The organism is Acetobacter sp. AC2005 (assembly GCF_037901235.1).
GTDB lineage: Bacteria > Pseudomonadota > Alphaproteobacteria > Acetobacterales > Acetobacteraceae > Acetobacter > Acetobacter oryzoeni.
Genome location: NZ_CP149628.1, coordinates 1 through 55534 on the forward strand (window position 1 = coordinate 1; position 55534 = coordinate 55534).

52 protein-coding genes and 14 pseudogenes are annotated in these 55534 nt (G+C 54.8%); 26 read left to right on the plus strand and 40 right to left on the minus strand.

The window, feature by feature from the left end; all coding sequences use genetic code 11:
* Window positions 1-66: 66 nt before the first annotated feature.
* Window positions 67-324, plus strand: a pseudogene (locus tag QQM41_RS14930) (Tn3 family transposase); the annotation flags it as partial.
* On the opposite strand, the gene QQM41_RS14935 reads toward QQM41_RS14930, so the two are convergent.
* The 7 genes from QQM41_RS14935 to QQM41_RS14965 all read right to left on the minus strand — a co-directional run bounded on the left by QQM41_RS14935 (window position 243) and on the right by QQM41_RS14965 (window position 2704).
* The gene (locus QQM41_RS14935) at window positions 243-578 is read right to left on the minus strand and encodes a CopG family antitoxin (protein WP_339078286.1); all 336 of its coding nucleotides are present in this window, start codon (window positions 576-578) and stop codon (window positions 243-245) included. The pseudogene QQM41_RS14930 and the gene QQM41_RS14935 sit on opposite strands and share 82 nt — an antisense overlap.
* A 15-nt stretch (window positions 579-593) precedes the next feature.
* Entirely contained in the window at window positions 594-980 is a 387-nt protein-coding gene (locus QQM41_RS14940; protein ID WP_006560454.1) for a type II toxin-antitoxin system VapC family toxin, read from the minus strand.
* Window positions 977-1222: a type II toxin-antitoxin system Phd/YefM family antitoxin gene (locus QQM41_RS14945; protein ID WP_006560453.1), complete on the minus strand. Its 246-nt coding sequence runs from the start codon at window positions 1220-1222 to the stop codon at window positions 977-979. Before QQM41_RS14945 ends, QQM41_RS14940 begins: the two co-directional genes overlap by 4 nt.
* A 126-nt stretch (window positions 1223-1348) precedes the next feature.
* On the minus strand, window positions 1349-1744 hold the full coding sequence (locus tag QQM41_RS14950) for a type II toxin-antitoxin system death-on-curing family toxin (RefSeq protein WP_010665988.1): 396 nt from the start codon (window positions 1742-1744) through the stop codon (window positions 1349-1351).
* Complete coding sequence (locus QQM41_RS14955; protein ID WP_019088712.1) at window positions 1741-1968, minus strand: AbrB/MazE/SpoVT family DNA-binding domain-containing protein; 228 nt, start codon at window positions 1966-1968, stop codon at window positions 1741-1743. The genes QQM41_RS14950 and QQM41_RS14955 overlap by 4 nt, the downstream gene beginning before the upstream one ends.
* 102 nt (window positions 1969-2070) lie before the next feature.
* Complete coding sequence (locus QQM41_RS14960) at window positions 2071-2478, minus strand: DUF2442 domain-containing protein (protein ID WP_006560442.1); 408 nt, start codon at window positions 2476-2478, stop codon at window positions 2071-2073.
* A complete protein-coding gene (locus QQM41_RS14965) occupies window positions 2468-2704 on the minus strand; it encodes a DUF4160 domain-containing protein (protein WP_339078296.1) in 237 nt (78 codons plus the stop codon). The genes QQM41_RS14960 and QQM41_RS14965 overlap by 11 nt, the downstream gene beginning before the upstream one ends.
* Window positions 2705-2793: 89 nt before the next feature.
* On the opposite strand from QQM41_RS14965, the gene QQM41_RS14970 reads away from it, so the two are divergent.
* Together QQM41_RS14970 and QQM41_RS14975 are read left to right on the plus strand one after the other, a co-directional pair.
* Window positions 2794-2985, plus strand: coding sequence for a hypothetical protein (locus tag QQM41_RS14970; protein WP_006560440.1), 192 nt, complete (start codon window positions 2794-2796; stop codon window positions 2983-2985).
* Window positions 2986-3529: 544 nt separating this feature from the next.
* The gene (locus QQM41_RS14975) at window positions 3530-4630 is read left to right on the plus strand and encodes a replication initiator protein A (RefSeq protein WP_339078287.1); all 1101 of its coding nucleotides are present in this window, start codon (window positions 3530-3532) and stop codon (window positions 4628-4630) included.
* A 43-nt stretch (window positions 4631-4673) separates the two neighbouring features.
* On the opposite strand, the gene QQM41_RS14980 is transcribed toward QQM41_RS14975, so the two are convergent.
* The 3 genes and pseudogenes from QQM41_RS14980 to QQM41_RS14990 all read right to left on the minus strand — a co-directional run bounded on the left by QQM41_RS14980 (window position 4674) and on the right by QQM41_RS14990 (window position 6248).
* On the minus strand, window positions 4674-4952 hold the full coding sequence (locus QQM41_RS14980) for a ribbon-helix-helix domain-containing protein (RefSeq protein ID WP_238527069.1): 279 nt from the start codon (window positions 4950-4952) through the stop codon (window positions 4674-4676).
* Window positions 4952-5588: pseudogene (locus tag QQM41_RS14985) on the minus strand (AAA family ATPase). Before QQM41_RS14985 ends, QQM41_RS14980 begins: the two are co-directional and overlap by 1 nt.
* Window positions 5589-5630: 42 nt before the next feature.
* Entirely contained in the window at window positions 5631-6248 is a 618-nt protein-coding gene (locus QQM41_RS14990) for a recombinase family protein (protein WP_006559417.1), read from the minus strand.
* Between the two features lie 281 nt (window positions 6249-6529).
* Here QQM41_RS14990 and QQM41_RS14995 point away from each other — a divergent pair, with 281 nt between their 5' ends.
* From QQM41_RS14995 to QQM41_RS15005, 3 genes and pseudogenes are all read left to right on the plus strand, one after another.
* Window positions 6530-7357 (plus strand): hypothetical protein, encoded by an 828-nt coding sequence (locus QQM41_RS14995; protein WP_339078288.1) that lies wholly within the window; start codon window positions 6530-6532, stop codon window positions 7355-7357.
* Window positions 7290-8114 carry an IS5-like element IS12528 family transposase gene (locus QQM41_RS15000; protein WP_011251455.1) on the plus strand — a complete coding sequence of 275 codons (825 nt, stop codon included), beginning with the start codon at window positions 7290-7292 and terminating at the stop codon, window positions 8112-8114. The genes QQM41_RS14995 and QQM41_RS15000 overlap by 68 nt, the downstream gene beginning before the upstream one ends.
* Window positions 8115-8148: 34 nt before the next feature.
* A pseudogene (locus QQM41_RS15005) lies at window positions 8149-9207 on the plus strand (Hint domain-containing protein); the annotation flags it as partial.
* 86 nt (window positions 9208-9293) lie between these two features.
* Here QQM41_RS15005 and QQM41_RS15010 read toward each other — a convergent pair.
* Entirely contained in the window at window positions 9294-9503 is a 210-nt protein-coding gene (locus QQM41_RS15010) for a DUF6118 family protein (protein WP_339078289.1), read from the minus strand.
* 103 nt (window positions 9504-9606) lie between these two features.
* Here QQM41_RS15010 and QQM41_RS15015 point away from each other — a divergent pair.
* Window positions 9607-10269: pseudogene (locus tag QQM41_RS15015) on the plus strand (transposase); the annotation flags it as partial.
* A 315-nt stretch (window positions 10270-10584) separates the two neighbouring features.
* Window positions 10585-11790 carry an IS110 family transposase gene (locus tag QQM41_RS15020; RefSeq protein ID WP_339078255.1) on the plus strand — a complete coding sequence of 402 codons (1206 nt, stop codon included), beginning with the start codon at window positions 10585-10587 and terminating at the stop codon, window positions 11788-11790.
* On the opposite strand, the gene QQM41_RS15025 is transcribed toward QQM41_RS15020, so the two are convergent.
* Entirely contained in the window at window positions 11760-12374 is a 615-nt protein-coding gene (locus QQM41_RS15025; protein ID WP_010512305.1) for a recombinase family protein, read from the minus strand. The two genes, QQM41_RS15020 and QQM41_RS15025, sit on opposite strands and share 31 nt — an antisense overlap.
* A gap of 125 nt (window positions 12375-12499) precedes the next feature.
* Here QQM41_RS15025 and QQM41_RS15030 point away from each other — a divergent pair, with 125 nt between their 5' ends.
* The 3 genes from QQM41_RS15030 (at window position 12500) to QQM41_RS15040 (ending at window position 16275) form a co-directional block, all read left to right on the plus strand.
* Window positions 12500-15391, plus strand: coding sequence for a Tn3 family transposase (locus QQM41_RS15030; protein ID WP_061507276.1), 2892 nt, complete (start codon window positions 12500-12502; stop codon window positions 15389-15391).
* Window positions 15392-15547: 156 nt separating this feature from the next.
* Window positions 15548-15754 (plus strand): replication initiation protein, encoded by a 207-nt coding sequence (locus tag QQM41_RS15035; protein ID WP_339078294.1) that lies wholly within the window; start codon window positions 15548-15550, stop codon window positions 15752-15754.
* A gap of 308 nt (window positions 15755-16062) precedes the next feature.
* On the plus strand, window positions 16063-16275 hold the full coding sequence (locus tag QQM41_RS15040) for a hypothetical protein (RefSeq protein WP_339078293.1): 213 nt from the start codon (window positions 16063-16065) through the stop codon (window positions 16273-16275).
* Window positions 16276-16335: 60 nt separating this feature from the next.
* Here QQM41_RS15040 and QQM41_RS15045 read toward each other — a convergent pair whose 3' ends face one another.
* Window positions 16336-16638: a hypothetical protein gene (locus QQM41_RS15045; RefSeq protein WP_339078292.1), complete on the minus strand. Its 303-nt coding sequence runs from the start codon at window positions 16636-16638 to the stop codon at window positions 16336-16338.
* 831 nt (window positions 16639-17469) lie between these two features.
* On the opposite strand from QQM41_RS15045, the gene QQM41_RS15765 reads away from it, so the two are divergent.
* Window positions 17470-17886: a replication initiation protein gene (locus tag QQM41_RS15765; RefSeq protein WP_408874592.1), complete on the plus strand. Its 417-nt coding sequence runs from the start codon at window positions 17470-17472 to the stop codon at window positions 17884-17886.
* Here the strand turns inward: QQM41_RS15765 and QQM41_RS15050 are convergent.
* Window positions 17870-20761: a Tn3 family transposase gene (locus QQM41_RS15050; RefSeq protein ID WP_061507276.1), complete on the minus strand. Its 2892-nt coding sequence runs from the start codon at window positions 20759-20761 to the stop codon at window positions 17870-17872. The two genes, QQM41_RS15765 and QQM41_RS15050, sit on opposite strands and share 17 nt — an antisense overlap.
* A gap of 125 nt (window positions 20762-20886) precedes the next feature.
* Here QQM41_RS15050 and QQM41_RS15055 point away from each other — a divergent pair, with 125 nt between their 5' ends.
* Window positions 20887-21501 (plus strand): recombinase family protein, encoded by a 615-nt coding sequence (locus QQM41_RS15055; protein ID WP_010512305.1) that lies wholly within the window; start codon window positions 20887-20889, stop codon window positions 21499-21501.
* Window positions 21502-21527: 26 nt separating this feature from the next.
* Here the strand turns inward: QQM41_RS15055 and QQM41_RS15060 are convergent.
* The 5 genes and pseudogenes from QQM41_RS15060 to QQM41_RS15080 all read right to left on the minus strand — a co-directional run.
* Window positions 21528-22180 (minus strand): annotated as a pseudogene (locus QQM41_RS15060) (IS5 family transposase); the annotation flags it as partial.
* Window positions 22181-22217: 37 nt separating this feature from the next.
* Window positions 22218-23693: pseudogene (locus tag QQM41_RS15065) on the minus strand (DNA methyltransferase); the annotation flags it as partial.
* A gap of 39 nt (window positions 23694-23732) precedes the next feature.
* Window positions 23733-24827, minus strand: a complete 1095-nt coding sequence (locus tag QQM41_RS15070; RefSeq protein ID WP_339078295.1) for a Fic family protein — start codon at window positions 24825-24827, stop codon at window positions 23733-23735.
* 585 nt (window positions 24828-25412) lie between these two features.
* Window positions 25413-25589: a hypothetical protein gene (locus QQM41_RS15075; protein WP_157885570.1), complete on the minus strand. Its 177-nt coding sequence runs from the start codon at window positions 25587-25589 to the stop codon at window positions 25413-25415.
* A 945-nt stretch (window positions 25590-26534) separates the two neighbouring features.
* A pseudogene (locus QQM41_RS15080) lies at window positions 26535-27326 on the minus strand (IS1380-like element IS1380A family transposase); the annotation flags it as partial.
* Window positions 27327-27413: 87 nt separating this feature from the next.
* On the opposite strand from QQM41_RS15080, the gene QQM41_RS15085 reads away from it, so the two are divergent.
* Window positions 27414-28436, plus strand: a complete 1023-nt coding sequence (locus QQM41_RS15085; protein ID WP_339076906.1) for an IS110 family transposase — start codon at window positions 27414-27416, stop codon at window positions 28434-28436.
* A gap of 216 nt (window positions 28437-28652) precedes the next feature.
* Here QQM41_RS15085 and QQM41_RS15090 read toward each other — a convergent pair.
* Window positions 28653-29300, minus strand: a pseudogene (locus QQM41_RS15090) (transposase).
* 267 nt (window positions 29301-29567) lie between these two features.
* On the opposite strand from QQM41_RS15090, the pseudogene QQM41_RS15095 reads away from it, so the two are divergent.
* A pseudogene (locus tag QQM41_RS15095) lies at window positions 29568-29825 on the plus strand (Tn3 family transposase); the annotation flags it as partial.
* Here QQM41_RS15095 and QQM41_RS15100 read toward each other — a convergent pair.
* From QQM41_RS15100 to QQM41_RS15130, 7 genes are all read right to left on the minus strand, one after another.
* Window positions 29744-30079, minus strand: coding sequence for a CopG family antitoxin (locus QQM41_RS15100; RefSeq protein ID WP_339078286.1), 336 nt, complete (start codon window positions 30077-30079; stop codon window positions 29744-29746). The pseudogene QQM41_RS15095 and the gene QQM41_RS15100 sit on opposite strands and share 82 nt — an antisense overlap.
* Before the next feature lie 15 nt (window positions 30080-30094).
* On the minus strand, window positions 30095-30481 hold the full coding sequence (locus QQM41_RS15105) for a type II toxin-antitoxin system VapC family toxin (protein ID WP_006560454.1): 387 nt from the start codon (window positions 30479-30481) through the stop codon (window positions 30095-30097).
* Entirely contained in the window at window positions 30478-30723 is a 246-nt protein-coding gene (locus QQM41_RS15110; protein WP_006560453.1) for a type II toxin-antitoxin system Phd/YefM family antitoxin, read from the minus strand. The genes QQM41_RS15105 and QQM41_RS15110 overlap by 4 nt, the downstream gene beginning before the upstream one ends.
* A gap of 126 nt (window positions 30724-30849) precedes the next feature.
* Entirely contained in the window at window positions 30850-31245 is a 396-nt protein-coding gene (locus QQM41_RS15115) for a type II toxin-antitoxin system death-on-curing family toxin (RefSeq protein WP_010665988.1), read from the minus strand.
* On the minus strand, window positions 31242-31469 hold the full coding sequence (locus QQM41_RS15120) for an AbrB/MazE/SpoVT family DNA-binding domain-containing protein (RefSeq protein WP_019088712.1): 228 nt from the start codon (window positions 31467-31469) through the stop codon (window positions 31242-31244). The genes QQM41_RS15115 and QQM41_RS15120 overlap by 4 nt, the downstream gene beginning before the upstream one ends.
* A 102-nt stretch (window positions 31470-31571) precedes the next feature.
* Window positions 31572-31979: a DUF2442 domain-containing protein gene (locus tag QQM41_RS15125; protein ID WP_006560442.1), complete on the minus strand. Its 408-nt coding sequence runs from the start codon at window positions 31977-31979 to the stop codon at window positions 31572-31574.
* Window positions 31969-32142, minus strand: a complete 174-nt coding sequence (locus QQM41_RS15130) for a DUF4160 domain-containing protein (protein WP_006560441.1) — start codon at window positions 32140-32142, stop codon at window positions 31969-31971. Before QQM41_RS15130 ends, QQM41_RS15125 begins: the two co-directional genes overlap by 11 nt.
* 153 nt (window positions 32143-32295) lie before the next feature.
* Here QQM41_RS15130 and QQM41_RS15135 point away from each other — a divergent pair, with 153 nt between their 5' ends.
* Both QQM41_RS15135 and QQM41_RS15140 read left to right on the plus strand, forming a co-directional pair.
* Window positions 32296-32487 (plus strand): hypothetical protein, encoded by a 192-nt coding sequence (locus QQM41_RS15135; RefSeq protein ID WP_006560440.1) that lies wholly within the window; start codon window positions 32296-32298, stop codon window positions 32485-32487.
* Between the two features lie 544 nt (window positions 32488-33031).
* On the plus strand, window positions 33032-34132 hold the full coding sequence (locus tag QQM41_RS15140; RefSeq protein WP_339078287.1) for a replication initiator protein A: 1101 nt from the start codon (window positions 33032-33034) through the stop codon (window positions 34130-34132).
* A gap of 43 nt (window positions 34133-34175) precedes the next feature.
* On the opposite strand, the gene QQM41_RS15145 is transcribed toward QQM41_RS15140, so the two are convergent.
* From QQM41_RS15145 to QQM41_RS15155, 3 genes and pseudogenes are all read right to left on the minus strand, one after another.
* Window positions 34176-34454: a ribbon-helix-helix domain-containing protein gene (locus QQM41_RS15145; RefSeq protein WP_238527069.1), complete on the minus strand. Its 279-nt coding sequence runs from the start codon at window positions 34452-34454 to the stop codon at window positions 34176-34178.
* Window positions 34454-35089 (minus strand): ParA family protein, encoded by a 636-nt coding sequence (locus tag QQM41_RS15150; protein WP_006559416.1) that lies wholly within the window; start codon window positions 35087-35089, stop codon window positions 34454-34456. Before QQM41_RS15150 ends, QQM41_RS15145 begins: the two co-directional genes overlap by 1 nt.
* 40 nt (window positions 35090-35129) lie before the next feature.
* Window positions 35130-35746: pseudogene (locus tag QQM41_RS15155) on the minus strand (recombinase family protein).
* Window positions 35747-36027: 281 nt separating this feature from the next.
* On the opposite strand from QQM41_RS15155, the gene QQM41_RS15160 reads away from it, so the two are divergent.
* From QQM41_RS15160 to QQM41_RS15170, 3 genes and pseudogenes are all read left to right on the plus strand, one after another.
* A complete protein-coding gene (locus tag QQM41_RS15160) occupies window positions 36028-36855 on the plus strand; it encodes a hypothetical protein (RefSeq protein WP_339078288.1) in 828 nt (275 codons plus the stop codon).
* Entirely contained in the window at window positions 36788-37612 is an 825-nt protein-coding gene (locus QQM41_RS15165; protein ID WP_011251455.1) for an IS5-like element IS12528 family transposase, read from the plus strand. The genes QQM41_RS15160 and QQM41_RS15165 overlap by 68 nt, the downstream gene beginning before the upstream one ends.
* Before the next feature lie 31 nt (window positions 37613-37643).
* Window positions 37644-38711: pseudogene (locus QQM41_RS15170) on the plus strand (Hint domain-containing protein); the annotation flags it as partial.
* 76 nt (window positions 38712-38787) lie between these two features.
* Here QQM41_RS15170 and QQM41_RS15175 read toward each other — a convergent pair.
* The gene (locus QQM41_RS15175; RefSeq protein ID WP_339078289.1) at window positions 38788-38997 is read right to left on the minus strand and encodes a DUF6118 family protein; all 210 of its coding nucleotides are present in this window, start codon (window positions 38995-38997) and stop codon (window positions 38788-38790) included.
* A 103-nt stretch (window positions 38998-39100) separates the two neighbouring features.
* Between QQM41_RS15175 and QQM41_RS15180 the strand changes: the two are divergent.
* The 3 genes and pseudogenes from QQM41_RS15180 to QQM41_RS15190 all read left to right on the plus strand — a co-directional run.
* Window positions 39101-39763: pseudogene (locus tag QQM41_RS15180) on the plus strand (transposase); the annotation flags it as partial.
* A gap of 315 nt (window positions 39764-40078) precedes the next feature.
* On the plus strand, window positions 40079-41056 hold the full coding sequence (locus QQM41_RS15185; protein WP_339078290.1) for a transposase: 978 nt from the start codon (window positions 40079-40081) through the stop codon (window positions 41054-41056).
* Complete coding sequence (locus QQM41_RS15190) at window positions 40992-41285, plus strand: transposase (RefSeq protein ID WP_339078291.1); 294 nt, start codon at window positions 40992-40994, stop codon at window positions 41283-41285. Before QQM41_RS15185 ends, QQM41_RS15190 begins: the two co-directional genes overlap by 65 nt.
* Here the strand turns inward: QQM41_RS15190 and QQM41_RS15195 are convergent.
* Window positions 41255-41869 carry a recombinase family protein gene (locus QQM41_RS15195; protein ID WP_010512305.1) on the minus strand — a complete coding sequence of 205 codons (615 nt, stop codon included), beginning with the start codon at window positions 41867-41869 and terminating at the stop codon, window positions 41255-41257. The two genes, QQM41_RS15190 and QQM41_RS15195, sit on opposite strands and share 31 nt — an antisense overlap.
* Window positions 41870-41994: 125 nt before the next feature.
* Between QQM41_RS15195 and QQM41_RS15200 the strand changes: the two genes are divergently transcribed.
* The gene (locus QQM41_RS15200; protein ID WP_061507276.1) at window positions 41995-44886 is read left to right on the plus strand and encodes a Tn3 family transposase; all 2892 of its coding nucleotides are present in this window, start codon (window positions 41995-41997) and stop codon (window positions 44884-44886) included.
* Here QQM41_RS15200 and QQM41_RS15770 read toward each other — a convergent pair.
* Entirely contained in the window at window positions 44870-45532 is a 663-nt protein-coding gene (locus tag QQM41_RS15770; RefSeq protein WP_408874591.1) for a replication initiation protein, read from the minus strand. The genes QQM41_RS15200 and QQM41_RS15770 overlap by 17 nt on opposite strands.
* 585 nt (window positions 45533-46117) lie before the next feature.
* Between QQM41_RS15770 and QQM41_RS15205 the strand changes: the two genes are divergently transcribed.
* Window positions 46118-46420 (plus strand): hypothetical protein, encoded by a 303-nt coding sequence (locus QQM41_RS15205; protein WP_339078292.1) that lies wholly within the window; start codon window positions 46118-46120, stop codon window positions 46418-46420.
* 60 nt (window positions 46421-46480) lie between these two features.
* Here QQM41_RS15205 and QQM41_RS15210 read toward each other — a convergent pair whose 3' ends face one another.
* The 3 genes from QQM41_RS15210 to QQM41_RS15220 all read right to left on the minus strand — a co-directional run bounded on the left by QQM41_RS15210 (window position 46481) and on the right by QQM41_RS15220 (window position 50256).
* A complete protein-coding gene (locus QQM41_RS15210) occupies window positions 46481-46693 on the minus strand; it encodes a hypothetical protein (protein ID WP_339078293.1) in 213 nt (70 codons plus the stop codon).
* Between the two features lie 308 nt (window positions 46694-47001).
* Window positions 47002-47208 carry a replication initiation protein gene (locus QQM41_RS15215; protein WP_339078294.1) on the minus strand — a complete coding sequence of 69 codons (207 nt, stop codon included), beginning with the start codon at window positions 47206-47208 and terminating at the stop codon, window positions 47002-47004.
* A gap of 156 nt (window positions 47209-47364) precedes the next feature.
* Window positions 47365-50256, minus strand: a complete 2892-nt coding sequence (locus tag QQM41_RS15220; protein WP_061507276.1) for a Tn3 family transposase — start codon at window positions 50254-50256, stop codon at window positions 47365-47367.
* A 125-nt stretch (window positions 50257-50381) separates the two neighbouring features.
* Between QQM41_RS15220 and QQM41_RS15225 the strand changes: the two genes are divergently transcribed.
* Window positions 50382-50996, plus strand: coding sequence for a recombinase family protein (locus QQM41_RS15225; RefSeq protein WP_010512305.1), 615 nt, complete (start codon window positions 50382-50384; stop codon window positions 50994-50996).
* 26 nt (window positions 50997-51022) lie between these two features.
* Here the strand turns inward: QQM41_RS15225 and QQM41_RS15230 are convergent.
* The 4 genes and pseudogenes from QQM41_RS15230 to QQM41_RS15245 all read right to left on the minus strand — a co-directional run.
* Window positions 51023-51675 (minus strand): annotated as a pseudogene (locus QQM41_RS15230) (IS5 family transposase); the annotation flags it as partial.
* A gap of 37 nt (window positions 51676-51712) precedes the next feature.
* Window positions 51713-53188: pseudogene (locus tag QQM41_RS15235) on the minus strand (DNA methyltransferase); the annotation flags it as partial.
* 39 nt (window positions 53189-53227) lie between these two features.
* Window positions 53228-54322, minus strand: coding sequence for a Fic family protein (locus QQM41_RS15240; protein ID WP_339078295.1), 1095 nt, complete (start codon window positions 54320-54322; stop codon window positions 53228-53230).
* Window positions 54323-54907: 585 nt separating this feature from the next.
* Entirely contained in the window at window positions 54908-55084 is a 177-nt protein-coding gene (locus tag QQM41_RS15245) for a hypothetical protein (protein WP_157885570.1), read from the minus strand.
* Window positions 55085-55534 lie beyond the last annotated feature (450 nt).

Genomic DNA, 55534 nt, shown 5'->3' on the forward strand with positions numbered 1-55534 from the left:
TATATGGGGGATGTCAGCATGTGAAATAGTCATGGGTGTCACGTTGAACCCCAGATGCGAACAGGGGATCGGCGTTTTGAAAATCAGGCCTATCGGGCGTCAGGTCTGAACCTGCTGGTGGCAGCGGTTATCCTATGGAATACGCGCTATCTTCAGTCTTCCATCGTAACGCTCGGCATTTCCTATGACCTGGCGCGGCATATTGCACCCCTCGGTTGGGAGCATATCTCTCTGACAGGGGACTATCGCTGGAATGTCGATGAACAACCCGACGTCGACGCGTTACGACCGCTTCGGGTGCCTGCATCCCTGCTTGTCGCTTGAACCCCAATGCTGGCGGTTCTGTAGGTGTTCACCCTAAGCGTACGTAAAATACACTTTCGTGTCGTGACCCCGACATCGGTCTCCAGCAGGGACGCCGGCAGGCGCATGTTGAGGGCGGCCGCCTTGGGTTCGATCTCAAAGCGCATGGGCTTGAAACCGGACAGGTCATACCGGGTCAGATCGACGGTCGCGACGAAATCCTCGGCCGCTTCGTCACTGTGCAGCGAGGGCATGGACCTATTTTTGTAGCTCATACTGGTCGATCTCCTTCAGACTGCTTCGATTGGGCCTGGATAAGCCTTTACCAGCGGATCATGGGTCAGCAGAAGCAATCCTTCCACCGTGGCCTGTGCCACAAGGATCCGATCAAAGGGATCCCGATGCACATCTGGCAGTTGTCCGACTGCCAAGGCGTGCTGGCTGGTGATCGGTAACTCCTCATAACCGTTTTCGATCAGACCGCGTCGCAGCAGATGAGGATCGACCTGGAAGTCTGCCCGTCCCAGCCCGGTCTTAATGGTGATCTCCCAGAGACTGGCCGCACTGAAGACCAGATCATTGCCCGGATCTTCCATCAGGGTTCTCGCCCGTGCTGACAGCCTGTCAGGCTCTCCGGCTGCCCAGAGCAGCAGATGGGTATCCAGAAGAAGCCTCATGCCGGACCGTCGAACAGAGACACAATATCGTCCTGTCCCATGCGATCAAAATCTTCGGGCACCCGGATTTTTCCAGCAAGAAACCCCAGACGCCGTTGCTGTAACTCTTCAGGAGCCGTAATCGGGCTGACCCGCACCATCGGCCGGCCGGCTTTGGCAATGATGAAGCTTTCCCCTTTCATGGCCGCGTCAATCAGCCGGGACAGATGGGTCTTGGCTTCGTGGATGTTGACCGTGCGCATGGCGAAAGCCTCCTGAGTTTACTCAAAAAAAGACTTAGTCATATTAGTCTGGTCCATCAAGACAAATGTCGCCAGAACCACCTCAGGAAACGAAAAAAGCACACTCATCGCGTTCCTCGTTTACCGTCATACCCTTTCGGATGCGACATTGGCGGTCAGGAATGCCGCATAGCCCAGTTCGTCCATCTGACCTGCCGCCAGCGCGAGAACCGCATTTGCTGCATCTTCCTGGGCTGCCGTGAAACGATAGCCGTTCAGTTCCAGAAACAGCACACCGAGCACAAAGCCCGTACGCTTGTTCCCGTCGATGAAAGGATGGTTTTTGACGATACCCGCCGTATAGACGGCCGCCAGATGCACTGGATCCAGCGGATCCGCATAAGCCGCATGCTGCTGTGGCCGGGCAAGCGCGGATTTCAGAAGACCTGCATCCCGTACGCCGGAAGCGCCACCATGCACCCCCAACAGCCGATCATGCAGGATCAGGGTATCCCGTTCGTCTATCCAGACGAAGGCTGTCATTGAGCCAGAACATGCAGCGTATCACGGTAGCGCCGCATAATATCCTCAGCCTTTGTCATTTTGGTTTCGAAGTCAGGATCATAGGGTACGAGCCGATATCCGCCGTCAGGTGCTTCGGTCAGATACAGGGGCGCGCCGTCCTGGGTGTTCAACCGTGAAATCACTTCCTTGGGCAGCACCACCCCGAGTGAGTTCCCGAATTTTCGCACTTTCAGCTCGACCATAGTGATTCCCCCTAATGTTATTACTAATGTAATAACTTTTTGCGGTTTCAGCAACCACCATGCTCACCGGCCTGTCTAGCTCACAGTGATCAGCAGTCTTCCTTACGCGACGTTTCTGGGGCGACCGCCTTTCGCACCATTCCGGCGTGCAGCCGCCACCTTTGCCTGGCTGGCGGATGATCCGCCCACACGTCCCATCTGTGCTGCCATCCAGCTTCGGGAACCGTAGATACCGTGGATCATACCTTCGACCAGGACATCAGCATCAAGACGTGGCCAGTGAAGGCCATTCCCCAGCGGGGTGATCTCGATCTCGGCCAGATCATTCAGTGAAGCGCCGTGCAGATCCTGTAGCAGATCCACCGGCACGCTCATTTCAACACCGTTGGAGAGGGTGACATGAAGGGCGCGGCGCGCACGGATCAACCGGGCGGAGACCGCATGAGGAACTGTTGCTCGATGAAGCGTGTCTGCTTCACGAGCGGTTTGATAGTTCATGTCATTCGCCATGTATCGTCTCCCATGCTTCAGTCAGCATCTCAGCGTGGTCCTGCACGATGACAAGGGCTTCCTGTATGACCTTATCTTTCATGCCACCTGCCCATATCAGGCGGGCTTTCCTGCCAATTTCGATCACCGCTTCTCCATCCGCGTTTATAACGTGAACGTGCATTGGCACATGATCTGCCGTGTAAATCACGACACGAAATTCATTGATGCGTAGAAGCGTCGGCATAATGCACAATATCCCTAACGCTTGGGTTTTTCAATTAGAACCATCCCGCCGAAGGTCAGGAGCAGAATATCTGGACGGACGAACAGGAAATGGCCAGCCTATCAATCCCCGGCAAGGCCCGCAGAGCGCCCTGGGAGGCCGCACAAAGCGCAATTCCCGTTACTGCCCACCAAACCAGCCACCACACACGGGAACGCCTGTACGGCCATCCTGTGGCGTCTGACGGGTATGTTGCAACACGTGAGCTGCTGAATGATCGCCTGAACACCGGTGTGTCTTGAGCAGATTACGGTCTTGCCCGGTTCTTCTGGTGTTGCAGGCGTTGGGCGAGCGCGGAGCGGGAGCCTCGTAGGGCGCCGAAGGCGCCGACGCGGGAGAGGAAGGTGCTGATGGAGAGACGATGCGGGAACGCATCGTCAGATTATGATTTCGCGCCGTAGGCGTGTCTGCTTAGCGCAGCCCTGAAAGGGCGAGCAGGGGGATGCCGGGTGGGAGATCGCGCGAAGCGCGATCGGGGCGGCCGTAGGCCGCGAGCCGGCGGGGGCGGAGCCCCCAAGAGGCGGTGCTTGGGTTCATTTGGCTGAAAATTACAGAGAATGAAAAGTTATCCACAGGCTTAGAGTGTTAATTTATGTGTTAAAAGTAGTGTTAAGGGTTTTCCACAAAAACGTAACTGACTGAAAATAAAATACAAAAACAATGTTTTGGGGCAGCTTGCGTCAACGAAACCCCGAATCTAGTGACTCCAGAACCCCGAATCTGCGTCAACGAAACCCCGAATCTAGCTCTTGCGTCAATGAAACCCCGAACCTAAACTGATCGTCAATGAAACCCCGAATCAAAGCAACCCGTCAACGAAACCCCGAACTGGCAATTACCGTCAGTGAAACCCCGAATGTTGATGGACGTTCCGTTCTACTTCCGGAACGATATCCGATACCAGATCTTTTTATTTGTGATGTCCTTGATGCCATCCCCAAAGATGATATGGCCTCGATGGAACATCCAATTTTCTCGCTTGCCACTAAACCTGATCGACGCATTTTCCGATATGAGCACAATGGCAATACAGTTGAGATCGTTCCGAGCGTCAAAGGGCTCGCGACGATCCATGACAAGGATATCCTTATCTATTGCATTTCGCAGCTTATCGCGAAAATGAATCAAGGTGAGCAGCCAAATCGAACTCTCCACCTTACCGCACGCGATTTATTGGTGTGGACCAACCGTCAAACCGATGGTGATGGCTATAAGCGGCTTCGGAGCGCATTTGAGCGCTTAGCAGGCACACGGATCACCACCAACATCAAAGCTGATGGAGAAGAAATCACCGAAGGCTTTGGCCTTATCAATGAATGGCGAATTATCCGTAAGACCAATTCCGGACAAATGTCCGAAATTAAGGTAACGCTATCCGAATGGCTATTCAGAATGATCGAAGGCCGAAGTGTACTGACATTACATCGCGATTATTTCCGTTTACGCAAACCACTTGAACGGAGAATATACGAACTTGCACGCAAGCATTGTGGCGCTCAGGAAAAATGGGTTGTTTCTATAGAAATTTTACAGAAAAAAACTGGGGCCAGTAGCCATATTCGCGTATTTCGCTCAATGCTCCGTGACTTGGCAATCAATAACCACTTGCCTGATTATGCTGTCGAAATAAACAGCAACACAGTTACTTTCCGTAATCGGGAAACGATGGACACCGTCAAGGTAATAGAGCCAAAGCTCCAGAAACCATTTGTCGATCCCGAGGGTTTCCATGACGCTAGAGGAGTTGCTCCAGGATATGATGTCTACGCACTCTATGATGAATGGGTGTCATGGTGGAATGATAGTGGACAACCAGAGTTGCAAAACCCCAGTGCCGCATTTGTTGGATTCTGCCGCAACCGACACAAACGCAACCCTATACGCTAGACACAGCCTACGTGTATAATTGCATACGTGTATAAATGTATACTTAACCGCTAACGATCCGGCTTCGTCCTTTCTTCACAAACAGATCGTCCAGTGCTTCTCCAAGCAAACCCTGAACCGTCGTTCCCTCTTCGGCCGCGATAATACGAAGCTGGGTGCTGACTTCAGGAGAAAAATGCCCACCGATCAACTTGGTCCCCTTCCGACCATTCAGCGTAGGTTTACGGGATGATATATCTGGCTTCAGGGAAGGGGCTGGCATTGCCTCACCACTACCTTTGGCGCGATCAAGCATCGCTTGTAGCGTATTGCTTTTCGCCATCACACTACCTCCCGATTTTTGTATAATTGTATATCTGTATACTCGTATAAACGCTTGATTTCGTTTGCTGCTGGCCCATGTGCTTCGAATTCCTGCACAGCCTGTCCCGCCGCCTGTGCACGGAAAAATGCCTTGCGGTTTCCTACTGTCACCGGACAGACCGTTGCTCCCAATTCGGTCACGGCCTTAATGGCATCCCCTGTCTCCTGCCCTTGGGGGGGCACAAAAGTTAAAACGACAGCGAACGCTTTACCGAGCTGACGAACCACATCCAATGTGTGTGTCATACTCATTGTATCGAACACGGCCGTCTTCGTCGGAATGAGAACGAAGTCAGCATGCCGCGCCGCTTCATAAGCTACATCACGCGCAACAGCAGCTCCGTCGATAATCACAAGATCAGTACCCGCATCCGCGCAGGCTTTGAGCATTGCAGGCAAACGTATCGGCTGAATTGAAGCCACAGCCGGTGTATCGAGCTGGCGTACGTCTTTCCAGAAAGAGGCTGTCGCCTGTGGGTCCAAATCAATAATAGCAACAACCTTACCCGCTTGCTCAGCCGCGACAGCGAGACAGGTTGCAAGCGTCGTTTTTTCCGACACCGCCCTTCTGCGAAAGAACAGCAAGAACCTTCATGCTACACCTCTACACGTATAATCTTATACCTGTATACACTTTCTACGAGGGAAGAGAAGGCCTCATCTTATCTCTCTGCACAATGGCAGCAACAGTGTTCTTGTTGATTCCTAGATCACGGGCGATCCACCGATAACTCCGCTTTTCTGCCACCAGCGCCAGAACCTTCGGAGCCAGACGATCAGACTTTGGCCGCTGTCCTTTCTGTCGGCCGAGAACCTTCCCGCGCGCCCTGGCAGCGGCCAGACCAGACTTCACCCGCTCGCTGATCAGATCCCGCTCGAACTCCGCAATCCCGGCCAGAACCGTCGCCAGCATTCGTCCATGTGGTGTCGCCAGATCAAACGTCATTCCCGTTATAGCAATCAGGGAAACACGATAGCTCTCCAGTTCCTGAAGCGTGGAGATGAGATCAATGGTCGAGCGCCCCCAGCGGGACAGCTCCGTCACCAGAATGGCGTCAATTTCACGAGCCTGGGCCAGTGCCATGACCTTTCGACGCTCGGCCCGATCCACCCGGACGCCAGATCCTGTCTCCATGAAGATGCCAGACACTTCATAGCCCGCGCGTTCGGCAAACCGCTTCAGCTCGTCTTTCTGGCGCACGCATGACTGATCGGCCGTAGAAACCCGACAATAGATGACCGCGCGCTGTCCCATTTGAACCCTCCCGGAAAAACCACCATGCAGTCCTTGATACACCGTGGCTCCGGCTTGTCCCAATTAGACTATAGTCTGATTGGAACGAAATCTTTCCGTTCATTAAGAATTGCGTGTATTTTCAACTCAAATCTTGATTTGCGCAAAATATTTTGTTGTTACTTATTTAACAATATGTGTTTTTTGTTGCTTTTTTTGTTCTTACAACTTAAACATTGTCGGTAGTTTAAACGGAGCAAAATGCCAATTGCAGCATTTGCGCAAATCAGGGAGTTATGAAAATGAGTTCTCTCTATGGATATAATAATACTGTAACAGACAGTGGTAGCTACACATTATTTCCCGTAGGATGGGTTCTCGGAGTGGCTTCCGCAGGAGGAGCAGGAGTAACATTTACCGGAGATATTACCGATACATTATCGTTTGCACCTTCATTAGCAAGTGTAGCTAACCCCTATTTTGTTACGGCAAAAGACGGTGCAAACGTTACAGTTGATGTTTCATCAACCGTTCTTGCTGCCTTAACGGGATCTTCTTTTACCGCCAATGGTGGGACTATAAATATTACTGGAGATAACGCTATTTCTGCTCTAAGCGGAAATAGTTATACAATTGAGAACGGCGGCACCATAAATCTAGGAACGCTCTCAACATCAGAAATCAGTGCATTAGGCGGCTCAACTATCACCTTTGGTGATGGTGGCGGCACCTTGGTGATTACACCAGCTAGTGGTGTAACACTTTTAACTTTCAGTAATATTCACGGCTTTGGAAACACTGGATCTACTATAGAAATACCTGGATCTGGTAAAGTTACAAATGCAACATATGACAGCACTTCAAAGACAACAAGCATTACAACAGATAATGGGATTACTGTTAAAGTTTCTGGTGATTATACCATTTCCAATAACTCTCTGTATCAACAAGAAAGTGGTGGAAACCTGTACATCAGCGCTTCTCCGACCAATAGCTTAGAGCCCTTTTGGAAATTCGCTATGATAGGTTTTCAAGAGGTTTTGAGCGTGATTCAAAGGCAGGATGTGGACGCCAGCACAACGAGGCCGCATGGCCGGAATTACACGCAAGACGAAACGCTATCCGTCTGATCTGACAGATGAGGAATGGGAGCGCATAGCGCCTCTGATGCCCCCTGCGAACCGGCGTGGTCGGAAACGGACAACCGATTTCCGTGAGATCATCAATGCTCTGCGCTATCTCGTGCGCTCAGGCTGCGGTTGGGAGATGCTTCCGGTTCATTTTGGCCCATGGCAAACGGTTTACTGGTGGTTCCGCAGGCTGATGCGCCGTTTCCTGTTCCAGACCATTCATGATGTCTGTCTGATGCTCGATCGTGAAGCGGCAGGACGCGAAACCAGTCCATCGGGTGGTGTCATTGATAGCCAGAGTATCAAGGCACCCCACGCAAAGACACGTGGTTATGACGCAGGCAAGAAGATCGTCGGTCGGAAACGTCACATCGCAGTTGATACGGATGGCCGCCTTCTCCTGGTTCAGCTGACAACAGCCGATATTTCGGACAGTGCAGGAGGGCAGATGATCCTTGATGCCATTCGTAAACGCTGGCCTTGGGTGAAGCACCTGTTTGCCGATGGAGCCTATGACCGCCTCCAGTTGATGGATAAGGCCACTTTTCTCGACTTCACAGTCGAGATCATCCGGCGGTCAGAGACAGCAAAAGGGTTTGAAATCCTGCCGCGTCGGTGGGTTGTGGAACGGACCTTCGGTTGGATGATCCGCTGGCGTCGCCTTGTGAAGGACTACGAACAGCGGATCGACGTCGCAGAGGCCATGATCCACATCGCCATGGGAAGCCTCATGCTACGCCGAAACGCTCATCCGTGAATTTCCAAAAGGGCACTTAGGAACAAGTGCTGTCCTTGTCTGCTTCCTATCTGGCAGCATGATCCGTACATCGAAAGGTGATGTTGCAGTAGAAGATATCCAGATTGGCGATCAAGTCGTTACTTTTGACTGGCGAAACAATCAGGATGTCATTCGTCCAGTCATATGGACAGGCAAAGGACACTGCAAAGTACGATTTGACCTCCCCGACGATGAGGCAGGCTGGCCGGTCCGCGTAATCAAGAACGCGATCTCTGACGGCGTTCCCTATAAAGACATGCTGATTACTGCCGAACATTGCTTGTTCTTCAGAGACCGTTTTGTCCCCGTTCGTATGCTGGTCAATGGTGTGTCTATCTTCTATGACAAGTCCATTACTTCTTACGATTACTATCACGTAGAAACAGAACAGCATTCTGTCATCACCGCTGATGGCATGCTCACAGAAAGCTATCTTGATACCGGGAACCGTTCATCCTTCCGTCAGGAAGGCAAAATCGCAACTCTGCGCGGAGCGGTAAAGAACTGGGCCGATGATGCCGGTGCGCCATTGGGCGTGGAACGCTCCTTTGTAGAACCGCTCTTCCGGGCTCTGGAATGGCGTGAAAACAGTGTTGTGGGCACCAAGATCTCGACGACAAAAATCGAAACGACAACGGATCCTGACCTACATCTTATCACTCAGACAGGCGCTGTGATCCGTCCCATGCGTAAGACCGCGCATCACTACAGCTTCATGCTACCACCAAATACAGAGTCTGTGCGGATCGTCTCGCGTTCTACCCGTCCATCAGACGTGATTGGCCCGTTTGTCGATGATCGTCGCTATATGGGCGTGGCCGTAGCAGATGTGCAGCTTCAATGTGCCAAACAGCAGTTCGATATTACTTCTCACCTTCAGGACGAAAAACCTTCGGGTTGGCACGATACCGACTGGACGGACTGCGCATGGACCAATGGGAATGCTGAGCTCCCGTTAGGTGATCACCTGACACACGGTAAAATGGGCATTCTCTCCATGACTATCCGTGCCGCAGGCCCCTATCTGCTCAATACTCATCAGACTTCTGATGTGAAAAAACAGACCGCTTGATCCCTGTTAACAGAGCAGGTGAAAATCGGGGCTTTCTCCTTACCGGGAAAGCCCTTTTCTTATGAAAATTTATTTCTCATCAAATACTACTGTGCATCCGGCTTCACCGTAATCACACAAGACTTCGGGTGTCCGGCCTGGGTCGCTGCGATCTGACAGTCCTGGATCTTTGAGTGATTATCCTGCATCAGCTGATCCTCCCACATAAAACCGCTCCATTGCTTAGGCCGGGCATCCTTCATCATAGCTATTGCGGACTCCCACCGATCCTGCCCCCCAACAATGAACGAAGCCACACGCTCATCAAAATTCTTCCAGGTGGAGGGTTCGAAAAACCCGCTGGTTTTGAAACCAGCTCTGTGATTCCATTCGTCCGGTTCTGACTGAGGGAATGGCGGTATGAAGCAGACGGGATTTTTTGACGTTGAAGAGCGGCTTGCCCGCTTGAGCGGGCTTGGTGATCAGCTCGAAGCATTTTCCCGGACTGTGGATTTTGAAGTCTTCCGCCCTGACCTGGAGAAGGCTCTGGCGTATTCTGACGGCAGCAAAGGCGGACGACCGCCATTTGATCCTGTGCTGATGTTCAAGATCCTGGTGATCCAGACGCTCAACAATTTGTCTGATGAGCGGACGGAATATCTGATCAACGATCGCCTCTCCTTTATGCGTTTCCTTGGTCTGGGACTTTCAGATCGGGTGCCGGATGCCAAAACGGTCTGGCTGTGTCAAAAGCGTCTGACCCAGGCGGGTGCGATCGATGGGCTGTTCAACCGCTTTGATGCCACCCTGCGCAACGCCGGGTATTTGCCGATGTCAGGCCAGATCCTGGATGCCACGCTGGTAGCGGCTCCGAAGCAGCGGAACACCAATGCAGAGAAAGCCGATCTTCGGGAAGGACGTATTCCTGAAGACTGGCAGGACAAACCCGCAAAGCTGTCGCACAAGGATCGTCATGCGCGATGGACACTGAAGTTCACGAAGGCGAAGCGGCAGGATGATGGAACCATGCCATCCAGCGATCTCGCCATCCCGTTCTTTGGCTATAAATCGCAGGTATCGATAGCGGTGCCGGGTTTGATGCCATGGAGAAAGTCAGAGAAGCGCAGGCTTCGAAAACGTGCTTGTGGATCAGACCCGGTTCCCGGCATGCCGGGAACCGGGTCTATACTGTCAGGATGAACCAGGCCGGTTCGGGGCTAAAATCCCTGAGAGATCCGCCGATCGTCTCGTCTCCGTGAAGCATGAACCCGGCCCGGCCGCGCTGACGGGGCAAGAGTAACATGATTGTGGCGTCTGCTTTGAGTGAAGTTGATCGGCCACGAATGACACACCTGACTGTGACCGCAGCGTTGGTTCCCTCACCAGAAAGGATCGACCATGACATTCCGTACCATTGGTATTGATCTGGCCATTCGCGGAGATCACCTCGCTCAGATCTATGACGATGGCCGCCCTAATGGCCGTGCAATTCGTTTCAGGCATGATCAGCCCTCACTTGCCGCCTTTGTTCAGACTGCCGTGATGGGGCTGAGGGCGGATGACCACATTCAGGCCATCATGGAGCCAACCGGTATGAGCTGGTTTCCTGTTGCCCACCACCTTGCGGATGCTGGCGTCACCGTAGCCCGCGTCAAGGGAAAGCGGGTCAAGGCTCTACGCCGTTACCTTTCCGAACACGCCAAAACAGATATGGCTGATGCCCAGATCCTGGCGGCCATGCCATCATTTGGTGGACCACGCCTTGATCCAGTCCATATTCCGGATCCACGAAGCCACGCTCTTCAACGTCTGACCAAACAGAGAAGCCGCTTTCAGAACGAGATCGCGGATGCCAGGCGGCGTTTGCTTGATCTCATTCGTTGGGCATCCCCCAGGCTTGAAGCAGTCTTGCCCGACTTAGGAACGCGGCTCTCTTTGGCCCTGTTGCAGAAATGGTTTCACCCCTCGGATGTTTTGAAGGCGCGTCGTACGACGCTCGCCAAATATGTTGCAGCCCATGCGGGAGGGAACCATCCGCGCAGTGGGCCCTTTGTGGAAACGCTGATCACAGGGTTGCGTGAAGCGGCGCAATACGCTCAGGACCTTCATGGGACACACATTGATTTTTCGGAACTGCAGTTCGAGATCGCGATGGAAATTAAGAATGTTCTGGCGAAAATTCAGACTGTTGGAGATCTTGAGCGGCATATTGCTGACCTCTACAAACACCTCGACCCACAGGGTCTTGTGCTCAGTATTCCGGGTGTCGGCCGTCATCTCGCGCCGACCCTGATTGGTATCTTGCAGAACATTGAGCGGTTTCATTCTGAAAAACATTTACGGGGTTTTTGTGGCCTGTTTCCCAGAAGGGCTGATAGTGGTGGTGTGGAGCGAGCGGGCCAGACCCTGACCCAGGGTGGCAATAACCGCATCAAACAAGCACTTTATCTTGCTGCTGATACGGCACGAAAAACAGATCCTGAACTGGCAGAACTTTATTGGAGGCTGATGACAGTGAAAGGTCATCATCACAAACAGGCTTTATGGGGTCGTTTGCGGGAGGGGGCGAAATCCTACGCTAAGCTGAGAACGCGCTTCCCATAATCCCTGAGCTCGCCCTTCGGTCCGACATATCTGTATAGAGTGACGCGCTCGATCCCGAGTTCCTTGCACAGATCGGAAACAGACGTGTCGCGCTGCGCCATGGCGGCCTGGGCGAGACGCACCTGTGCTTTGGTCAGGGCGAATTTTCGCCCTCCCTTTCGTCCGCGCGCTCTGGCTGCGGCAAGGCCAGCCATGGTGCGCTCGCGGATCAGATCCCGCTCGAACTCGGCCAGAGTGGCAAAGATACCGAACACCATGCGGCCGGATGCGGTTGTGGTGTCGATCTGAGCGCCTTTTCCGGTCAGCACACGCAGGCCGATCCTGCGGTCTGACAGATCCTTCACGGTGTTGACCAGGTGGGCGAGCGAGCGCCCGAGGCGATCGAGTTTCCAGACCACCAGCACATCGCCGTCGCGCAAGGATTTGAGGCATGCAGCTAAGCCGGGCCGATCATCGCGGCTACCGGATGCACGATCATCATAAATATTACCTGGCTCGATACCGGCGGCACGCAGGGCGTCGTGCTGGAGGTCGAGGGATTGGGAACCATCGGCTTTGGAGACGCGGGCATATCCGATCAGCATGTTTCTTAAACGTTGGTTTGAAGCGGTGACGAACATGAGCACATAAGCTTGCACTATTGTGTATCTTAACCAGCATCGCAATCAAACTATCTCAAACCTTACCTTGGAAAGAATAAGGAGCATGTATGCCGCGTCGCGTGACCCTGACCGATCGACAGCGCGAGGCGCTGTTTCACTTACCGGTCGATCAAGGTGATCTGCTGCGGCACTATACCCTTAGCGATGAGGATCTCGGGCATATCCGCCAGCGCCGGCGCGCCCACAACCGTTTCGGCTTCGCGCTGCAACTGTGCGTCCTGCGCTACCCGGGCCGGGTACTCACCCCTGGCGAGCTGATCCCGGCACAGGTATCGGATTTCATCGCGGCCCAGCTCGGGCTGAGCCGTGACGATCTACTCCTCTATGCCGCGCGCGAGGAGACCCGGCATGAGCATCTGGCGGACCTACGCCGGATCTACGGCTATCGCTCCTTTTCGGGGCGGGGCGCACGGGATTTGCGCGATTGGATCGCTCGGGAAGCCGAGGCGGCGACATCGAATGAGGATCTTGCCCGTCGCTTCGTTGCAGAGTGTCGCCGCACCCGCACAATCCTTCCCGGTTTCTCAACGATTGAGCGCCTTTGTGCCGATGCACTGGTCAAGGCCGAACGCAGGATCGAAGATCGTATCGCCCATCGCATAACACCAGCCCTGAGCGAGAATTTGGCTCATCTGTTAGAGAATACGGTGGATGGTCGCATCACCCGCTTCGTATGGCTGCGACAGTTCGAAGTTGGCGCAAATTCGGCGGCGGCCAATCGGCTGATGGATCGACTGGAATATCTCCACAAGTTCGATCTTCCGGCAGATTTGCTGGACGGCGTTCCCGCGCATCGTGTGACCCGCCTTCGCCGGCAGGGCGAGCGCTATTACGCCGACGGCATGCGCGATCTGCCCGAAGGCAGGCGGCTTGCAATCCTCGCTGTCTGCACCATGGAATGGCGGTCATCTCTGGCTGATGTCATCGTGGAGACCCACGATCGCATCGTAGGCCGTCTCTATCGGGTCTCCGAACGCCTTTGCAGCACCAAGATCGCCGACGAAAAGGCGGCCGTTCGGGACACGCTGAAGTCTTTTGCTGAAATCGGTGGTGCTTTGCTTGGAGCGCAGGACGATGGCGCATCCCTGGACGGGATAATCACCACCGGTCCAGGCTGGGAACGGTTCAGAACCCTTGTCGCCACGGCCTCTGCGTTGACCAATGTGCTCGCTGCCGACCCGCTCAGCCGTGTGCTGGACGGCTATCATCGCTTCCGCCTCTATGCGCCCAGGATGCTGCGCCTGCTCGACATGCAGGCGGCGCCGATTGCCAAGCCTCTTCTGACGGCTATCGCGCTGCTACAGAGCGGGATCAAATCCGATCCTCCTATGGATTTTCTACGTCCCAACTCCAAATGGCATCGCCATCTTCGCGCTGCGCCCGCCGGCGACTACCGACTTTGGGAAATCGCGGTGCTGTTCCATATCCGCGACGCTTTCCGGTCCGGCGACATATGGCTGGCAAAATCGCGCCGCTATGGCGACCTCAAGCAGATCCTGGTCCCGCCACAGGCGATAGAGCAGACCGCGCGGTTCGCTGTGCCGCTGCAACCCGGCGAATGGCTTGCCGAGCGCAGGGCTCGACTGGATACACAACTGAAGGCGCTTGGCCGCGCGGCGCGAACCGGTACGATCCCAGGCGGCATCATCGAGAACGGCAAGCTGCACATCGACAAGCTGAAGGCTGACACACCCGAAGGCACTGAGGATCTCGTACTCGATCTCTATCAACAGCTCCCGTCCACGAGGATCACCGATTTGTTGCTGGAAGTCGATGAGCGAACCGGATTCTCCGAGGCTTTCACGCATCTGCGCACTGGCGTGCCTTGCCGCGACCAGATCGGCCTGATGAACGTGTTGTTGGCGGAAGGCGTCAATCTTGGTCTACGCAAGATGGCAGCGGCGACCAATACGCACAGCTTCTGGGAATTGCTGCGGATCGCACGCTGGCATGTCGAAGGCAGCGCCTATGATCGGGCGCTCGCCATGATCGTGGAAGCCCATGCCGCTCTGCCTATGTCCGCCTTCTGGGGACAAGGGAAATCCGCATCCAGCGACGGGCAGTTCTTCCTTGCTACCGAGCAGGGCGAAGCGATGAATCTGATCAACGCGAAATATGGCAACGTCCCAGGCCTCAAGGGATACAGCCATGTGTCCGATCAATATGCACCCTTCGCTACCCAGGTCATCCCGGCAACGGTCAGCGAGGCACCTTATATACTCGATGGGCTGCTCATGAATGACGCAGGCCGCCGCGTCCGCCAGCATTTTGCCGACACGGGTGGCTTTACCGATCATGTGTTCGCCGCCAGCTCCTTGCTCGGCTACAGGTTCGCACCGCGTATCCGAGATCTCTCTCAGAAAAGACTCTATGCCTTCACGCCCAACGCGACGCCCGCCAATGTGCGAGCGCTGGTTGGCGGCAAAATCAATGAACCGCTCATCGAGCGCAACTGGCCCGACATCCTGCGCGTCACGGCAACGATCGCAGCGGGCATCGTCGCCCCCAGCCAGATTCTTCGCAAGCTCGCTTCCTACCCGCGCCAGAATGAGCTGGCCCTCGCATTGCGGGAGATCGGTCGCATCGAGCGCACCCTGTTCATGATCGACTGGATTCTCGACGCCGGTCTCCAGCGCCAGGCTCAGATCGGTCTCAACAAGGGCGAGGCCCATCATGCCCTCAAGCGCGCCATCAGCTTCCATCGTCGAGGTGAGATACGCGACCGCTCAGGCGAAGGGCAGCACTATCGTATTGCCGGCATGAACCTGCTCGCCGCCATCATCATCTTCTGGAACACCATGAAACTCGGGGAGGTCGTGGACAGACGCGCCGTGGACGGCATCATCATCCCGCCTGATCTCCTCGCCCATGTCTCACCGCTGGGATGGGAACACATCAACCTCACCGGCGAATATCGCTGGCCTAAATCCTTAGCGTAGGATTTCGCCCCCTCCCGCAAACGACCCCTAATTGGCCTCAAGAAGCAGTTTACGACTTATCAGCTACAGCAAGCCCATGCTTTGCGCTCAGTCTACTCCTGGCGCCTTCTAGAGCTTCTTACACGCTACAAAACTACCGGGTGGGCCGAATACAGCGTGGAAGACTTTGCAGCCTCTATGAACGCCACAGAGAAACAAAAATCAGACTTCGGAAAAATACGAACGAAAATTATTCAGCCCGCCGTGAAAGAGCTGATTGAGAAAGATAACTGGGAGATAAAATGGCGACCGATTAAAGCTGGTAGACGGGTTGCTAAGATACGATTTGACTTCAAGCAGAGTGATCAGGGCAAACTTTTCTGATGCCTCTCCCAGAGACAAAACATCTCGATACCGATGCACACAAACAAAAGTTTGTATAAGTGCGCCCTTCTTAGAAAGGATCATTTTTACCAAGCCCTCGCACCAAGTGGGTGCAATGGTCTGTCAAAATTTTGTCCCCACCTGTGACCCTGTTATGACCCTGATTGTCCCCGATCATGTCCCCGGGTTTGTCCCCGGGCTTGTCCCCGGGCTTGTCCCCTCTGTCCCCGCTCAACTTTCTAACCCTGTCTCTTTTGCACCTTCTTTCGTATCCTTTCCTCTACGAGGCCAACATAAACGGATATCCGATGACAGGTTCTGACAGACCATTGCATTCGTATGCGGCAGACCATTTGATTACTTTCGACGCCATCGAGGCCGCACGTGATCCTGAAGTGCAAACTGCATTGCTTGAAATGGCGCGAGAAGACGGTTCAGAAGTCGGCATAATGCACGCACTAAATGTCATCACCGAAGCTAAAAGGCGATGCTCCACGACCGAGAAAACGGGCAGAAGCTAAACCTTTCAATCACACTCAATTTTGCATGCACTGATAGTGCTGCCGGATCAGCCAGCTACGCTATGCAGCAAGTTTAAGGGGAGGTTTGACATCCGCTTCTAAGGCTTTTGCACGGGCTTTTTTTCCGAGGCTACGGCTTATTGCAACACGCTTCCCGTAAACTATTCCCTGCTCTTCTGGACGAATATGGCGTCGGCCAGCCTGAATAGGGCTGATGCCTTTCATGCAGTAACGGGCAACACCCATAACACCATAGATTTCTTTTATATTAATACAGCCGCCCAAGTCTTTTATTGGTCCAACAATATTCTCAATCCACTTTGGAAGTTTTTTCTCAAATTCTTCGCGCAATTCTTCCGGCATATAGAGGCACCAGTGGAAATGCTTACCTCCTTTAGATTCGGCTACCCATGTGTAGATAGCAGGACCGTAAGGGGCTTTTCCTTTCCGCACAGCCTTTACTGATTGATATCGGAACCACCGGTTAAACCTATCGCTAACTAGTCGCTGCATAGCGTAGCTGGCTGATCCGGCAGCACTATCAGTGCATGCAAAATTGAGTGTGATTGAAAGGTTTAGCTTCTGCCCGTTTTCTCGGTCGTGGAGCATCGCCTTTAGATAAGCCGTTGCCTGTTTTCCGCTAATATATCGGCTACCCACCACTCTTCGATCACCCTATTTTGTCGCTGTTTGGGTTCCTTATACTAAATAAGGTGTCTGAGTGCTTCTGCTTTTGTTTCTTGAGTGTTGAAATTGCTCAATTAACTCCCCTTAAGCAAAAACAATCTGCCACCTAACTTCTGTGTTCAAATGACGAGCGAGCGCGGAGCGGGAGCGCCGTAGGCCGGCGTAGCCGTCGGCATAGGCTTTTACCCACAAGCCGATTGGTTTTTTTCTTGTTTTTACTTGTTTATAGGTAATTTATCCTTTCAAATCATATAGTTATATATGCCTTATCTCCCTTTTTCCGGGTTTAATCTCCCTTTTTCCGGGTTGATCTCCCTTTTTCCGGGTTTAATCCACAATTCTCCCTTTGATATTTTTGGGGAGAATTGCTCTATTCTCTCTCCATTCGAGCACGGGCGATCAACCCGGAGAGTGGGAGAGTTATTCATGCCTCCAAAGACCGAACCAGCCTTGACGAACTATCGCCCTGATAACCCTAACAGACCTTCCGGGGAGCGATGGGTGACGATGAGCAATGCTCTGATTCGAGCAGGTCACGGCCTCACTCTGGCCGAGAAGCGAATAGTGATGTGTGCCGTATCAAAGCTCGACAGTCGAACCGCTTTGAAAGCAGGGGAACTACCACGCACTAAAATCACTGCCTCAGAATATGCCGAGATAGCTTCCTGCAAAATGAATGCTGCTTACGAAGCACTCCAAGAGGCCACCAAGACACTCTTCAATCGGAAGATCACTTTCTACGAACCCCCTGCTCTGCAAAGCTCCAGATCAACTCATGCCATTCGCACAGAAATGAGATGGGTCGGCCGATGCCGATACCATGCTGGGGAAGGATGGGTTGAACTCGTATGGTGGCCAGATCTGCTTCCGTCTCTAATTGGGGTCGTTTGCGGGAGGGGGCGAAATCCTACGCTAAGGATTTAGGCCAGCGATATTCGCCGGTGAGGTTGATGTGTTCCCATCCCAGCGGTGAGACATGGGCGAGGAGATCAGGCGGGATGATGATGCCGTCCACGGCGCGTCTGTCCACGACCTCCCCGAGTTTCATGGTGTTCCAGAAGATGATGATGGCGGCGAGCAGGTTCATGCCGGCAATACGATAGTGCTGCCCTTCGCCTGAGCGGTCGCGTATCTCACCTCGACGATGGAAGCTGATGGCGCGCTTGAGGGCATGATGGGCCTCGCCCTTGTTGAGACCGATCTGAGCCTGGCGCTGGAGACCGGCGTCGAGAATCCAGTCGATCATGAACAGGGTGCGCTCGATGCGACCGATCTCCCGCAATGCGAGGGCCAGCTCATTCTGGCGCGGGTAGGAAGCGAGCTTGCGAAGAATCTGGCTGGGGGCGACGATGCCCGCTGCGATCGTTGCCGTGACGCGCAGGATGTCGGGCCAGTTGCGCTCGATGAGCGGTTCATTGATTTTGCCGCCAACCAGCGCTCGCACATTGGCGGGCGTCGCGTTGGGCGTGAAGGCATAGAGTCTTTTCTGAGAGAGATCTCGGATACGCGGTGCGAACCTGTAGCCGAGCAAGGAGCTGGCGGCGAACACATGATCGGTAAAGCCACCCGTGTCGGCAAAATGCTGGCGGACGCGGCGGCCTGCGTCATTCATGAGCAGCCCATCGAGTATATAAGGTGCCTCGCTGACCGTTGCCGGGATGACCTGGGTAGCGAAGGGTGCATATTGATCGGACACATGGCTGTATCCCTTGAGGCCTGGGACGTTGCCATATTTCGCGTTGATCAGATTCATCGCTTCGCCCTGCTCGGTAGCAAGGAAGAACTGCCCGTCGCTGGATGCGGATTTCCCTTGTCCCCAGAAGGCGGACATAGGCAGAGCGGCATGGGCTTCCACGATCATGGCGAGCGCCCGATCATAGGCGCTGCCTTCGACATGCCAGCGTGCGATCCGCAGCAATTCCCAGAAGCTGTGCGTATTGGTCGCCGCTGCCATCTTGCGTAGACCAAGATTGACGCCTTCCGCCAACAACACGTTCATCAGGCCGATCTGGTCGCGGCAAGGCACGCCAGTGCGCAGATGCGTGAAAGCCTCGGAGAATCCGGTTCGCTCATCGACTTCCAGCAACAAATCGGTGATCCTCGTGGACGGGAGCTGTTGATAGAGATCGAGTACGAGATCCTCAGTGCCTTCGGGTGTGTCAGCCTTCAGCTTGTCGATGTGCAGCTTGCCGTTCTCGATGATGCCGCCTGGGATCGTACCGGTTCGCGCCGCGCGGCCAAGCGCCTTCAGTTGTGTATCCAGTCGAGCCCTGCGCTCGGCAAGCCATTCGCCGGGTTGCAGCGGCACAGCGAACCGCGCGGTCTGCTCTATCGCCTGTGGCGGGACCAGGATCTGCTTGAGGTCGCCATAGCGGCGCGATTTTGCCAGCCATATGTCGCCGGACCGGAAAGCGTCGCGGATATGGAACAGCACCGCGATTTCCCAAAGTCGGTAGTCGCCGGCGGGCGCAGCGCGAAGATGGCGATGCCATTTGGAGTTGGGACGTAGAAAATCCATAGGAGGATCGGATTTGATCCCGCTCTGTAGCAGCGCGATAGCCGTCAGAAGAGGCTTGGCAATCGGCGCCGCCTGCATGTCGAGCAGGCGCAGCATCCTGGGCGCATAGAGGCGGAAGCGATGATAGCCGTCCAGCACACGGCTGAGCGGGTCGGCAGCGAGCACATTGGTCAACGCAGAGGCCGTGGCGACAAGGGTTCTGAACCGTTCCCAGCCTGGACCGGTGGTGATTATCCCGTCCAGGGATGCGCCATCGTCCTGCGCTCCAAGCAAAGCACCACCGATTTCAGCAAAAGACTTCAGCGTGTCCCGAACGGCCGCCTTTTCGTCGGCGATCTTGGTGCTGCAAAGGCGTTCGGAGACCCGATAGAGACGGCCTACGATGCGATCGTGGGTCTCCACGATGACATCAGCCAGAGATGACCGCCATTCCATGGTGCAGACAGCGAGGATTGCAAGCCGCCTGCCTTCGGGCAGATCGCGCATGCCGTCGGCGTAATAGCGCTCGCCCTGCCGGCGAAGGCGGGTCACACGATGCGCGGGAACGCCGTCCAGCAAATCTGCCGGAAGATCGAACTTGTGGAGATATTCCAGTCGATCCATCAGCCGATTGGCCGCCGCCGAATTTGCGCCAACTTCGAACTGTCGCAGCCATACGAAGCGGGTGATGCGACCATCCACCGTATTCTCTAACAGATGAGCCAAATTCTCGCTCAGGGCTGGTGTTATGCGATGGGCGATACGATCTTCGATCCTGCGTTCGGCCTTGACCAGTGCATCGGCACAAAGGCGCTCAATCGTTGAGAAACCGGGAAGGATTGTGCGGGTGCGGCGACACTCTGCAACGAAGCGACGGGCAAGATCCTCATTCGATGTCGCCGCCTCGGCTTCCCGAGCGATCCAATCGCGCAAATCCCGTGCGCCCCGCCCCGAAAAGGAGCGATAGCCGTAGATCCGGCGTAGGTCCGCCAGATGCTCATGCCGGGTCTCCTCGCGCGCGGCATAGAGGAGTAGATCGTCACGGCTCAGCCCGAGCTGGGCCGCGATGAAATCCGATACCTGTGCCGGGATCAGCTCGCCAGGGGTGAGTACCCGGCCCGGGTAGCGCAGGACGCACAGTTGCAGCGCGAAGCCGAAACGGTTGTGGGCGCGCCGGCGCTGGCGGATATGCCCGAGATCCTCATCGCTAAGGGTATAGTGCCGCAGCAGATCACCTTGATCGACCGGTAAGTGAAACAGCGCCTCGCGCTGTCGATCGGTCAGGGTCACGCGACGCGGCATACATGCTCCTTATTCTTTCCAAGGTAAGGTTTGAGATAGTTTGATTGCGATGCTGGTTAAGATACACAATAGTGCAAGCTTATGTGCTCATGTTCGTCACCGCTTCAAACCAACGTTTAAGAAACATGCTGATCGGATATGCCCGCGTCTCCAAAGCCGATGGTTCCCAATCCCTCGACCTCCAGCACGACGCCCTGCGTGCCGCCGGTATCGAGCCAGGTAATATTTATGATGATCGTGCATCCGGTAGCCGCGATGATCGGCCCGGCTTAGCTGCATGCCTCAAATCCTTGCGCGACGGCGATGTGCTGGTGGTCTGGAAACTCGATCGCCTCGGGCGCTCGCTCGCCCACCTGGTCAACACCGTGAAGGATCTGTCAGACCGCAGGATCGGCCTGCGTGTGCTGACCGGAAAAGGCGCTCAGATCGACACCACAACCGCATCCGGCCGCATGGTGTTCGGTATCTTTGCCACTCTGGCCGAGTTCGAGCGGGATCTGATCCGCGAGCGCACCATGGCTGGCCTTGCCGCAGCCAGAGCGCGCGGACGAAAGGGAGGGCGAAAATTCGCCCTGACCAAAGCACAGGTGCGTCTCGCCCAGGCCGCCATGGCGCAGCGCGACACGTCTGTTTCCGATCTGTGCAAGGAACTCGGGATCGAGCGCGTCACTCTATACAGATATGTCGGACCGAAGGGCGAGCTCAGGGATTATGGGAAGCGCGTTCTCAGCTTAGCGTAGGATTTCGCCCCCTCCCGCAAACGACCCCATTTGGGGCAGGCGACCGGGCCATCGCGTCGTTTCGCGGGAATGGCTGGCCGTGCTCCCATGTCCCATATCCGTTCACGAAAGGCATTCGACGCGTAACCCTTGTCCGCTACTACCCACAGGGGAGTGGCGGGAAGGCTGTCGAGCATGGCTGGTGCCAGAGGCAGTTCATGAGCCTGTCCAGGGGCCAGCGCAAAACCGAAGGCTTTTCCATGTCCATCAGCGATCACGCAGACTTTTGTGCCATAGCCGCCGCGAGAGCGGCCAAGTGCTTCACGATGGTCTCGCTCTTCGAAAGAGGCCCCTTTTTTTGGGCTCCCGCCGCTTTGTGGTGAGCCCTGATGTTCGTGCCATCCAGAAAAGTCATTCCGAATGCCACTCCCTGTTGTTCCTGAACCAGTGCGAGCAGCCGCTCCCATACGCCGAGCTTCGCCCAGCGGATGAAAAGCTGCGCAGCCCGCCACCACGGACCCAGTTCAGCGGGGATACTCCGCCATTTCGCGCCATTCTCATGACGCCAGAAAATCGCTGCTATCGTCCGCCGCAGATCATGTGGCGGCGTCTTGCCCCTCGGGCGAACCTCCTCAATCAGAGGTTCCCAGATCGCCCATGTCTCGTCCGTAAAGGTGCCTGTTCTGTCTCCTTCTTCCATCCCTACAATATGGGAAGAAATTCAAGATCTAACAGGCCCTAGTTAAATTCTGAAAATTTCTTTCAATATCCTCTTTTTGATATTTTGTTTGCTTCTTATCTCCAACATATGGAGGATTGCCACAGATATATGTCTCAGAATCTTTTTGAATTGGGCATATTTTAAACCAGTCTTTCTCCAATGCATTTCCGCATACGATGTGTCCTGTATCCTTCAGGGGCAGCACATTCAGGCGGGCCTGTTTCTGGTCGATATGGATTTCATCACTCTGGAACTCAGCGATCAGAAGAGACAGGCGCGCGATTTCCACCGCAAAATCACGGATCTCAATCCCATAGAAATTGGCCAGCGGGATGACGGATTTCCGTTCCGCCCGCTCGATCTTCAGCCGGTCATCAATCTCGCTCTGAATATCCCGCATGTCCTTATAGGCAATCACCAGGAAATTGCCCGATCCACAGGCTGGGTCAAACACCCGAATGCTGGACAGACGCACCTTCAGGGCATGCAGCTTTTGAGTATTCTGGCCTGCCTTTTCCAGCTCCTCACGCAGGCTATCCAGAAACAGCGGATTAAGCACTTTGCGGATGTTGGGCACGCTGGTGTAGTGCATCCCCAGCGCACCGCGCTCTCCTTCATCGGCCACGGCCTGGATCATGGACCCGAAGATATCCGGGTTAATCTGCGCCCAGTTCAGCTCCCCGGCACGCAGAAGATAGGTGCGGGCCAGTTTGTTAAATTTCGGGCAGTCCGTTGTCCCGGAAAACAGGTTCCCGTTTACATACGGGAAATCCCTGGCCCAGGATTTAACCCCGCCCTTTTCGCGGTCGTCATTGCGCGTATCCAGATCCATCGTCCTGAACAACTCAGCCATGACCTCATGCGTCTGATCCGTGGCCCCCTCCGTCATGGTCTGAATGGTTCTGGTGAACAGATTGTTCAGGAAGATCCCGGTATCCTCGGCAAAAAAGCAGAAGATGAGACGCGCCATGAAATGGTTCATGTCGTGGCGGCGTTCTTCCGTTGCCCAGTCGGGGTTTTCCTTCAGAAGCTCAACATAAAGACGGTTCAGACGTGACGTAGCCTTAACGTCGATCGGGTTGTTCTTGATCTTCTGAACGGTCGTAATGCCCGCCAGGGGCAGGAAAAACCCGAACCGATCGGCCAGATGCGTGAACACATCTGTAATGTGCTCATCTTCCGTGCGGTCTTCCGCCTCAAACGTCACCCCATCCGTGGCCAACAGAAACCGTGCCTTGGCCGACTGGGTCTTGGGGCTTTCCCGAAGCAGGTTCAGGGTCTGGGCAACCTGGCCTTCTGGGCAGACTGCTAAATGAATGTTGTTACGCTGAAGCACTGCTCCAGAAACGTCCGAGCGGTTATCCTTGCGAAGCCGCTTGATCGTGACATCGCGGTTTCCGAACGCTTGCAGGAACTCGAAAGGAAATTCCCCGGGATTAAAAGGGGCTTCGGCAATCCGGGAGACAGCTTCTTCAATCTCAACAGGATTCATGCATAAAATTCCATACGTTCGAAAAACAGATCATACACCTCATGCGCCACCTGACACCTCCAGGAAGAGGCGGACCAGAGGTGCGTTGATATAATAATTGCTCCGCCCTGAGCGGTGCTTGGACAGCAGACCTTTCTCTGAGAGCTGATCGAGATATTTCCCTGCCGTCTGACGCGCGATACTCAGGTCCGACTGGACATACTCGATTTTCGTGTAAGGGTGCCGGAACAGGTTGTTCAGCAGCTCCTGGCTGTAAATCTTGGGCAGTTCCGTGCGCATCCGCTGCTTCATGGTGGCCATCTGCGCCCACATGCCCTCAATCAGCTCCAGAGTGATCCTGGATGTCTCGGCCACGGCACGCAGCATGTAGAGGATCCACGCTTCCCATGCGCCTTCATCCCGCACCTTCTGCAACAGACGATAATATTCATCCTTATGGCGTGTGATGTAGCGCGACAAATAGAGGATCGGGATATCCAGAAGACCGGTCCGGGTCAGATACAACACATTCAGAATCCGCCCGACACGGCCATTCCCATCGGGGAAAGGATGGATGCTCTCAAACTGATGGTGGATCAGGGCCATCTTGATGAGCGGATCCAGGTCACAGAGCCCGTCATCATTCACGAAGCGCTCCAGATCCGACATATGCCCGATAATCTCCCGCCCATCCTGAGGCGGCACAAAGACCACTTCCCCCGTGCGCTCGTTCTTCAGGGCCGTTCCCGGGGTGTTTCGAAACCCATCACTCCGCTTCTTGAGCCTCTGGAAAATCGCGATCAGCCCCTTGTTCAGGATCAGCCCGTCGGTTTCTTTCAGCTGCTGAAACCCAAGATGCAGGGCATCGCGATACAGAGCGACTTCCTTGGCCGCCACTGAGTCCGGCCCCTCTGGAAACAGATCGGCCTGGAAAAGTTCATCCTGGGTGGTGACGATATTCTCGATTTCCGAAGACGCCTTGGCTTCCTGCAAAGCCAGCGTATCAATCAGGATCCCCTGATTGGGAATGGTTGCCGCCCGCCCCTTCAGTTCCGCCAGAGCCTTATTGGCCTCGACCAGCGCCCTGAGAACCGGAACCGTTTCTATGTCCGTCTGAGGCGGCAAAGGTCGAATAAGGTAGGTTGGCGTTAACATGACATCCTGACGTGGTAGCAATATGTGTTTTTTCTAACACGTCAGAATGATCCGTCAAAGAAATCCGGTTTCTTTGACATATGACGGTCTGCTAACTCCCAAATTCCAAAGCAACCTCCTGTATCAGGTCAGTGCAACATGACCTTTCCTGCTTAACGTAAGATTTCGCTCTCTCCCGGGAATGTTTCCTTTTTAACAATTTTCCAGACAGAAAGACGTCTCCATCAGACATGCAACACATCAGTCTATTCATCTGACAAAGAAGCCACACGGCTACCTTGATGCATAATGTCGGTAATCCCGACACCCTTTCCAAAGGGAGCCAGAATCCTGACTCCCTTTGTTTGTGTATCCTCAATATAAGCCTAATTTTGTAAAAGGATGTGGTTAATAACCACACCCTTTCTCCACCGGCCTGATCCTGACAGCGAAGCCGCCGCACTGAGGGTGCAATGGTGTATGAAGGCCCTAAAAAACCCTACGGCAGACCCGGCGGCAATCATGCGGCAACCCCAACGGCAAGGCTACGGCAACCCTACGACGAACCCATCGGAACCCCTACGGCAATGAGACGGCAACACGAGGTTAGAGCCTATTTTCGATGGCCTCACGCATATCAGCGCGTAACTCTTCAAGAGAGATCAGGCCTTGAATGAATCGGGCGTTCGCGTCCTCAAGTAGGGCGTCGTGAACATAGCCTTGCCGGAAATTGGAAGCCCTAGCTTCTTCGACTGCCCGTCGACGGCGTTCGCACTCTTCCATCAATTTTCCTCCAATCTGCGCCAGAAGTGTTCCATTTCTGTGGGGTTTCCGCTCCACCTAATTTCGGCCCTTCATACACCGACCTCATCTAGACCTAGCACTGACTATCGATTTGCCCCTGCATTGACCTAACTTCCGACCTCATTCTGACCTATGATCTGTCCACACTTTGACCACACATATTTCAGGGTCTTCATACACCATTGCACCCTCAGTGCGGGCGGCTCCGCCGCCAGGGACGGGCAGGCGGAAAAGGGAGCCAGAATCTTGGCTCCCTTTGCGGATTTTGGCTGCATGTAAGGGTAAACGGAGAAAGGGGGGACGGTTAGTAACCGCTCCCTTTGGGGAGCGGCTGGGGTTGCCTTCTGGGAAGTTTCGGCCAATCATGGCCCCAGAAACGGGGAAGGCCCGGTGCAGCAACACCGAGCCTTCCAACAAACCCACCCCGTGACCTACACCCGGTGGGCCTGCTACTTCCGAGGGGTAAGAGATAACCCAGTTCTGGGTTTCCCCTCAAGAGGAGATAGGTCCGCAGGGTTGAAAGATCGACCGTGACCTTAGTAAAAAATCGAGTTCCAGCCCTCTCTCACGATCACAACGCTATCCCTCGGCATACGTTGAAAAGCCTTTTCCTGTCCGATGTGGACAGACTGGCGCACGAAAGTGCGTGTTGCGTACGCTTGGGGTGAACACCTATGGAACGCTCTCGCAGAGTCCCTACTGTGAAAGACGTGCTTATGCCGAAATCGGTAGCGTTCGACGCGGATTTCTCACACTTGAGGCAATTTCGGGTCATTTTGTAGAATTCAGTCATCCCACAGGAGCCCGATCTGGAATATTGACGATATTCTGCTTCTGGCGGCGGGTTCTGAACGCAGTGAGGGTGTCACGGCCTGAGAAGGCAGTGTTGGTGGAAGCTATGTGGTCTGTGCACTGTCTGTTTCTTCAGATGGCCTGCCGGAGCCTTCGCAATCGTGCATGAGCGAGGGCGAATTCGTGCTGACAGGGGAACATGTCCGGCATGAACAGGACAATCCGACGGACGCTGAGCGTTACACGTGTCGCGATTTTGAGCAGTCGTGCGCGTATGGTGCCACAGGTCGCCGTCTCCAGGCTGGTCTGGCCAAGGGCCAGTCTTTGCAGAGCGGTCAGCAGGACATAGGCTGCGGCCGAGAACCACAGCCGGAGCTGGTTGGCCCGGATGGTGTGGGACGAGGTCCTGTCTGAGAACAGATCCATCTGGCATTCCTTGATGCGGTTTTCCATATCCCCGCGTGCGCAGTAAATCTGTTCGTAGAGATGGCGAGGGTCGGACATTCCCTGCGGTAGCGTGGTGACAATAAAGCGATGATAGCGGTTGCCGTGGCGCCATTCGGCCTTGGCCACGACCCGCCTGCGGCGCGTCCAGCTGTCCTTTGTGATCCAGTCAAAGGAGGCGAAACCGCGCGCAGCTCTGCCTGTCGTGGCGGCTTCGTCACGAACCTCAGCGGACAAAGAGGCAATCCGGTCATACAGGCGGGTGTTGCCTGCAAGCCCGAACAGGAAGTCAACGTGGTTGTCTTCGCACCATGTCATCAGACTGTCCCGGGCGAAACCGCTGTCCCCACGCACCAGGATACGCACCCGGGGCCAACGGCTCCTGATCTGCTCCACGATCCGGCGGATGTCTGCCAGTGCTTCCTTCCCCGGGTCCCTGTCTGCCGTGCGCAGGGTAGCGCTGAGGAGATGGTCCCCGCAGATGGGGTGGTTGCCGTCCTCCCCGCACGGCATCGCAATGTGCCAGAATGGTCGTTGAGTAAAAACAACCGCGTGAAAGGACGGCAGATGAAGGATACAGTGATTGGCGTTGATCTGGCAAAGACCATTTTCCAGGTTCATGGAGCTTCGCGTGCGGGCGAGGTGATGTTTCGCAAAAAGCTGCGTCGTCAGCAGTTTATGCAGTTCATGGCAACGCAGCCGCCTGCTCTGGTCGTTCTTGAAGCGTGCGGGAGCGCGCATTACTGGGCCCGCGAACTGGCGGCATCTGGTCACGAGGTCAGACTGATCGCTCCGCAGTATGTGAAGCCTTTCGTGAAGCGGCAGAAGAACGATGCTGCCGACGCGGAAGCGATCGTCATTGCGGCCCGTCAGCCGGAAATGCGCTTTGTCGAACCGCGCACTCAAGCGCAGCAGGCCCGAAGCGTTCTCTTTCGCTCCCGCGAGCGTCTGGTGCACCAACGCACGGAACTGGTGAATGCCCTGCGTGCCGTTCTGTATGAATTCGGTCTCGTCGTGCCACAGGGGATTGCGCATATCAAACGCATTGAGGCCATGCTGGATGAGGCAGTTCTGCCAGAGCTTGTAAGGCAGGAATGCCTTGATCTGCTGCAACAGATTTCGGAGCAGAGTGTGCGAATTGATGCCAGAACAAAGAAGATCAGGATGCTTGCCCAGGGAAGTGAAACCGCCTGCAGATTGCAGAGCATGCCTGGAGTGGGTCCTCTGACCGCTCTTGCGGTTGAGGCTTTTGCGCCTGACCTGCAGACCTTCCGGCGCGGGCGCGACTTTGCTGCGTGGCTGGGACTGGTGCCCCGGCAGTTCTCATCTGGCGGAAAGGAAAGGCTGGGGAGGATATCAAAAGCCGGACAGGCTGATATCCGCAGGCTTCTCATCATGGGTGCCATGACCCAGGTGAACTGGGCCAGTCGCAAGGGCCCAGCACCGGGAAGCTGGCTGGCACGGATGCTGGCCCGCAAGCCCCGTATGCTGGTAGCGATTGCCCTGGCCAACAGGATGGCAAGGGCAATCTGGGCCATGGCAACGAAACAGGAGGATTATCGGGATCCGGCCCTGTCCGTGGCAGCCTGAGCGATGGCTCGGCTCCCGCGGATGGAACCGGTAGGGGTGTGAGAGGGCGATGACCTGAATGGGCGCATGATCGTTTGATCCGGATCGGAAAAACCAGTATGTCTTTTCGTACTTTCAAGCACGCCCCGCAGATTTGGATCTGATCCGCTGATCACCATACCGGCCAGTGGCTTCTGAAAGGCCACATCAACAGGCCTTACAGAAGACCGCACACGATCACACGTCAATATGGGTCAGAAAACTCTTGCATAACGGACGGCAACCACAGAAGAAGACATACAGGGGAAGATAGCAGTTATGGCCGTAATATCCATGAAAGGCGCGGCCTTCCTGATGGCCATGGATACGGTCATCGGTGGCATCCACATCCAGAACGATCCGGGCGGGTGCGTGCTCATGCTGGTCAAGGAAGAGCGTGACGAACAGGGTAGCCAGGGCCTCATGATCAGCAATGATCCGACAGTAACGATCTGCCTGCTGCCCACTGCGCTCCAACCGGTTCAGTGTAGATTTGCCAGCCAATGCTGCGCAGTTTGCCCGGCCTCCTGACAGACGGCCCGAGGCCAGACCAAAGATCAGGTCATGCCGCAGGGCATCGTGATCATTGAGATCTTCATAGCCCAGTGCCAGGCCCATGATCCGCTGACGGACAAGGTCTTCAACCCGGTATTCCACAAAGCCGGGATGCCGCTTATCGCGAAAACAGGCAGCAAAGCGGCGGCTGAGACCCAGAATGTCATCAGCCTGCTTCACCAGAATGACGCCCCCATCCGAACTCATGCGACCCCCCGTCAAAACGGGCCACAACACGCCGTCCACAGGAGGCTGGAAACTCATACGGCCTGCGCTACACTCTGTCTGCATCGGGTTTTCTTGATGATTATGGAAATTTCTTTTGTGCAAAACAGACTTTTTCATAATCTAACCCGATGTACAACCCTTCTGTGAGATTTCCGCGTCGACATCCTGTGGCGGGGCGAGCGCCGGATGCGTCACTGGGGTGTAGATATTGGCACTGTTTCGTAAGAGATACATGCCACAAATTATAATGCGTTGTGCCTCGTCTATATGGGGGATGTCAGCATGTGAAATAGTCATGGGTGTCACGTTGAACCCCAGATGCGAACAGGGGATCGGCGTTTTGAAAATCAGGCCTATCGGGCGTCAGGTCTGAACCTGCTGGTGGCAGCGGTTATCCTATGGAATACGCGCTATCTTCAGTCTTCCATCGTAACGCTCGGCATTTCCTATGACCTGGCGCGGCATATTGCACCCCTCGGTTGGGAGCATATCTCTCTGACAGGGGACTATCGCTGGAATGTCGATGAACAACCCGACGTCGACGCGTTACGACCGCTTCGGGTGCCTGCATCCCTGCTTGTCGCTTGAACCCCAATGCTGGCGGTTCTGTAGGTGTTCACCCTAAGCGTACGTAAAATACACTTTCGTGTCGTGACCCCGACATCGGTCTCCAGCAGGGACGCCGGCAGGCGCATGTTGAGGGCGGCCGCCTTGGGTTCGATCTCAAAGCGCATGGGCTTGAAACCGGACAGGTCATACCGGGTCAGATCGACGGTCGCGACGAAATCCTCGGCCGCTTCGTCACTGTGCAGCGAGGGCATGGACCTATTTTTGTAGCTCATACTGGTCGATCTCCTTCAGACTGCTTCGATTGGGCCTGGATAAGCCTTTACCAGCGGATCATGGGTCAGCAGAAGCAATCCTTCCACCGTGGCCTGTGCCACAAGGATCCGATCAAAGGGATCCCGATGCACATCTGGCAGTTGTCCGACTGCCAAGGCGTGCTGGCTGGTGATCGGTAACTCCTCATAACCGTTTTCGATCAGACCGCGTCGCAGCAGATGAGGATCGACCTGGAAGTCTGCCCGTCCCAGCCCGGTCTTAATGGTGATCTCCCAGAGACTGGCCGCACTGAAGACCAGATCATTGCCCGGATCTTCCATCAGGGTTCTCGCCCGTGCTGACAGCCTGTCAGGCTCTCCGGCTGCCCAGAGCAGCAGATGGGTATCCAGAAGAAGCCTCATGCCGGACCGTCGAACAGAGACACAATATCGTCCTGTCCCATGCGATCAAAATCTTCGGGCACCCGGATTTTTCCAGCAAGAAACCCCAGACGCCGTTGCTGTAACTCTTCAGGAGCCGTAATCGGGCTGACCCGCACCATCGGCCGGCCGGCTTTGGCAATGATGAAGCTTTCCCCTTTCATGGCCGCGTCAATCAGCCGGGACAGATGGGTCTTGGCTTCGTGGATGTTGACCGTGCGCATGGCGAAAGCCTCCTGAGTTTACTCAAAAAAAGACTTAGTCATATTAGTCTGGTCCATCAAGACAAATGTCGCCAGAACCACCTCAGGAAACGAAAAAAGCACACTCATCGCGTTCCTCGTTTACCGTCATACCCTTTCGGATGCGACATTGGCGGTCAGGAATGCCGCATAGCCCAGTTCGTCCATCTGACCTGCCGCCAGCGCGAGAACCGCATTTGCTGCATCTTCCTGGGCTGCCGTGAAACGATAGCCGTTCAGTTCCAGAAACAGCACACCGAGCACAAAGCCCGTACGCTTGTTCCCGTCGATGAAAGGATGGTTTTTGACGATACCCGCCGTATAGACGGCCGCCAGATGCACTGGATCCAGCGGATCCGCATAAGCCGCATGCTGCTGTGGCCGGGCAAGCGCGGATTTCAGAAGACCTGCATCCCGTACGCCGGAAGCGCCACCATGCACCCCCAACAGCCGATCATGCAGGATCAGGGTATCCCGTTCGTCTATCCAGACGAAGGCTGTCATTGAGCCAGAACATGCAGCGTATCACGGTAGCGCCGCATAATATCCTCAGCCTTTGTCATTTTGGTTTCGAAGTCAGGATCATAGGGTACGAGCCGATATCCGCCGTCAGGTGCTTCGGTCAGATACAGGGGCGCGCCGTCCTGGGTGTTCAACCGTGAAATCACTTCCTTGGGCAGCACCACCCCGAGTGAGTTCCCGAATTTTCGCACTTTCAGCTCGACCATAGTGATTCCCCCTAATGTTATTACTAATGTAATAACTTTTTGCGGTTTCAGCAACCACCATGCTCACCGGCCTGTCTAGCTCACAGTGATCAGCAGTCTTCCTTACGCGACGTTTCTGGGGCGACCGCCTTTCGCACCATTCCGGCGTGCAGCCGCCACCTTTGCCTGGCTGGCGGATGATCCGCCCACACGTCCCATCTGTGCTGCCATCCAGCTTCGGGAACCGTAGATACCGTGGATCATACCTTCGACCAGGACATCAGCATCAAGACGTGGCCAGTGAAGGCCATTCCCCAGCGGGGTGATCTCGATCTCGGCCAGATCATTCAGTGAAGCGCCGTGCAGATCCTGTAGCAGATCCACCGGCACGCTCATTTCAACACCGTTGGAGAGGGTGACATGAAGGGCGCGGCGCGCACGGATCAACCGGGCGGAGACCGCATGAGGAACTGTTGCTCGATGAAGCGTGTCTGCTTCACGAGCGGTTTGATAGTTCATGTCATTCGCCATGTATCGTCTCCCATGCTTCAGTCAGCATCTCAGCGTGGTCCTGCACGATGACAAGGGCTTCCTGTATGACCTTATCTTTCATGCCACCTGCCCATATCAGGCGGGCTTTCCTGCCAATTTCGATCACCGCTTCTCCATCCGCGTTTATAACGTGAACGTGCATTGGGCACATGATCTGCCGTGTAAATCACGACACGAAATTCATTGATGCGTAGAAGCGTCGGCATAATGCACAATATCCCTAACGCTTGGGTTTTTCAATTAGAACCATCCCGCCGAAGGTCAGGAGCAGAATATCTGGACGGACGAACAGGAAATGGCCAGCCTATCAATCCCCGGCAAGGCCCGCAGAGCGCCCTGGGAGGCCGCACAAAGCGCAATTCCCGTTACTGCCCACCAAACCAGCCACCACACACGGGAACGCCTGTACGGCCATCCTGTGGCGTCTGACGGGTATGTTGCAACACGTGAGCTGCTGAATGATCGCCTGAACACCGGTGTGTCTTGAGCAGATTACGGTCTTGCCCGGTTCTTCTGGTGTTGCAGGCGTTGGGCGAGCGCGGAGCGGGAGCCTCGTAGGGCGCCGAAGGCGCCGACGCGGGAGAGGAAGGTGCTGATGGAGAGACGATGCGGGAACGCATCGTCAGATTATGATTTCGCGCCGTAGGCGTGTCTGCTTAGCGCAGCCCTGAAAGGGCGAGCAGGGGGATGCCGGGTGGGAGATCGCGCGAAGCGCGATCGGGGCGGCCGTAGGCCGCGAGCCGGCGGGGGCGGAGCCCCCAAGAGGCGGTGCTTGGGTTCATTTGGCTGAAAATTACAGAGAATGAAAAGTTATCCACAGGCTTAGAGTGTTAATTTATGTGTTAAAAGTAGTGTTAAGGGTTTTCCACAAAAACGTAACTGACTGAAAATAAAATACAAAAACAATGTTTTGGGGCAGCTTGCGTCAACGAAACCCCGAATCTAGTGACTCCAGAACCCCGAATCTGCGTCAACGAAACCCCGAATCTAGCTCTTGCGTCAATGAAACCCCGAACCTAAACTGATCGTCAATGAAACCCCGAATCAAAGCAACCCGTCAACGAAACCCCGAACTGGCAATTACCGTCAGTGAAACCCCGAATGTTGATGGACGTTCCGTTCTACTTCCGGAACGATATCCGATACCAGATCTTTTTATTTGTGATGTCCTTGATGCCATCCCCAAAGATGATATGGCCTCGATGGAACATCCAATTTTCTCGCTTGCCACTAAACCTGATCGACGCATTTTCCGATATGAGCACAATGGCAATACAGTTGAGATCGTTCCGAGCGTCAAAGGGCTCGCGACGATCCATGACAAGGATATCCTTATCTATTGCATTTCGCAGCTTATCGCGAAAATGAATCAAGGTGAGCAGCCAAATCGAACTCTCCACCTTACCGCACGCGATTTATTGGTGTGGACCAACCGTCAAACCGATGGTGATGGCTATAAGCGGCTTCGGAGCGCATTTGAGCGCTTAGCAGGCACACGGATCACCACCAACATCAAAGCTGATGGAGAAGAAATCACCGAAGGCTTTGGCCTTATCAATGAATGGCGAATTATCCGTAAGACCAATTCCGGACAAATGTCCGAAATTAAGGTAACGCTATCCGAATGGCTATTCAGAATGATCGAAGGCCGAAGTGTACTGACATTACATCGCGATTATTTCCGTTTACGCAAACCACTTGAACGGAGAATATACGAACTTGCACGCAAGCATTGTGGCGCTCAGGAAAAATGGGTTGTTTCTATAGAAATTTTACAGAAAAAAACTGGGGCCAGTAGCCATATTCGCGTATTTCGCTCAATGCTCCGTGACTTGGCAATCAATAACCACTTGCCTGATTATGCTGTCGAAATAAACAGCAACACAGTTACTTTCCGTAATCGGGAAACGATGGACACCGTCAAGGTAATAGAGCCAAAGCTCCAGAAACCATTTGTCGATCCCGAGGGTTTCCATGACGCTAGAGGAGTTGCTCCAGGATATGATGTCTACGCACTCTATGATGAATGGGTGTCATGGTGGAATGATAGTGGACAACCAGAGTTGCAAAACCCCAGTGCCGCATTTGTTGGATTCTGCCGCAACCGACACAAACGCAACCCTATACGCTAGACACAGCCTACGTGTATAATTGCATACGTGTATAAATGTATACTTAACCGCTAACGATCCGGCTTCGTCCTTTCTTCACAAACAGATCGTCCAGTGCTTCTCCAAGCAAACCCTGAACCGTCGTTCCCTCTTCGGCCGCGATAATACGAAGCTGGGTGCTGACTTCAGGAGAAAAATGCCCACCGATCAACTTGGTCCCCTTCCGACCATTCAGCGTAGGTTTACGGGATGATATATCTGGCTTCAGGGAAGGGGCTGGCATTGCCTCACCACTACCTTTGGCGCGATCAAGCATCGCTTGTAGCGTATTGCTTTTCGCCATCACACTACCTCCCGATTTTTGTATAATTGTATATCTGTATACTCGTATAAACGCTTGATTTCGTTTGCTGCTGGCCCATGTGCTTCGAATTCCTGCACAGCCTGTCCCGCCGCCTGTGCACGGAAAAATGCCTTGCGGTTTCCTACTGTCACCGGACAGACCGTTGCTCCCAATTCGGTCACGGCCTTAATGGCATCCCCTGTCTCCTGCCCTTGGGGGGGCACAAAAGTTAAAACGACAGCGAACGCTTTACCGAGCTGACGAACCACATCCAATGTGTGTGTCATACTCATTGTATCGAACACGGCCGTCTTCGTCGGAATGAGAACGAAGTCAGCATGCCGCGCCGCTTCATAAGCTACATCACGCGCAACAGCAGCTCCGTCGATAATCACAAGATCAGTACCCGCATCCGCGCAGGCTTTGAGCATTGCAGGCAAACGTATCGGCTGAATTGAAGCCACAGCCGGTGTATCGAGCTGGCGTACGTCTTTCCAGAAAGAGGCTGTCGCCTGTGGGTCCAAATCAATAATAGCAACAACCTTACCCGCTTGCTCAGCCGCGACAGCGAGACAGGTTGCAAGCGTCGTTTTTCCGACACCGCCCTTCTGCGAAAGAACAGCAAGAACCTTCATGCTACACCTACACGTATAATCTTATACCTGTATACACTTTCTACGAGGGAAGAGAAGGCCTCATCTTATCTCTCTGCACAATGGCAGCAACAGTGTTCTGTTGATTCCTAGATCACGGGCGATCCACCGATAACTCCGCTTTTCTGCCACCAGCGCCAGAACCTTCGGAGCCAGACGATCAGACTTTGGCCGCTGTCCTTTCTGTCGGCCGAGAACCTTCCCGCGCGCCCTGGCAGCGGCCAGACCAGACTTCACCCGCTCGCTGATCAGATCCCGCTCGAACTCCGCAATCCCGGCCAGAACCGTCGCCAGCATTCGTCCATGTGGTGTCGCCAGATCAAACGTCATTCCCGTTATAGCAATCAGGGAAACACGATAGCTCTCCAGTTCCTGAAGCGTGGAGATGAGATCAATGGTCGAGCGCCCCCAGCGGGACAGCTCCGTCACCAGAATGGCGTCAATTTCACGAGCCTGGGCCAGTGCCATGACCTTTCGACGCTCGGCCCGATCCACCCGGACGCCAGATCCTGTCTCCATGAAGATGCCAGACACTTCATAGCCCGCGCGTTCGGCAAACCGCTTCAGCTCGTCTTTCTGGCGCACGCATGACTGATCGGCCGTAGAAACCCGACAATAGATGACCGCGCGCTGTCCCATTTGAACCCTCCCGGAAAAACCACCATGCAGTCCTTGATACACCGTGGCTCCGGCTTGTCCCAATTAGACTATAGTCTGATTGGAACGAAATCTTTCCGTTCATTAAGAATTGCGTGTATTTTCAACTCAAATCTTGATTTGCGCAAAATATTTTGTTGTTACTTATTTAACAATATGTGTTTTTTGTTGCTTTTTTTGTTCTTACAACTTAAACATTGTCGGTAGTTTAAACGGAGCAAAATGCCAATTGCAGCATTTGCGCAAATCAGGGAGTTATGAAAATGAGTTCTCTCTATGGATATAATAATACTGTAACAGACAGTGGTAGCTACACATTATTTCCCGTAGGATGGGTTCTCGGAGTGGCTTCCGCAGGAGGAGCAGGAGTAACATTTACCGGAGATATTACCGATACATTATCGTTTGCACCTTCATTAGCAAGTGTAGCTAACCCCTATTTTGTTACGGCAAAAGACGGTGCAAACGTTACAGTTGATGTTTCATCAACCGTTCTTGCTGCCTTAACGGGATCTTCTTTTACCGCCAATGGTGGGACTATAAATATTACTGGAGATAACGCTATTTCTGCTCTAAGCGGAAATAGTTATACAATTGAGAACGGCGGCACCATAAATCTAGGAACGCTCTCAACATCAGAAATCAGTGCATTAGGCGGCTCAACTATCACCTTTGGTGATGGTGGCGGCACCTTGGTGATTACACCAGCTAGTGGTGTAACACTTTTAACTTTCAGTAATATTCACGGCTTTGGAAACACTGGATCTACTATAGAAATACCTGGATCTGGTAAAGTTACAAATGCAACATATGACAGCACTTCAAAGACAACAAGCATTACAACAGATAATGGGATTACTGTTAAAGTTTCTGGTGATTATACCATTTCCAATAACTCTCTGTATCAACAAGAAAGTGGTGGAAACCTGTACATCAGCGCTTCTCCGACCAATAGCTTAGAGCCCTTTTGGAAATTCGCTATGATAGGTTTTCAAGAGGTTTTGAGCGTGATTCAAAGGCAGGATGTGGACGCCAGCACAACGAGGCCGCATGGCCGGAATTACACGCAAGACGAAACGCTATCCGTCTGATCTGACAGATGAGGAATGGGAGCGCATAGCGCCTCTGATGCCCCCTGCGAACCGGCGTGGTCGGAAACGGACAACCGATTTCCGTGAGATCATCAATGCTCTGCGCTATCTCGTGCGCTCAGGCTGCGGTTGGGAGATGCTTCCGGTTCATTTTGGCCCATGGCAAACGGTTTACTGGTGGTTCCGCAGGCTGATGCGCCGTTTCCTGTTCCAGACCATTCATGATGTCTGTCTGATGCTCGATCGTGAAGCGGCAGGACGCGAAACCAGTCCATCGGGTGGTGTCATTGATAGCCAGAGTATCAAGGCACCCCACGCAAAGACACGTGGTTATGACGCAGGCAAGAAGATCGTCGGTCGGAAACGTCACATCGCAGTTGATACGGATGGCCGCCTTCTCCTGGTTCAGCTGACAACAGCCGATATTTCGGACAGTGCAGGAGGGCAGATGATCCTTGATGCCATTCGTAAACGCTGGCCTTGGGTGAAGCACCTGTTTGCCGATGGAGCCTATGACCGCCTCCAGTTGATGGATAAGGCCACTTTTCTCGACTTCACAGTCGAGATCATCCGGCGGTCAGAGACAGCAAAAGGGTTTGAAATCCTGCCGCGTCGGTGGGTTGTGGAACGGACCTTCGGTTGGATGATCCGCTGGCGTCGCCTTGTGAAGGACTACGAACAGCGGATCGACGTCGCAGAGGCCATGATCCACATCGCCATGGGAAGCCTCATGCTACGCCGAAACGCTCATCCGTGAATTTCCAAAAGGGCACTTAGGAACAAGTGCTGTCCTTGTCTGCTTCCTATCTGGCAGCATGATCCGTACATCGAAAGGTGATGTTGCAGTAGAAGATATCCAGATTGGCGATCAAGTCGTTACTTTTGACTGGCGAAACAATCAGGATGTCATTCGTCCAGTCATATGGACAGGCAAAGGACACTGCAAAGTACGATTTGACCTCCCCGACGATGAGGCAGGCTGCCGGTCGCGTAATCAAGAACGCGATCTCTGACGGCGTTCCCTATAAAGACATGCTGATTACTGCCGAACATTGCTTGTTCTTCAGAGACCGTTTTGTCCCCGTTCGTATGCTGGTCAATGGTGTGTCTATTCTATGACAAGTCCATTACTTCTTACGATTACTATCACGTAGAAACAGAACAGCATTCTGTCATCACCGCTGATGGCATGCTCACAGAAAGCTATCTTGATACCGGGAACCGTTCATCCTTCCGTCAGGAAGGCAAAATCGCAACTCTGCGCGGAGCGGTAAAGAACTGGGCCGATGATGCCGGTGCGCCATTGGGCGTGGAACGCTCCTTTGTAGAACCGCTCTTCCGGGCTCTGGAATGGCGTGAAAACAGTGTTGTGGGCACCAAGATCTCGACGACAAAAATCGAAACGACAACGGATCCTGACCTACATCTTATCACTCAGACAGGCGCTGTGATCCGTCCCATGCGTAAGACCGCGCATCACTACAGCTTCATGCTACCACCAAATACAGAGTCTGTGCGGGATCGTCTCGCGTTCTACCCGTCCATCAGACGTGATTGGCCCGTTTGTCGATGATCGTCGCTATATGGGCGTGGCCGTAGCAGATGTGCAGCTTCAATGTGCCAAACAGCAGTTCGATATTACTTCTCACCTTCAGGACGAAAAACCTTCGGGTTGGCACGATACCGACTGGACGGACTGCGCATGGACCAATGGGAATGCTGAGCTCCCGTTAGGTGATCACCTGACACACGGTAAAATGGGCATTCTCTCCATGACTATCCGTGCCGCAGGCCCCTATCTGCTCAATACTCATCAGACTTCTGATGTGAAAAACAGACCGCTTGATCCCTGTTAACAGAGCAGGTGAAAATCGGGGCTTTCTCCTTACCGGGAAAGCCCTTTTCTTATGAAAATTTATTTCTCATCAAATACTACTGTGCATCCGGCTTCACCGTAATCACACAAGACTTCGGGTGTCCGGCCTGGGTCGCTGCGATCTGACAGTCCTGGATCTTTGAGTGATTATCCTGCATCAGCTGATCCTCCCACATAAAACCGCTCCATTGCTTAGGCCGGGCATCCTTCATCATAGCTATTGCGGACTCCCACCGATCCTGCCCCCCAACAATGAACGAAGCCACACGCTCATCAAAATTCTTCCAGGTGGAGGGTTCGAAAAACCCGCTGGTTTTGAAACCAGCTCTGTGATTCCATTCGTCCGGTTCTGACTGAGGGAATGGCGGTATGAAGCAGACGGGATTTTTTGACGTTGAAGAGCGGCTTGCCCGCTTGAGCGGGCTTGGTGATCAGCTCGAAGCATTTTCCCGGACTGTGGATTTTGAAGTCTTCCGCCCTGACCTGGAGAAGGCTCTGGCGTATTCTGACGGCAGCAAAGGCGGACGACCGCCATTTGATCCTGTGCTGATGTTCAAGATCCTGGTGATCCAGACGCTCAACAATTTGTCTGATGAGCGGACGGAATATCTGATCAACGATCGCCTCTCCTTTATGCGTTTCCTTGGTCTGGGACTTTCAGATCGGGTGCCGGATGCCAAAACGGTCTGGCTGTGTCAAAAGCGTCTGACCCAGGCGGGTGCGATCGATGGGCTGTTCAACCGCTTTGATGCCACCCTGCGCAACGCCGGGTATTTGCCGATGTCAGGCCAGATCCTGGATGCCACGCTGGTAGCGGCTCCGAAGCAGCGGAACACCAATGCAGAGAAAGCCGATCTTCGGGAAGGACGTATTCCTGAAGACTGGCAGGACAAACCCGCAAAGCTGTCGCACAAGGATCGTCATGCGCGATGGACACTGAAGTTCACGAAGGCGAAGCGGCAGGATGATGGAACCATGCCATCCAGCGATCTCGCCATCCCGTTCTTTGGCTATAAATCGCAGGTATCGATAGCGGTGCCGGGTTTGATGCCATGGAGAAAGTCAGAGAAGCGCAGGCTTCGAAAACGTGCTTGTGGATCAGACCCGGTTCCCGGCATGCCGGGAACCGGGTCTATACTGTCAGGATGAACCAGGCCGGTTCGGGGCTAAAATCCCTGAGAGATCCGCCGATCGTCTCGTCTCCGTGAAGCATGAACCCGGCCCGGCCGCGCTGACGGGGCAAGAGTAACATGATTGTGGCGTCTGCTTTGAGTGAAGTTGATCGGCCACGAATGACACACCTGACTGTGACCGCAGCGTTGGTTCCCTCACCAGAAAGGATCGACCATGACATTCCGTACCATTGGTATTGATCTGGCCATTCGCGGAGATCACCTCGCTCAGATCTATGACGATGGCCGCCCTAATGGCCGTGCAATTCGTTTCAGGCATGATCAGCCCTCACTTGCCGCCTTTGTTCAGACTGCCGTGATGGGGCTGAGGGCGGATGACCACATTCAGGCCATCATGGAGCCAACCGGTATGAGCTGGTTTCCTGTTGCCCACCACCTTGCGGATGCTGGCGTCACCGTAGCCCGCGTCAAGGGAAAGCGGGTCAAGGCTCTACGCCGTTACCTTTCCGAACACGCCAAAACAGATATGGCTGATGCCCAGATCCTGGCGGCCATGCCATCATTTGGTGGACCACGCCTTGATCCAGTCCATATTCCGGATCCACGAAGCCACGCTCTTCAACGTCTGACCAAACAGAGAAGCCGCTTTCAGAACGAGATCGCGGATGCCAGGCGGCGTTTGCTTGATCTCATTCGTTGGGCATCCCCCAGGCTTGAAGCAGTCTTGCCCGACTTAGGAACGCGGCTCTCTTTGGCCCTGTTGCAGAAATGGTTTCACCCCTCGGATGTTTTGAAGGCGCGTCGTACGACGCTCGCCAAATATGTTGCAGCCCATGCGGGAGGGAACCATCCGCGCAGTGGGCCCTTTGTGGAAACGCTGATCACAGGGTTGCGTGAAGCGGCGCAATACGCTCAGGACCTTCATGGGACACACATTGATTTTTCGGAACTGCAGTTCGAGATCGCGATGGAAATTAAGAATGTTCTGGCGAAAATTCAGACTGTTGGAGATCTTGAGCGGCATATTGCTGACCTCTACAAACACCTCGACCCACAGGGTCTTGTGCTCAGTATTCCGGGTGTCGGCCGTCATCTCGCGCCGACCCTGATTGGTATCTTGCAGAACATTGAGCGGTTTCATTCTGAAAAAACATTTACGGGGTTTTTGTGGCCTGTTTCCCAGAAGGGCTGATAGTGGTGGTGTGGAGCGAGCGGGCCAGACCCTGACCCAGGGTGGCAATAACCGCATCAAACAAGCACTTTATCTTGCTGCTGATACGGCACGAAAAACAGATCCTGAACTGGCAGAACTTTATTGGAGGCTGATGACAGTGAAAGGTCATCATCACAAACAGGCTTTATGGGGTCGTTTGCGGGAGGGGGCGAAATCCTACGCTAAGCTGAGAACGCGCTTCCCATAATCCCTGAGCTCGCCCTTCGGTCCGACATATCTGTATAGAGTGACGCGCTCGATCCCGAGTTCCTTGCACAGATCGGAAACAGACGTGTCGCGCTGCGCCATGGCGGCCTGGGCGAGACGCACCTGTGCTTTGGTCAGGGCGAATTTTCGCCCTCCCTTTCGTCCGCGCGCTCTGGCTGCGGCAAGGCCAGCCATGGTGCGCTCGCGGATCAGATCCCGCTCGAACTCGGCCAGAGTGGCAAAGATACCGAACACCATGCGGCCGGATGCGGTTGTGGTGTCGATCTGAGCGCCTTTTCCGGTCAGCACACGCAGGCCGATCCTGCGGTCTGACAGATCCTTCACGGTGTTGACCAGGTGGGCGAGCGAGCGCCCGAGGCGATCGAGTTTCCAGACCACCAGCACATCGCCGTCGCGCAAGGATTTGAGGCATGCAGCTAAGCCGGGCCGATCATCGCGGCTACCGGATGCACGATCATCATAAATATTACCTGGCTCGATACCGGCGGCACGCAGGGCGTCGTGCTGGAGGTCGAGGGATTGGGAACCATCGGCTTTGGAGACGCGGGCATATCCGATCAGCATGTTTCTTAAACGTTGGTTTGAAGCGGTGACGAACATGAGCACATAAGCTTGCACTATTGTGTATCTTAACCAGCATCGCAATCAAACTATCTCAAACCTTACCTTGGAAAGAATAAGGAGCATGTATGCCGCGTCGCGTGACCCTGACCGATCGACAGCGCGAGGCGCTGTTTCACTTACCGGTCGATCAAGGTGATCTGCTGCGGCACTATACCCTTAGCGATGAGGATCTCGGGCATATCCGCCAGCGCCGGCGCGCCCACAACCGTTTCGGCTTCGCGCTGCAACTGTGCGTCCTGCGCTACCCGGGCCGGGTACTCACCCCTGGCGAGCTGATCCCGGCACAGGTATCGGATTTCATCGCGGCCCAGCTCGGGCTGAGCCGTGACGATCTACTCCTCTATGCCGCGCGCGAGGAGACCCGGCATGAGCATCTGGCGGACCTACGCCGGATCTACGGCTATCGCTCCTTTTCGGGGCGGGGCGCACGGGATTTGCGCGATTGGATCGCTCGGGAAGCCGAGGCGGCGACATCGAATGAGGATCTTGCCCGTCGCTTCGTTGCAGAGTGTCGCCGCACCCGCACAATCCTTCCCGGTTTCTCAACGATTGAGCGCCTTTGTGCCGATGCACTGGTCAAGGCCGAACGCAGGATCGAAGATCGTATCGCCCATCGCATAACACCAGCCCTGAGCGAGAATTTGGCTCATCTGTTAGAGAATACGGTGGATGGTCGCATCACCCGCTTCGTATGGCTGCGACAGTTCGAAGTTGGCGCAAATTCGGCGGCGGCCAATCGGCTGATGGATCGACTGGAATATCTCCACAAGTTCGATCTTCCGGCAGATTTGCTGGACGGCGTTCCCGCGCATCGTGTGACCCGCCTTCGCCGGCAGGGCGAGCGCTATTACGCCGACGGCATGCGCGATCTGCCCGAAGGCAGGCGGCTTGCAATCCTCGCTGTCTGCACCATGGAATGGCGGTCATCTCTGGCTGATGTCATCGTGGAGACCCACGATCGCATCGTAGGCCGTCTCTATCGGGTCTCCGAACGCCTTTGCAGCACCAAGATCGCCGACGAAAAGGCGGCCGTTCGGGACACGCTGAAGTCTTTTGCTGAAATCGGTGGTGCTTTGCTTGGAGCGCAGGACGATGGCGCATCCCTGGACGGGATAATCACCACCGGTCCAGGCTGGGAACGGTTCAGAACCCTTGTCGCCACGGCCTCTGCGTTGACCAATGTGCTCGCTGCCGACCCGCTCAGCCGTGTGCTGGACGGCTATCATCGCTTCCGCCTCTATGCGCCCAGGATGCTGCGCCTGCTCGACATGCAGGCGGCGCCGATTGCCAAGCCTCTTCTGACGGCTATCGCGCTGCTACAGAGCGGGATCAAATCCGATCCTCCTATGGATTTTCTACGTCCCAACTCCAAATGGCATCGCCATCTTCGCGCTGCGCCCGCCGGCGACTACCGACTTTGGGAAATCGCGGTGCTGTTCCATATCCGCGACGCTTTCCGGTCCGGCGACATATGGCTGGCAAAATCGCGCCGCTATGGCGACCTCAAGCAGATCCTGGTCCCGCCACAGGCGATAGAGCAGACCGCGCGGTTCGCTGTGCCGCTGCAACCCGGCGAATGGCTTGCCGAGCGCAGGGCTCGACTGGATACACAACTGAAGGCGCTTGGCCGCGCGGCGCGAACCGGTACGATCCCAGGCGGCATCATCGAGAACGGCAAGCTGCACATCGACAAGCTGAAGGCTGACACACCCGAAGGCACTGAGGATCTCGTACTCGATCTCTATCAACAGCTCCCGTCCACGAGGATCACCGATTTGTTGCTGGAAGTCGATGAGCGAACCGGATTCTCCGAGGCTTTCACGCATCTGCGCACTGGCGTGCCTTGCCGCGACCAGATCGGCCTGATGAACGTGTTGTTGGCGGAAGGCGTCAATCTTGGTCTACGCAAGATGGCAGCGGCGACCAATACGCACAGCTTCTGGGAATTGCTGCGGATCGCACGCTGGCATGTCGAAGGCAGCGCCTATGATCGGGCGCTCGCCATGATCGTGGAAGCCCATGCCGCTCTGCCTATGTCCGCCTTCTGGGGACAAGGGAAATCCGCATCCAGCGACGGGCAGTTCTTCCTTGCTACCGAGCAGGGCGAAGCGATGAATCTGATCAACGCGAAATATGGCAACGTCCCAGGCCTCAAGGGATACAGCCATGTGTCCGATCAATATGCACCCTTCGCTACCCAGGTCATCCCGGCAACGGTCAGCGAGGCACCTTATATACTCGATGGGCTGCTCATGAATGACGCAGGCCGCCGCGTCCGCCAGCATTTTGCCGACACGGGTGGCTTTACCGATCATGTGTTCGCCGCCAGCTCCTTGCTCGGCTACAGGTTCGCACCGCGTATCCGAGATCTCTCTCAGAAAAGACTCTATGCCTTCACGCCCAACGCGACGCCCGCCAATGTGCGAGCGCTGGTTGGCGGCAAAATCAATGAACCGCTCATCGAGCGCAACTGGCCCGACATCCTGCGCGTCACGGCAACGATCGCAGCGGGCATCGTCGCCCCCAGCCAGATTCTTCGCAAGCTCGCTTCCTACCCGCGCCAGAATGAGCTGGCCCTCGCATTGCGGGAGATCGGTCGCATCGAGCGCACCCTGTTCATGATCGACTGGATTCTCGACGCCGGTCTCCAGCGCCAGGCTCAGATCGGTCTCAACAAGGGCGAGGCCCATCATGCCCTCAAGCGCGCCATCAGCTTCCATCGTCGAGGTGAGATACGCGACCGCTCAGGCGAAGGGCAGCACTATCGTATTGCCGGCATGAACCTGCTCGCCGCCATCATCATCTTCTGGAACACCATGAAACTCGGGGAGGTCGTGGACAGACGCGCCGTGGACGGCATCATCATCCCGCCTGATCTCCTCGCCCATGTCTCACCGCTGGGATGGGAACACATCAACCTCACCGGCGAATATCGCTGGCCTAAATCCTTAGCGTAGGATTTCGCCCCCTCCCGCAAACGACCCCAATTAGAGACGGAAGCAGATCTGGCCACCATACGAGTTCAACCCATCCTTCCCCAGCATGGTATCGGCATCGGCCGACCCATCTCATTTCTGTGCGAATGGCATGAGTTGATCTGGAGCTTTGCAGAGCAGGGGGTTCGTAGAAAGTGATCTTCCGATTGAAGAGTGTCTTGGTGGCCTCTTGGAGTGCTTCGTAAGCAGCATTCATTTTGCAGGAAGCTATCTCGGCATATTCTGAGGCAGTGATTTTAGTGCGTGGTAGTTCCCCTGCTTTCAAAGCGGTTCGACTGTCGAGCTTTGATACGGCACACATCACTATTCGCTTCTCGGCCAGAGTGAGGCCGTGACCTGCTCGAATCAGAGCATTGCTCATCGTCACCCATCGCTCCCCGGAAGGTCTGTTAGGGTTATCAGGGCGATAGTTCGTCAAGGCTGGTTCGGTCTTTGGAGGCATGAATAACTCTCCCACTCTCCGGGTTGATCGCCCGTGCTCGAATGGAGAGAGAATAGAGCAATTCTCCCCAAAAATATCAAAGGGAGAATTGTGGATTAAACCCGGAAAAAGGGAGATCAACCCGGAAAAAGGGAGATTAAACCCGGAAAAAGGGAGATAAGGCATATATAACTATATGATTTGAAAGGATAAATTACCTATAAACAAGTAAAAACAAGAAAAAAACCAATCGGCTTGTGGGTAAAAGCCTATGCCGACGGCTACGCCGGCCTACGGCGCTCCCGCTCCGCGCTCGCTCGTCATTTGAACACAGAAGTTAGGTGGCAGATTGTTTTTGCTTAAGGGGAGTTAATTGAGCAATTTCAACACTCAAGAAACAAAAGCAGAAGCACTCAGACACCTTATTTAGTATAAGGAACCCAAACAGCGACAAAATAGGGTGATCGAAGAGTGGTGGGTAGCCGATATATTAGCGGAAAACAGGCAACGGCTTATCTAAAGGCGATGCTCCACGACCGAGAAAACGGGCAGAAGCTAAACCTTTCAATCACACTCAATTTTGCATGCACTGATAGTGCTGCCGGATCAGCCAGCTACGCTATGCAGCGACTAGTTAGCGATAGGTTTAACCGGTGGTTCCGATATCAATCAGTAAAGGCTGTGCGGAAAGGAAAAGCCCCTTACGGTCCTGCTATCTACACATGGGTAGCCGAATCTAAAGGAGGTAAGCATTTCCACTGGTGCCTCTATATGCCGGAAGAATTGCGCGAAGAATTTGAGAAAAAACTTCCAAAGTGGATTGAGAATATTGTTGGACCAATAAAAGACTTGGGCGGCTGTATTAATATAAAAGAAATCTATGGTGTTATGGGTGTTGCCCGTTACTGCATGAAAGGCATCAGCCCTATTCAGGCTGGCCGACGCCATATTCGTCCAGAAGAGCAGGGAATAGTTTACGGGAAGCGTGTTGCAATAAGCCGTAGCCTCGGAAAAAAAGCCCGTGCAAAAGCCTTAGAAGCGGATGTCAAACCTCCCCTTAAACTTGCTGCATAGCGTAGCTGGCTGATCCGGCAGCACTATCAGTGCATGCAAAATTGAGTGTGATTGAAAGGTTTAGCTTCTGCCCGTTTTCTCGGTCGTGGAGCATCGCCTTTTAGCTTCGGTGATGACATTTAGTGCGTGCATTATGCCGACTTCTGAACCGTCTTCTCGCGCCATTTCAAGCAATGCAGTTTGCACTTCAGGATCACGTGCGGCCTCGATGGCGTCGAAAGTAATCAAATGGTCTGCCGCATACGAATGCAATGGTCTGTCAGAACCTGTCATCGGATATCCGTTTATGTTGGCCTCGTAGAGGAAAGGATACGAAAGAAGGTGCAAAAGAGACAGGGTTAGAAAGTTGAGCGGGGACAGAGGGGACAAGCCCGGGGACAAGCCCGGGGACAAACCCGGGGACATGATCGGGGACAATCAGGGTCATAACAGGGTCACAGGTGGGGACAAAATTTTGACAGACCATTGCACCCACTTGGTGCGAGGGCTTGGTAAAAATGATCCTTTCTAAGAAGGGCGCACTTATACAAACTTTTGTTTGTGTGCATCGGTATCGAGATGTTTTGTCTCTGGGAGAGGCATCAGAAAAGTTTGCCCTGATCACTCTGCTTGAAGTCAAATCGTATCTTAGCAACCCGTCTACCAGCTTTAATCGGTCGCCATTTTATCTCCCAGTTATCTTTCTCAATCAGCTCTTTCACGGCGGGCTGAATAATTTTCGTTCGTATTTTTCCGAAGTCTGATTTTTGTTTCTCTGTGGCGTTCATAGAGGCTGCAAAGTCTTCCACGCTGTATTCGGCCCACCCGGTAGTTTTGTAGCGTGTAAGAAGCTCTAGAAGGCGCCAGGAGTAGACTGAGCGCAAAGCATGGGCTTGCTGTAGCTGATAAGTCGTAAACTGCTTCTTGAGGCCAATTAGGGGTCGTTTGCGGGAGGGGGCGAAATCCTACGCTAAGGATTTAGGCCAGCGATATTCGCCGGTGAGGTTGATGTGTTCCCATCCCAGCGGTGAGACATGGGCGAGGAGATCAGGCGGGATGATGATGCCGTCCACGGCGCGTCTGTCCACGACCTCCCCGAGTTTCATGGTGTTCCAGAAGATGATGATGGCGGCGAGCAGGTTCATGCCGGCAATACGATAGTGCTGCCCTTCGCCTGAGCGGTCGCGTATCTCACCTCGACGATGGAAGCTGATGGCGCGCTTGAGGGCATGATGGGCCTCGCCCTTGTTGAGACCGATCTGAGCCTGGCGCTGGAGACCGGCGTCGAGAATCCAGTCGATCATGAACAGGGTGCGCTCGATGCGACCGATCTCCCGCAATGCGAGGGCCAGCTCATTCTGGCGCGGGTAGGAAGCGAGCTTGCGAAGAATCTGGCTGGGGGCGACGATGCCCGCTGCGATCGTTGCCGTGACGCGCAGGATGTCGGGCCAGTTGCGCTCGATGAGCGGTTCATTGATTTTGCCGCCAACCAGCGCTCGCACATTGGCGGGCGTCGCGTTGGGCGTGAAGGCATAGAGTCTTTTCTGAGAGAGATCTCGGATACGCGGTGCGAACCTGTAGCCGAGCAAGGAGCTGGCGGCGAACACATGATCGGTAAAGCCACCCGTGTCGGCAAAATGCTGGCGGACGCGGCGGCCTGCGTCATTCATGAGCAGCCCATCGAGTATATAAGGTGCCTCGCTGACCGTTGCCGGGATGACCTGGGTAGCGAAGGGTGCATATTGATCGGACACATGGCTGTATCCCTTGAGGCCTGGGACGTTGCCATATTTCGCGTTGATCAGATTCATCGCTTCGCCCTGCTCGGTAGCAAGGAAGAACTGCCCGTCGCTGGATGCGGATTTCCCTTGTCCCCAGAAGGCGGACATAGGCAGAGCGGCATGGGCTTCCACGATCATGGCGAGCGCCCGATCATAGGCGCTGCCTTCGACATGCCAGCGTGCGATCCGCAGCAATTCCCAGAAGCTGTGCGTATTGGTCGCCGCTGCCATCTTGCGTAGACCAAGATTGACGCCTTCCGCCAACAACACGTTCATCAGGCCGATCTGGTCGCGGCAAGGCACGCCAGTGCGCAGATGCGTGAAAGCCTCGGAGAATCCGGTTCGCTCATCGACTTCCAGCAACAAATCGGTGATCCTCGTGGACGGGAGCTGTTGATAGAGATCGAGTACGAGATCCTCAGTGCCTTCGGGTGTGTCAGCCTTCAGCTTGTCGATGTGCAGCTTGCCGTTCTCGATGATGCCGCCTGGGATCGTACCGGTTCGCGCCGCGCGGCCAAGCGCCTTCAGTTGTGTATCCAGTCGAGCCCTGCGCTCGGCAAGCCATTCGCCGGGTTGCAGCGGCACAGCGAACCGCGCGGTCTGCTCTATCGCCTGTGGCGGGACCAGGATCTGCTTGAGGTCGCCATAGCGGCGCGATTTTGCCAGCCATATGTCGCCGGACCGGAAAGCGTCGCGGATATGGAACAGCACCGCGATTTCCCAAAGTCGGTAGTCGCCGGCGGGCGCAGCGCGAAGATGGCGATGCCATTTGGAGTTGGGACGTAGAAAATCCATAGGAGGATCGGATTTGATCCCGCTCTGTAGCAGCGCGATAGCCGTCAGAAGAGGCTTGGCAATCGGCGCCGCCTGCATGTCGAGCAGGCGCAGCATCCTGGGCGCATAGAGGCGGAAGCGATGATAGCCGTCCAGCACACGGCTGAGCGGGTCGGCAGCGAGCACATTGGTCAACGCAGAGGCCGTGGCGACAAGGGTTCTGAACCGTTCCCAGCCTGGACCGGTGGTGATTATCCCGTCCAGGGATGCGCCATCGTCCTGCGCTCCAAGCAAAGCACCACCGATTTCAGCAAAAGACTTCAGCGTGTCCCGAACGGCCGCCTTTTCGTCGGCGATCTTGGTGCTGCAAAGGCGTTCGGAGACCCGATAGAGACGGCCTACGATGCGATCGTGGGTCTCCACGATGACATCAGCCAGAGATGACCGCCATTCCATGGTGCAGACAGCGAGGATTGCAAGCCGCCTGCCTTCGGGCAGATCGCGCATGCCGTCGGCGTAATAGCGCTCGCCCTGCCGGCGAAGGCGGGTCACACGATGCGCGGGAACGCCGTCCAGCAAATCTGCCGGAAGATCGAACTTGTGGAGATATTCCAGTCGATCCATCAGCCGATTGGCCGCCGCCGAATTTGCGCCAACTTCGAACTGTCGCAGCCATACGAAGCGGGTGATGCGACCATCCACCGTATTCTCTAACAGATGAGCCAAATTCTCGCTCAGGGCTGGTGTTATGCGATGGGCGATACGATCTTCGATCCTGCGTTCGGCCTTGACCAGTGCATCGGCACAAAGGCGCTCAATCGTTGAGAAACCGGGAAGGATTGTGCGGGTGCGGCGACACTCTGCAACGAAGCGACGGGCAAGATCCTCATTCGATGTCGCCGCCTCGGCTTCCCGAGCGATCCAATCGCGCAAATCCCGTGCGCCCCGCCCCGAAAAGGAGCGATAGCCGTAGATCCGGCGTAGGTCCGCCAGATGCTCATGCCGGGTCTCCTCGCGCGCGGCATAGAGGAGTAGATCGTCACGGCTCAGCCCGAGCTGGGCCGCGATGAAATCCGATACCTGTGCCGGGATCAGCTCGCCAGGGGTGAGTACCCGGCCCGGGTAGCGCAGGACGCACAGTTGCAGCGCGAAGCCGAAACGGTTGTGGGCGCGCCGGCGCTGGCGGATATGCCCGAGATCCTCATCGCTAAGGGTATAGTGCCGCAGCAGATCACCTTGATCGACCGGTAAGTGAAACAGCGCCTCGCGCTGTCGATCGGTCAGGGTCACGCGACGCGGCATACATGCTCCTTATTCTTTCCAAGGTAAGGTTTGAGATAGTTTGATTGCGATGCTGGTTAAGATACACAATAGTGCAAGCTTATGTGCTCATGTTCGTCACCGCTTCAAACCAACGTTTAAGAAACATGCTGATCGGATATGCCCGCGTCTCCAAAGCCGATGGTTCCCAATCCCTCGACCTCCAGCACGACGCCCTGCGTGCCGCCGGTATCGAGCCAGGTAATATTTATGATGATCGTGCATCCGGTAGCCGCGATGATCGGCCCGGCTTAGCTGCATGCCTCAAATCCTTGCGCGACGGCGATGTGCTGGTGGTCTGGAAACTCGATCGCCTCGGGCGCTCGCTCGCCCACCTGGTCAACACCGTGAAGGATCTGTCAGACCGCAGGATCGGCCTGCGTGTGCTGACCGGAAAAGGCGCTCAGATCGACACCACAACCGCATCCGGCCGCATGGTGTTCGGTATCTTTGCCACTCTGGCCGAGTTCGAGCGGGATCTGATCCGCGAGCGCACCATGGCTGGCCTTGCCGCAGCCAGAGCGCGCGGACGAAAGGGAGGGCGAAAATTCGCCCTGACCAAAGCACAGGTGCGTCTCGCCCAGGCCGCCATGGCGCAGCGCGACACGTCTGTTTCCGATCTGTGCAAGGAACTCGGGATCGAGCGCGTCACTCTATACAGATATGTCGGACCGAAGGGCGAGCTCAGGGATTATGGGAAGCGCGTTCTCAGCTTAGCGTAGGATTTCGCCCCCTCCCGCAAACGACCCCATTTGGGGCAGGCGACCGGGCCATCGCGTCGTTTCGCGGGAATGGCTGGCCGTGCTCCCATGTCCCATATCCGTTCACGAAAGGCATTCGACGCGTAACCCTTGTCCGCTACTACCCACAGGGGAGTGGCGGGAAGGCTGTCGAGCATGGCTGGTGCCAGAGGCAGTTCATGAGCCTGTCCAGGGGCCAGCGCAAAACCGAAGGCTTTTCCATGTCCATCAGCGATCACGCAGACTTTTGTGCCATAGCCGCCGCGAGAGCGGCCAAGTGCTTCACGATGGTCTCGCTCTTCGAAAGAGGCCCCTTTTTTTGGGCTCCCGCCGCTTTGTGGTGAGCCCTGATGTTCGTGCCATCCAGAAAAGTCATTCCGAATGCCACTCCCTGTTGTTCCTGAACCAGTGCGAGCAGCCGCTCCCATACGCCGAGCTTCGCCCAGCGGATGAAAAGCTGCGCAGCCCGCCACCACGGACCCAGTTCAGCGGGGATACTCCGCCATTTCGCGCCATTCTCATGACGCCAGAAAATCGCTGCTATCGTCCGCCGCAGATCATGTGGCGGCGTCTTGCCCCTCGGGCGAACCTCCTCAATCAGAGGTTCCCAGATCGCCCATGTCTCGTCCGTAAAGGTGCCTGTTCTGTCTCCTTCTTCCATCCCTACAATATGGGAAGAAATTCAAGATCTAACAGGCCCTAGTTAAATTCTGAAAATTTCTTTCAATATCCTCTTTTTGATATTTTGTTTGCTTCTTATCTCCAACATATGGAGGATTGCCACAGATATATGTCTCAGAATCTTTTTGAATTGGGCATATTTTAAACCAGTCTTTCTCCAATGCATTTCCGCATACGATGTGTCCTGTATCCTTCAGGGGCAGCACATTCAGGCGGGCCTGTTTCTGGTCGATATGGATTTCATCACTCTGGAACTCAGCGATCAGAAGAGACAGGCGCGCGATTTCCACCGCAAAATCACGGATCTCAATCCCATAGAAATTGGCCAGCGGGATGACGGATTTCCGTTCCGCCCGCTCGATCTTCAGCCGGTCATCAATCTCGCTCTGAATATCCCGCATGTCCTTATAGGCAATCACCAGGAAATTGCCCGATCCACAGGCTGGGTCAAACACCCGAATGCTGGACAGACGCACCTTCAGGGCATGCAGCTTTTGAGTATTCTGGCCTGCCTTTTCCAGCTCCTCACGCAGGCTATCCAGAAACAGCGGATTAAGCACTTTGCGGATGTTGGGCACGCTGGTGTAGTGCATCCCCAGCGCACCGCGCTCTCCTTCATCGGCCACGGCCTGGATCATGGACCCGAAGATATCCGGGTTAATCTGCGCCCAGTTCAGCTCCCCGGCACGCAGAAGATAGGTGCGGGCCAGTTTGTTAAATTTCGGGCAGTCCGTTGTCCCGGAAAACAGGTTCCCGTTTACATACGGGAAATCCCTGGCCCAGGATTTAACCCCGCCCTTTTCGCGGTCGTCATTGCGCGTATCCAGATCCATCGTCCTGAACAACTCAGCCATGACCTCATGCGTCTGATCCGTGGCCCCCTCCGTCATGGTCTGAATGGTTCTGGTGAACAGATTGTTCAGGAAGATCCCGGTATCCTCGGCAAAAAAGCAGAAGATGAGACGCGCCATGAAATGGTTCATGTCGTGGCGGCGTTCTTCCGTTGCCCAGTCGGGGTTTTCCTTCAGAAGCTCAACATAAAGACGGTTCAGACGTGACGTAGCCTTAACGTCGATCGGGTTGTTCTTGATCTTCTGAACGGTCGTAATGCCCGCCAGGGGCAGGAAAAACCCGAACCGATCGGCCAGATGCGTGAACACATCTGTAATGTGCTCATCTTCCGTGCGGTCTTCCGCCTCAAACGTCACCCCATCCGTGGCCAACAGAAACCGTGCCTTGGCCGACTGGGTCTTGGGGCTTTCCCGAAGCAGGTTCAGGGTCTGGGCAACCTGGCCTTCTGGGCAGACTGCTAAATGAATGTTGTTACGCTGAAGCACTGCTCCAGAAACGTCCGAGCGGTTATCCTTGCGAAGCCGCTTGATCGTGACATCGCGGTTTCCGAACGCTTGCAGGAACTCGAAAGGAAATTCCCCGGGATTAAAAGGGGCTTCGGCAATCCGGGAGACAGCTTCTTCAATCTCAACAGGATTCATGCATAAAATTCCATACGTTCGAAAAACAGATCATACACCTCATGCGCCACCTGACACCTCCAGGAAGAGGCGGACCAGAGGTGCGTTGATATAATAATTGCTCCGCCCTGAGCGGTGCTTGGACAGCAGACCTTTCTCTGAGAGCTGATCGAGATATTTCCCTGCCGTCTGACGCGCGATACTCAGGTCCGACTGGACATACTCGATTTTCGTGTAAGGGTGCCGGAACAGGTTGTTCAGCAGCTCCTGGCTGTAAATCTTGGGCAGTTCCGTGCGCATCCGCTGCTTCATGGTGGCCATCTGCGCCCACATGCCCTCAATCAGCTCCAGAGTGATCCTGGATGTCTCGGCCACGGCACGCAGCATGTAGAGGATCCACGCTTCCCATGCGCCTTCATCCCGCACCTTCTGCAACAGACGATAATATTCATCCTTATGGCGTGTGATGTAGCGCGACAAATAGAGGATCGGGATATCCAGAAGACCGGTCCGGGTCAGATACAACACATTCAGAATCCGCCCGACACGGCCATTCCCATCGGGGAAAGGATGGATGCTCTCAAACTGATGGTGGATCAGGGCCATCTTGATGAGCGGATCCAGGTCACAGAGCCCGTCATCATTCACGAAGCGCTCCAGATCCGACATATGCCCGATAATCTCCCGCCCATCCTGAGGCGGCACAAAGACCACTTCCCCCGTGCGCTCGTTCTTCAGGGCCGTTCCCGGGGTGTTTCGAAACCCATCACTCCGCTTCTTGAGCCTCTGGAAAATCGCGATCAGCCCCTTGTTCAGGATCAGCCCGTCGGTTTCTTTCAGCTGCTGAAACCCAAGATGCAGGGCATCGCGATACAGAGCGACTTCCTTGGCCGCCACTGAGTCCGGCCCCTCTGGAAACAGATCGGCCTGGAAAAGTTCATCCTGGGTGGTGACGATATTCTCGATTTCCGAAGACGCCTTGGCTTCCTGCAAAGCCAGCGTATCAATCAGGATCCCCTGATTGGGAATGGTTGCCGCCCGCCCCTTCAGTTCCGCCAGAGCCTTATTGGCCTCGACCAGCGCCCTGAGAACCGGAACCGTTTCTATGTCCGTCTGAGGCGGCAAAGGTCGAATAAGGTAGGTTGGCGTTAACATGACATCCTGACGTGGTAGCAATATGTGTTTTTTCTAACACGTCAGAATGATCCGTCAAAGAAATCCGGTTTCTTTGACATATGACGGTCTGCTAACTCCCAAATTCCAAAGCAACCTCCTGTATCAGGTCAGTGCAACATGACCTTTCCTGCTTAACGTAAGATTTCGCTCTCTCCCGGGAATGTTTCCTTTTTAACAATTTTCCAGACAGAAAGACGTCTCCATCAGACATGCAACACATCAGTCTATTCATCTGACAAAGAAGCCACACGGCTACCTTGATGCATAATGTCGGTAATCCCGACACCCTTTCCAAAGGGAGCCAGAATCCTGACTCCCTTTGTTTGTGTATCCTCAATATAAGCCTAATTTTGTAAAAGGATGTGGTTAATAACCACACCCTTTCTCCACCGGCCTGATCCTGACAGCGAAGCCGCCGCACTGAGGGTGCAATGGTGTATGAAGGCCCTAAAAAACCCTACGGCAGACCCGGCGGCAATCATGCGGCAACCCCAACGGCAAGGCTACGGCAACCCTACGACGAACCCATCGGAACCCCTACGGCAATGAGACGGCAACACGAGGTTAGAGCCTATTTTCGATGGCCTCACGCATATCAGCGCGTAACTCTTCAAGAGAGATCAGGCCTTGAATGAATCGGGCGTTCGCGTCCTCAAGTAGGGCGTCGTGAACATAGCCTTGCCGGAAATTGGAAGCCCTAGCTTCTTCGACTGCCCGTCGACGGCGTTCGCACTCTTCCATCAATTTTCCTCCAATCTGCGCCAGAAGTGTTCCATTTCTGTGGGGTTTCCGCTCCACCTAATTTCGGCCCTTCATACACCGACCTCATCTAGACCTAGCACTGACTATCGATTTGCCCCTGCATTGACCTAACTTCCGACCTCATTCTGACCTATGATCTGTCCACACTTTGACCACACATATTTCAGGGTCTTCATACACCATTGCACCCTCAGTGCGGGCGGCTCCGCCGCCAGGGACGGGCAGGCGGAAAAGGGAGCCAGAATCTTGGCTCCCTTTGCGGATTTTGGCTGCATGTAAGGGTAAACGGAGAAAGGGGGACGGTTAGTAACCGCTCCCTTTGGGGAGCGGCTGGGGTTGCCTTCTGGGAAGTTTCGGCCAATCATGGCCCCAGAAACGGGGAAGGCCCGGTGCAGCAACACCGAGCCTTCCAACAAACCCACCCCGTGA

Excerpts from the sequence above, each read along its gene's own strand:
- QQM41_RS14935 (WP_339078286.1), bottom strand. The coding sequence starts at position 578 with ATGAGCTACAAAAATAGGTCCATGCCCTCGCTGCACAGTGACGAAGCG.
- QQM41_RS15225 (WP_010512305.1), top strand. The coding sequence starts at position 50,382 with ATGCTGATCGGATATGCCCGCGTCTCCAAAGCCGATGGTTCCCAATCC.
- QQM41_RS14980 (WP_238527069.1), bottom strand. The coding sequence starts at position 4,952 with ATGGCGAAAAGCAATACGCTACAAGCGATGCTTGATCGCGCCAAAGGT.
- QQM41_RS14945 (WP_006560453.1), bottom strand. The coding sequence starts at position 1,222 with ATGCGCACGGTCAACATCCACGAAGCCAAGACCCATCTGTCCCGGCTG.
- QQM41_RS15770 (WP_408874591.1), bottom strand. The coding sequence starts at position 45,532 with ATGCCTTATCTCCCTTTTTCCGGGTTTAATCTCCCTTTTTCCGGGTTG.
- QQM41_RS15185 (WP_339078290.1), top strand. The coding sequence starts at position 40,079 with ATGACATTCCGTACCATTGGTATTGATCTGGCCATTCGCGGAGATCAC.
- QQM41_RS15165 (WP_011251455.1), top strand. The coding sequence starts at position 36,788 with ATGTGGACGCCAGCACAACGAGGCCGCATGGCCGGAATTACACGCAAG.
- QQM41_RS15070 (WP_339078295.1), bottom strand. The coding sequence starts at position 24,827 with ATGTTAACGCCAACCTACCTTATTCGACCTTTGCCGCCTCAGACGGAC.
- QQM41_RS15145 (WP_238527069.1), bottom strand. The coding sequence starts at position 34,454 with ATGGCGAAAAGCAATACGCTACAAGCGATGCTTGATCGCGCCAAAGGT.
- QQM41_RS15150 (WP_006559416.1), bottom strand. The coding sequence starts at position 35,089 with ATGAAGGTTCTTGCTGTTCTTTCGCAGAAGGGCGGTGTCGGAAAAACG.
- QQM41_RS15115 (WP_010665988.1), bottom strand. The coding sequence starts at position 31,245 with ATGACAGCCTTCGTCTGGATAGACGAACGGGATACCCTGATCCTGCAT.
- QQM41_RS15140 (WP_339078287.1), top strand. The coding sequence starts at position 33,032 with ATGAAACCCCGAATCAAAGCAACCCGTCAACGAAACCCCGAACTGGCA.
- QQM41_RS15200 (WP_061507276.1), top strand. The coding sequence starts at position 41,995 with ATGCCGCGTCGCGTGACCCTGACCGATCGACAGCGCGAGGCGCTGTTT.
- QQM41_RS14970 (WP_006560440.1), top strand. The coding sequence starts at position 2,794 with ATGGCCAGCCTATCAATCCCCGGCAAGGCCCGCAGAGCGCCCTGGGAG.
- QQM41_RS15125 (WP_006560442.1), bottom strand. The coding sequence starts at position 31,979 with ATGGCGAATGACATGAACTATCAAACCGCTCGTGAAGCAGACACGCTT.
- QQM41_RS15030 (WP_061507276.1), top strand. The coding sequence starts at position 12,500 with ATGCCGCGTCGCGTGACCCTGACCGATCGACAGCGCGAGGCGCTGTTT.
- QQM41_RS15220 (WP_061507276.1), bottom strand. The coding sequence starts at position 50,256 with ATGCCGCGTCGCGTGACCCTGACCGATCGACAGCGCGAGGCGCTGTTT.
- QQM41_RS14965 (WP_339078296.1), bottom strand. The coding sequence starts at position 2,704 with ATGCCGACGCTTCTACGCATCAATGAATTTCGTGTCGTGATTTACACG.
- QQM41_RS15110 (WP_006560453.1), bottom strand. The coding sequence starts at position 30,723 with ATGCGCACGGTCAACATCCACGAAGCCAAGACCCATCTGTCCCGGCTG.
- QQM41_RS14995 (WP_339078288.1), top strand. The coding sequence starts at position 6,530 with ATGAGTTCTCTCTATGGATATAATAATACTGTAACAGACAGTGGTAGC.
- QQM41_RS15085 (WP_339076906.1), top strand. The coding sequence starts at position 27,414 with ATGAAGGATACAGTGATTGGCGTTGATCTGGCAAAGACCATTTTCCAG.
- QQM41_RS14955 (WP_019088712.1), bottom strand. The coding sequence starts at position 1,968 with ATGGTCGAGCTGAAAGTGCGAAAATTCGGGAACTCACTCGGGGTGGTG.
- QQM41_RS15040 (WP_339078293.1), top strand. The coding sequence starts at position 16,063 with ATGACAGGTTCTGACAGACCATTGCATTCGTATGCGGCAGACCATTTG.
- QQM41_RS14975 (WP_339078287.1), top strand. The coding sequence starts at position 3,530 with ATGAAACCCCGAATCAAAGCAACCCGTCAACGAAACCCCGAACTGGCA.
- QQM41_RS15020 (WP_339078255.1), top strand. The coding sequence starts at position 10,585 with ATGACATTCCGTACCATTGGTATTGATCTGGCCATTCGCGGAGATCAC.
- QQM41_RS14940 (WP_006560454.1), bottom strand. The coding sequence starts at position 980 with ATGAGGCTTCTTCTGGATACCCATCTGCTGCTCTGGGCAGCCGGAGAG.
- QQM41_RS15100 (WP_339078286.1), bottom strand. The coding sequence starts at position 30,079 with ATGAGCTACAAAAATAGGTCCATGCCCTCGCTGCACAGTGACGAAGCG.
- QQM41_RS15245 (WP_157885570.1), bottom strand. The coding sequence starts at position 55,084 with ATGGAAGAGTGCGAACGCCGTCGACGGGCAGTCGAAGAAGCTAGGGCT.
- QQM41_RS15240 (WP_339078295.1), bottom strand. The coding sequence starts at position 54,322 with ATGTTAACGCCAACCTACCTTATTCGACCTTTGCCGCCTCAGACGGAC.
- QQM41_RS14950 (WP_010665988.1), bottom strand. The coding sequence starts at position 1,744 with ATGACAGCCTTCGTCTGGATAGACGAACGGGATACCCTGATCCTGCAT.
- QQM41_RS15045 (WP_339078292.1), bottom strand. The coding sequence starts at position 16,638 with ATGCCGGAAGAATTGCGCGAAGAATTTGAGAAAAAACTTCCAAAGTGG.
- QQM41_RS15075 (WP_157885570.1), bottom strand. The coding sequence starts at position 25,589 with ATGGAAGAGTGCGAACGCCGTCGACGGGCAGTCGAAGAAGCTAGGGCT.
- QQM41_RS15135 (WP_006560440.1), top strand. The coding sequence starts at position 32,296 with ATGGCCAGCCTATCAATCCCCGGCAAGGCCCGCAGAGCGCCCTGGGAG.
- QQM41_RS15205 (WP_339078292.1), top strand. The coding sequence starts at position 46,118 with ATGCCGGAAGAATTGCGCGAAGAATTTGAGAAAAAACTTCCAAAGTGG.
- QQM41_RS15765 (WP_408874592.1), top strand. The coding sequence starts at position 17,470 with ATGAGCAATGCTCTGATTCGAGCAGGTCACGGCCTCACTCTGGCCGAG.
- QQM41_RS15210 (WP_339078293.1), bottom strand. The coding sequence starts at position 46,693 with ATGACAGGTTCTGACAGACCATTGCATTCGTATGCGGCAGACCATTTG.
- QQM41_RS15000 (WP_011251455.1), top strand. The coding sequence starts at position 7,290 with ATGTGGACGCCAGCACAACGAGGCCGCATGGCCGGAATTACACGCAAG.
- QQM41_RS15195 (WP_010512305.1), bottom strand. The coding sequence starts at position 41,869 with ATGCTGATCGGATATGCCCGCGTCTCCAAAGCCGATGGTTCCCAATCC.
- QQM41_RS15160 (WP_339078288.1), top strand. The coding sequence starts at position 36,028 with ATGAGTTCTCTCTATGGATATAATAATACTGTAACAGACAGTGGTAGC.
- QQM41_RS15105 (WP_006560454.1), bottom strand. The coding sequence starts at position 30,481 with ATGAGGCTTCTTCTGGATACCCATCTGCTGCTCTGGGCAGCCGGAGAG.
- QQM41_RS15120 (WP_019088712.1), bottom strand. The coding sequence starts at position 31,469 with ATGGTCGAGCTGAAAGTGCGAAAATTCGGGAACTCACTCGGGGTGGTG.
- QQM41_RS14990 (WP_006559417.1), bottom strand. The coding sequence starts at position 6,248 with ATGGGACAGCGCGCGGTCATCTATTGTCGGGTTTCTACGGCCGATCAG.
- QQM41_RS15050 (WP_061507276.1), bottom strand. The coding sequence starts at position 20,761 with ATGCCGCGTCGCGTGACCCTGACCGATCGACAGCGCGAGGCGCTGTTT.
- QQM41_RS15025 (WP_010512305.1), bottom strand. The coding sequence starts at position 12,374 with ATGCTGATCGGATATGCCCGCGTCTCCAAAGCCGATGGTTCCCAATCC.
- QQM41_RS15055 (WP_010512305.1), top strand. The coding sequence starts at position 20,887 with ATGCTGATCGGATATGCCCGCGTCTCCAAAGCCGATGGTTCCCAATCC.
- QQM41_RS15130 (WP_006560441.1), bottom strand. The coding sequence starts at position 32,142 with ATGCACGTTCACGTTATAAACGCGGATGGAGAAGCGGTGATCGAAATT.
- QQM41_RS14960 (WP_006560442.1), bottom strand. The coding sequence starts at position 2,478 with ATGGCGAATGACATGAACTATCAAACCGCTCGTGAAGCAGACACGCTT.